53 protein-coding genes, 2 tRNA genes and 1 pseudogene (1 of these 56 running past the window's edge) are annotated in these 57,671 nt (G+C 45.3%); 32 read left to right on the forward strand and 24 right to left on the reverse strand.

Translation table 11 applies throughout. From position 1 onward, the window contains the following. From B5F91_RS09080 to B5F91_RS09090, 3 genes are all read left to right on the forward strand, one after another. On the forward strand, positions 1 to 1,012 hold a 1,012-nt coding region (locus B5F91_RS09080), incomplete at its 5' end, for a hypothetical protein (protein WP_204244676.1). 141 nt (positions 1,013 to 1,153) lie between these two features. Beyond that, the gene (locus B5F91_RS09085) at positions 1,154 to 2,089 is read left to right on the forward strand and encodes an Rpn family recombination-promoting nuclease/putative transposase (protein ID WP_087428780.1); all 936 of its coding nucleotides are present in this window, start codon (positions 1,154 to 1,156) and stop codon (positions 2,087 to 2,089) included. Positions 2,090 to 2,326: 237 nt separating this feature from the next. Then, the gene (locus B5F91_RS09090; protein ID WP_087428781.1) at positions 2,327 to 2,935 is read left to right on the forward strand and encodes a porin family protein; all 609 of its coding nucleotides are present in this window, start codon (positions 2,327 to 2,329) and stop codon (positions 2,933 to 2,935) included. A gap of 89 nt (positions 2,936 to 3,024) precedes the next feature. Here B5F91_RS09090 and B5F91_RS09095 read toward each other — a convergent pair whose 3' ends face one another. After that, entirely contained in the window at positions 3,025 to 4,122 is a 1,098-nt protein-coding gene (locus tag B5F91_RS09095; RefSeq protein WP_343210821.1) for a Gfo/Idh/MocA family oxidoreductase, read from the reverse strand. Here B5F91_RS09095 and priA point away from each other — a divergent pair. The 3 genes from priA to B5F91_RS09110 are packed head-to-tail and all read left to right on the forward strand — an operon-like array spanning position 4,085 to position 7,739. Next, positions 4,085 to 6,547, forward strand: a complete 2,463-nt coding sequence (gene priA / locus B5F91_RS09100) for a primosomal protein N' (protein WP_087428783.1) — start codon at positions 4,085 to 4,087, stop codon at positions 6,545 to 6,547. The two genes, B5F91_RS09095 and priA, sit on opposite strands and share 38 nt — an antisense overlap. A 2-nt stretch (positions 6,548 to 6,549) precedes the next feature. Continuing rightward, positions 6,550 to 7,260 (forward strand): phosphatase, encoded by a 711-nt coding sequence (locus tag B5F91_RS09105; RefSeq protein ID WP_087428784.1) that lies wholly within the window; start codon positions 6,550 to 6,552, stop codon positions 7,258 to 7,260. A gap of 14 nt (positions 7,261 to 7,274) precedes the next feature. Then, positions 7,275 to 7,739 carry a low molecular weight protein-tyrosine-phosphatase gene (locus B5F91_RS09110; RefSeq protein WP_087428785.1) on the forward strand — a complete coding sequence of 155 codons (465 nt, stop codon included), beginning with the start codon at positions 7,275 to 7,277 and terminating at the stop codon, positions 7,737 to 7,739. Between the two features lie 7 nt (positions 7,740 to 7,746). Here the strand turns inward: B5F91_RS09110 and B5F91_RS09115 are convergent, their stop codons facing one another. Genes B5F91_RS09115 through dapB form a run of 7 tightly spaced genes read right to left on the reverse strand, consistent with a single transcriptional unit; the run spans position 7,747 to position 14,154 of the window. Then, positions 7,747 to 8,823, reverse strand: a complete 1,077-nt coding sequence (locus B5F91_RS09115; RefSeq protein WP_087428786.1) for an endonuclease/exonuclease/phosphatase family protein — start codon at positions 8,821 to 8,823, stop codon at positions 7,747 to 7,749. Beyond that, positions 8,820 to 9,716 carry a rhomboid family intramembrane serine protease gene (locus B5F91_RS09120; protein ID WP_087428787.1) on the reverse strand — a complete coding sequence of 299 codons (897 nt, stop codon included), beginning with the start codon at positions 9,714 to 9,716 and terminating at the stop codon, positions 8,820 to 8,822. The genes B5F91_RS09115 and B5F91_RS09120 overlap by 4 nt, the downstream gene beginning before the upstream one ends. Beyond that, positions 9,688 to 10,356 carry a rhomboid family intramembrane serine protease gene (locus B5F91_RS09125; protein WP_087428788.1) on the reverse strand — a complete coding sequence of 223 codons (669 nt, stop codon included), beginning with the start codon at positions 10,354 to 10,356 and terminating at the stop codon, positions 9,688 to 9,690. Before B5F91_RS09125 ends, B5F91_RS09120 begins: the two co-directional genes overlap by 29 nt. 43 nt (positions 10,357 to 10,399) lie before the next feature. Continuing rightward, positions 10,400 to 11,044, reverse strand: a complete 645-nt coding sequence (locus tag B5F91_RS09130; protein WP_087428789.1) for a WbqC family protein — start codon at positions 11,042 to 11,044, stop codon at positions 10,400 to 10,402. A 4-nt stretch (positions 11,045 to 11,048) separates the two neighbouring features. Next, on the reverse strand, positions 11,049 to 11,960 hold the full coding sequence (lepB, locus tag B5F91_RS09135) for a signal peptidase I (protein WP_087428790.1): 912 nt from the start codon (positions 11,958 to 11,960) through the stop codon (positions 11,049 to 11,051). Between the two features lie 4 nt (positions 11,961 to 11,964). Further along, on the reverse strand, positions 11,965 to 13,389 hold the full coding sequence (gene lepB, locus B5F91_RS09140; RefSeq protein ID WP_087428791.1) for a signal peptidase I: 1,425 nt from the start codon (positions 13,387 to 13,389) through the stop codon (positions 11,965 to 11,967). A 9-nt stretch (positions 13,390 to 13,398) separates the two neighbouring features. Continuing rightward, complete coding sequence (dapB, locus tag B5F91_RS09145; RefSeq protein WP_087428792.1) at positions 13,399 to 14,154, reverse strand: 4-hydroxy-tetrahydrodipicolinate reductase; 756 nt, start codon at positions 14,152 to 14,154, stop codon at positions 13,399 to 13,401. Positions 14,155 to 14,237: 83 nt separating this feature from the next. Between dapB and B5F91_RS09150 the strand changes: the two genes are divergently transcribed. Genes B5F91_RS09150 through dprA form a run of 3 tightly spaced genes read left to right on the forward strand, consistent with a single transcriptional unit; the run spans position 14,238 to position 17,022 of the window. Continuing rightward, the gene (locus B5F91_RS09150; protein WP_087428841.1) at positions 14,238 to 15,512 is read left to right on the forward strand and encodes a DUF2851 family protein; all 1,275 of its coding nucleotides are present in this window, start codon (positions 14,238 to 14,240) and stop codon (positions 15,510 to 15,512) included. Further along, the gene (locus B5F91_RS09155) at positions 15,509 to 15,913 is read left to right on the forward strand and encodes an acyl-CoA thioesterase (RefSeq protein ID WP_087428793.1); all 405 of its coding nucleotides are present in this window, start codon (positions 15,509 to 15,511) and stop codon (positions 15,911 to 15,913) included. The genes B5F91_RS09150 and B5F91_RS09155 overlap by 4 nt, the downstream gene beginning before the upstream one ends. Then, the gene (gene dprA, locus B5F91_RS09160; protein ID WP_087428794.1) at positions 15,910 to 17,022 is read left to right on the forward strand and encodes a DNA-processing protein DprA; all 1,113 of its coding nucleotides are present in this window, start codon (positions 15,910 to 15,912) and stop codon (positions 17,020 to 17,022) included. The genes B5F91_RS09155 and dprA overlap by 4 nt, the downstream gene beginning before the upstream one ends. An 89-nt stretch (positions 17,023 to 17,111) precedes the next feature. On the opposite strand, the gene B5F91_RS09165 is transcribed toward dprA, so the two are convergent. From B5F91_RS09165 to B5F91_RS09185, 5 genes are all read right to left on the reverse strand, one after another. Beyond that, positions 17,112 to 18,698, reverse strand: coding sequence for a S41 family peptidase (locus B5F91_RS09165; RefSeq protein WP_087428795.1), 1,587 nt, complete (start codon positions 18,696 to 18,698; stop codon positions 17,112 to 17,114). A 12-nt stretch (positions 18,699 to 18,710) separates the two neighbouring features. Continuing rightward, on the reverse strand, positions 18,711 to 19,169 hold the full coding sequence (gene coaD / locus B5F91_RS09170; protein ID WP_087428796.1) for a pantetheine-phosphate adenylyltransferase: 459 nt from the start codon (positions 19,167 to 19,169) through the stop codon (positions 18,711 to 18,713). 82 nt (positions 19,170 to 19,251) lie between these two features. Further along, positions 19,252 to 21,183, reverse strand: coding sequence for a DNA topoisomerase IV subunit B (locus tag B5F91_RS09175; protein WP_087428797.1), 1,932 nt, complete (start codon positions 21,181 to 21,183; stop codon positions 19,252 to 19,254). A gap of 25 nt (positions 21,184 to 21,208) precedes the next feature. Beyond that, positions 21,209 to 22,339, reverse strand: a complete 1,131-nt coding sequence (locus B5F91_RS09180; RefSeq protein WP_087428798.1) for an N-acetyltransferase — start codon at positions 22,337 to 22,339, stop codon at positions 21,209 to 21,211. 167 nt (positions 22,340 to 22,506) lie between these two features. Continuing rightward, a tRNA-Ile gene (locus B5F91_RS09185) sits at positions 22,507 to 22,580 on the reverse strand. 162 nt (positions 22,581 to 22,742) lie between these two features. Here B5F91_RS09185 and B5F91_RS09190 point away from each other — a divergent pair. Both B5F91_RS09190 and B5F91_RS09195 read left to right on the forward strand, forming a co-directional pair. Further along, entirely contained in the window at positions 22,743 to 25,388 is a 2,646-nt protein-coding gene (locus B5F91_RS09190) for a calcium-translocating P-type ATPase, PMCA-type (protein ID WP_087428799.1), read from the forward strand. A 4-nt stretch (positions 25,389 to 25,392) separates the two neighbouring features. Continuing rightward, positions 25,393 to 26,316, forward strand: a complete 924-nt coding sequence (locus tag B5F91_RS09195) for a bifunctional riboflavin kinase/FAD synthetase (RefSeq protein ID WP_087428800.1) — start codon at positions 25,393 to 25,395, stop codon at positions 26,314 to 26,316. Positions 26,317 to 26,453: 137 nt separating this feature from the next. Here the strand turns inward: B5F91_RS09195 and B5F91_RS15200 are convergent, their stop codons facing one another. Next, on the reverse strand, positions 26,454 to 27,014 hold the full coding sequence (locus B5F91_RS15200) for a DUF6261 family protein (RefSeq protein ID WP_239416391.1): 561 nt from the start codon (positions 27,012 to 27,014) through the stop codon (positions 26,454 to 26,456). Here B5F91_RS15200 and B5F91_RS15205 point away from each other — a divergent pair. Beyond that, positions 26,920 to 27,258, forward strand: coding sequence for a hypothetical protein (locus B5F91_RS15205; RefSeq protein WP_158099908.1), 339 nt, complete (start codon positions 26,920 to 26,922; stop codon positions 27,256 to 27,258). The genes B5F91_RS15200 and B5F91_RS15205 overlap by 95 nt on opposite strands. On the opposite strand, the gene B5F91_RS14945 is transcribed toward B5F91_RS15205, so the two are convergent. The 4 genes from B5F91_RS14945 to B5F91_RS09210 all read right to left on the reverse strand — a co-directional run bounded on the left by B5F91_RS14945 (position 27,239) and on the right by B5F91_RS09210 (position 30,301). Then, the gene (locus tag B5F91_RS14945; RefSeq protein WP_144025094.1) at positions 27,239 to 27,454 is read right to left on the reverse strand and encodes a hypothetical protein; all 216 of its coding nucleotides are present in this window, start codon (positions 27,452 to 27,454) and stop codon (positions 27,239 to 27,241) included. The genes B5F91_RS15205 and B5F91_RS14945 overlap by 20 nt on opposite strands. 6 nt (positions 27,455 to 27,460) lie before the next feature. Beyond that, the gene (locus B5F91_RS14950) at positions 27,461 to 27,706 is read right to left on the reverse strand and encodes a hypothetical protein (protein ID WP_144025095.1); all 246 of its coding nucleotides are present in this window, start codon (positions 27,704 to 27,706) and stop codon (positions 27,461 to 27,463) included. A gap of 12 nt (positions 27,707 to 27,718) precedes the next feature. Continuing rightward, on the reverse strand, positions 27,719 to 28,084 hold the full coding sequence (locus B5F91_RS09205; RefSeq protein ID WP_087428802.1) for a helix-turn-helix domain-containing protein: 366 nt from the start codon (positions 28,082 to 28,084) through the stop codon (positions 27,719 to 27,721). A 108-nt stretch (positions 28,085 to 28,192) separates the two neighbouring features. Continuing rightward, a complete protein-coding gene (locus B5F91_RS09210) occupies positions 28,193 to 30,301 on the reverse strand; it encodes a glycoside hydrolase family 97 protein (RefSeq protein ID WP_087428803.1) in 2,109 nt (702 codons plus the stop codon). Positions 30,302 to 30,730: 429 nt separating this feature from the next. Between B5F91_RS09210 and B5F91_RS09215 the strand changes: the two genes are divergently transcribed. From B5F91_RS09215 to B5F91_RS09255, 9 genes are all read left to right on the forward strand, one after another. Continuing rightward, positions 30,731 to 31,147, forward strand: a complete 417-nt coding sequence (locus B5F91_RS09215) for a DUF3836 domain-containing protein (protein ID WP_087428804.1) — start codon at positions 30,731 to 30,733, stop codon at positions 31,145 to 31,147. 46 nt (positions 31,148 to 31,193) lie between these two features. Next, positions 31,194 to 32,036 carry a type II CAAX endopeptidase family protein gene (locus tag B5F91_RS09220; protein WP_087428805.1) on the forward strand — a complete coding sequence of 281 codons (843 nt, stop codon included), beginning with the start codon at positions 31,194 to 31,196 and terminating at the stop codon, positions 32,034 to 32,036. Between the two features lie 101 nt (positions 32,037 to 32,137). Then, positions 32,138 to 32,752 carry a DUF2975 domain-containing protein gene (locus tag B5F91_RS09225; RefSeq protein ID WP_158099909.1) on the forward strand — a complete coding sequence of 205 codons (615 nt, stop codon included), beginning with the start codon at positions 32,138 to 32,140 and terminating at the stop codon, positions 32,750 to 32,752. Between the two features lie 19 nt (positions 32,753 to 32,771). Next, positions 32,772 to 33,422 (forward strand): DUF2975 domain-containing protein, encoded by a 651-nt coding sequence (locus tag B5F91_RS09230; RefSeq protein WP_087428807.1) that lies wholly within the window; start codon positions 32,772 to 32,774, stop codon positions 33,420 to 33,422. Between the two features lie 11 nt (positions 33,423 to 33,433). Beyond that, a complete protein-coding gene (locus tag B5F91_RS09235; RefSeq protein ID WP_144025096.1) occupies positions 33,434 to 33,667 on the forward strand; it encodes a hypothetical protein in 234 nt (77 codons plus the stop codon). Positions 33,668 to 33,843: 176 nt separating this feature from the next. Next, positions 33,844 to 34,296: a DUF2975 domain-containing protein gene (locus B5F91_RS09240; RefSeq protein ID WP_087428809.1), complete on the forward strand. Its 453-nt coding sequence runs from the start codon at positions 33,844 to 33,846 to the stop codon at positions 34,294 to 34,296. A gap of 13 nt (positions 34,297 to 34,309) precedes the next feature. Next, positions 34,310 to 34,546 carry a hypothetical protein gene (locus B5F91_RS09245; protein WP_087428810.1) on the forward strand — a complete coding sequence of 79 codons (237 nt, stop codon included), beginning with the start codon at positions 34,310 to 34,312 and terminating at the stop codon, positions 34,544 to 34,546. Positions 34,547 to 34,551: 5 nt separating this feature from the next. Beyond that, entirely contained in the window at positions 34,552 to 34,764 is a 213-nt protein-coding gene (locus B5F91_RS09250) for a helix-turn-helix transcriptional regulator (protein ID WP_087428842.1), read from the forward strand. A gap of 200 nt (positions 34,765 to 34,964) precedes the next feature. Beyond that, complete coding sequence (locus B5F91_RS09255) at positions 34,965 to 36,821, forward strand: DEAD/DEAH box helicase (protein ID WP_087428811.1); 1,857 nt, start codon at positions 34,965 to 34,967, stop codon at positions 36,819 to 36,821. Positions 36,822 to 36,951: 130 nt separating this feature from the next. Here B5F91_RS09255 and B5F91_RS09260 read toward each other — a convergent pair whose 3' ends face one another. Then, positions 36,952 to 38,418: a polysaccharide biosynthesis C-terminal domain-containing protein gene (locus tag B5F91_RS09260; protein WP_087428812.1), complete on the reverse strand. Its 1,467-nt coding sequence runs from the start codon at positions 38,416 to 38,418 to the stop codon at positions 36,952 to 36,954. Between the two features lie 160 nt (positions 38,419 to 38,578). Then, entirely contained in the window at positions 38,579 to 39,604 is a 1,026-nt protein-coding gene (gene ruvB, locus B5F91_RS09265; RefSeq protein WP_087428813.1) for a Holliday junction branch migration DNA helicase RuvB, read from the reverse strand. A 290-nt stretch (positions 39,605 to 39,894) separates the two neighbouring features. On the opposite strand from ruvB, the gene B5F91_RS09270 reads away from it, so the two are divergent. The 6 genes and pseudogenes from B5F91_RS09270 to B5F91_RS09295 form a co-directional block, all read left to right on the forward strand. Then, positions 39,895 to 40,677, forward strand: a complete 783-nt coding sequence (locus B5F91_RS09270) for a 4Fe-4S binding protein (protein WP_087428814.1) — start codon at positions 39,895 to 39,897, stop codon at positions 40,675 to 40,677. A gap of 222 nt (positions 40,678 to 40,899) precedes the next feature. Then, positions 40,900 to 42,039 carry a tRNA 2-thiouridine(34) synthase MnmA gene (gene mnmA / locus B5F91_RS09275; RefSeq protein ID WP_087428815.1) on the forward strand — a complete coding sequence of 380 codons (1,140 nt, stop codon included), beginning with the start codon at positions 40,900 to 40,902 and terminating at the stop codon, positions 42,037 to 42,039. A 157-nt stretch (positions 42,040 to 42,196) separates the two neighbouring features. Further along, a complete protein-coding gene (locus B5F91_RS09280) occupies positions 42,197 to 43,309 on the forward strand; it encodes an OmpA family protein (RefSeq protein WP_087428816.1) in 1,113 nt (370 codons plus the stop codon). 94 nt (positions 43,310 to 43,403) lie between these two features. Next, complete coding sequence (locus B5F91_RS09285) at positions 43,404 to 44,564, forward strand: site-specific integrase (RefSeq protein WP_087428817.1); 1,161 nt, start codon at positions 43,404 to 43,406, stop codon at positions 44,562 to 44,564. A gap of 95 nt (positions 44,565 to 44,659) precedes the next feature. Continuing rightward, positions 44,660 to 45,091, forward strand: a complete 432-nt coding sequence (locus B5F91_RS09290) for a hypothetical protein (protein WP_087428818.1) — start codon at positions 44,660 to 44,662, stop codon at positions 45,089 to 45,091. Positions 45,092 to 45,104: 13 nt separating this feature from the next. Then, positions 45,105 to 45,431: pseudogene (locus tag B5F91_RS09295) on the forward strand (Bro-N domain-containing protein); the annotation flags it as partial. Between the two features lie 639 nt (positions 45,432 to 46,070). Here the strand turns inward: B5F91_RS09295 and B5F91_RS09300 are convergent. Both B5F91_RS09300 and B5F91_RS09305 read right to left on the reverse strand, forming a co-directional pair. Further along, positions 46,071 to 46,619, reverse strand: coding sequence for a hypothetical protein (locus B5F91_RS09300; protein WP_087428819.1), 549 nt, complete (start codon positions 46,617 to 46,619; stop codon positions 46,071 to 46,073). Between the two features lie 297 nt (positions 46,620 to 46,916). Continuing rightward, positions 46,917 to 49,625: a hypothetical protein gene (locus tag B5F91_RS09305; RefSeq protein WP_087428820.1), complete on the reverse strand. Its 2,709-nt coding sequence runs from the start codon at positions 49,623 to 49,625 to the stop codon at positions 46,917 to 46,919. Positions 49,626 to 50,111: 486 nt separating this feature from the next. Between B5F91_RS09305 and secDF the strand changes: the two genes are divergently transcribed. The 3 genes from secDF to B5F91_RS09320 all read left to right on the forward strand — a co-directional run bounded on the left by secDF (position 50,112) and on the right by B5F91_RS09320 (position 54,128). Beyond that, on the forward strand, positions 50,112 to 53,105 hold the full coding sequence (gene secDF, locus B5F91_RS09310) for a protein translocase subunit SecDF (RefSeq protein WP_087428821.1): 2,994 nt from the start codon (positions 50,112 to 50,114) through the stop codon (positions 53,103 to 53,105). 158 nt (positions 53,106 to 53,263) lie between these two features. Next, positions 53,264 to 53,596 carry a 6-carboxytetrahydropterin synthase QueD gene (queD, locus tag B5F91_RS09315; RefSeq protein ID WP_087428822.1) on the forward strand — a complete coding sequence of 111 codons (333 nt, stop codon included), beginning with the start codon at positions 53,264 to 53,266 and terminating at the stop codon, positions 53,594 to 53,596. Then, the gene (locus tag B5F91_RS09320; protein ID WP_087428823.1) at positions 53,583 to 54,128 is read left to right on the forward strand and encodes a radical SAM protein; all 546 of its coding nucleotides are present in this window, start codon (positions 53,583 to 53,585) and stop codon (positions 54,126 to 54,128) included. The genes queD and B5F91_RS09320 overlap by 14 nt, the downstream gene beginning before the upstream one ends. Positions 54,129 to 54,299: 171 nt before the next feature. Here the strand turns inward: B5F91_RS09320 and B5F91_RS09325 are convergent. Then, positions 54,300 to 54,371 (reverse strand) — tRNA-Arg (locus B5F91_RS09325). 164 nt (positions 54,372 to 54,535) lie between these two features. Here B5F91_RS09325 and B5F91_RS09330 point away from each other — a divergent pair. Beyond that, positions 54,536 to 56,389, forward strand: a complete 1,854-nt coding sequence (locus tag B5F91_RS09330; protein WP_087428824.1) for a 2-oxoacid:acceptor oxidoreductase subunit alpha — start codon at positions 54,536 to 54,538, stop codon at positions 56,387 to 56,389. 22 nt (positions 56,390 to 56,411) lie between these two features. Further along, positions 56,412 to 57,422 carry a 2-oxoacid:ferredoxin oxidoreductase subunit beta gene (locus tag B5F91_RS09335; protein ID WP_087428825.1) on the forward strand — a complete coding sequence of 337 codons (1,011 nt, stop codon included), beginning with the start codon at positions 56,412 to 56,414 and terminating at the stop codon, positions 57,420 to 57,422. A gap of 106 nt (positions 57,423 to 57,528) precedes the next feature. On the opposite strand, the gene upp is transcribed toward B5F91_RS09335, so the two are convergent. Further along, positions 57,529 to 57,671 carry the final stretch of a uracil phosphoribosyltransferase gene (gene upp, locus B5F91_RS09340; RefSeq protein ID WP_087428826.1) on the reverse strand. It continues 511 nt past the right edge of the window, so 143 of the gene's 654 nt are visible here — the last part of the coding sequence; the start codon falls outside the window, past its right edge; it ends in the stop codon at positions 57,529 to 57,531.

Below are 57,671 nucleotides of genomic sequence, written 5' to 3' on the forward strand. Positions count from 1 at the left end.
ACCATCGATTATGAATTCCTTGCTGAAACCGCAGAAGCTATGGTACAGATTGCATTCATCCAAATCATGCTTAACAGATTTATCGAATGAAATCAAAACAGCTTCTAAGGTTACTGTACCTATCGACATCACTAAGCCAGCATTTGGAGATGTATTCGAAAAAGATGAAAATTGGGCTAATGATGTTTATGAAGCAAGAATTTACATCAAAGGTAATAATGCATACCTGAGATACATTGACGCATATAAAGTCAAGAGCGAATACCAAACTAAAGCTGATGCTTCTAAGCTTTACATTTCATTCAATGCTTTGGATGAATTTGGCAATTATCCTATCTTGTTCTATGGTGGAGCTCAAGAAATAGTTACAGATAATAAAACTGTTATGTTGACACCTATTAGCAGTGACATCGTATTGAACGAACAAGAAGTTTACAATGATGATAAGGATGGATTAGAAGTAAGCTTGTTAGAAGACATGTATGCTTATTACAATGTATTTGATGGTGTAAGTGTTTCTACTGAAACTAAAAAAGCATTTGCTATCACATCCGAATCATTCAAGACTCAAGTTAAGACTGCTCTTGATGGTGTTACAGCTGCAGTTTACCAGAATGGTAGTGTATTGAATAATGTAACAGTTGGTACAGATGGTATTATCGCCGCAGGTACACTCAAAGATAATAAACCAAATAATGGTTTCTTCTTCACTTTGGGCGATAAATACTTCTCTGTATGCAAGAACAACTTGGATGGAGGTAATGTTTATGACAAGTTGGATATCTACACATTGTATGTACCTGCTTGGGCAGCCATGAACACTCCGGCAATTACTTTCAATAACAATAATGTTCAAGTTAAGTTTGAAGGAACTAATGGAGAAACTGTCACTACCACTGGTGATGACATAACATTTAAACCTACTGCAGAATCTTCTACATTGAGAATTACTTTCGAAGATGCTACAGGTATGAAGTATGTACGTGATATCAAAGTACAGAAAGTTCAATAAGCAATAGAACTATCTAAATAAAAAAGCGGCTCGATTGAGCCGCTTTTTTTATGCCTATACACCACTCACGCCTTGCCTTTCAAGAAAAAAACATTATCTTTGCAGAAACCCGTTATTCATTATTAACTATTCACTACCGACATGAGCGAACTGCAAGACCGATATATCCGATTCGACTGGGCTATCAAGCGATTGCTCCGGCAAAAGGCGAATTTTGATGTCTTGGAAGGCTTCCTAACCGTATTCTTGGGCGAGCCTATCCGCATCATCGAAATCCTGGAAAGCGAAGGAAACCAGGAGACCGTTGACGATAAATTCAACCGGGTAGACATCAAGGCACGGAACAGCAAGGACGAGATTATCATCATCGAAGTGCAGAACACGCGCGAGCTTTACTATCTGGAGCGTATTCTCTACGGCGTGGCAAAAGCCATTACCGAACACATCTCGCTGGGTGATTCCTACCGCGAAGTAAAGAAAATCTATTCCATCAGCATCCTCTATTTCGACATCGGGAAGGGAAACGATTACCTCTATCACGGGCAGAACCGCTTCATCGGCGTGCATACCCACGACGAGCTTCAGGTGAACGTGAAAGAGCGCAATGCCTTCGTAACCCGTACCTCTGCCTCTATTTTCCCCGAATACATCCTGATTCGGGTCAATGAGTTCAACAGTGTAGCCGTCACTCCTTTGGAAGAATGGATGCGCTACCTGAAGGAAGGCATCATCAGCCAAAACACAACCGCTCCCGGACTAAGCCAGGCACGCGAGAAACTGCGTTATTACTCCATGTCGAAAGCCGAACAGCACGCCTATTTTGAGCACCTGAATGCTATCATGATACAGAACGATGTGCTGACCTCTGCCAAAGAAGAAGGGTTGCAGGAAGGGATTCAACAGGGAATTCAGCAAGGCATTCAACAAGGCATTCAGCAAGGACGAGAAATAGGACGCGAAGAAGGCATACAGGAAGAGCGCATAAAAACTGCCGCTAACTTGAAGAAACTAGGGATAGAAGCATCGCTTATCGCACAAGCCACCGGGCTCTCCCAGGAAGAGATAGAGAATCTTTGATTCACGTTGTTTTTATCCTGCCAATCCGGTACTTGGCTACTGACAAAAATGCATACGGCTGCATCAGCCAATTCATACGGGTGTATCGGCTTACGAAGCAGGCTTCGTTGGCTCATGAAGCTATATACGTTTAAATGAAAGAGCCGTATGTAAAAACGATATTTATGCGCAAATACTTGTAATACACAAATCAAATGCATATATTTGTCTGACTAAACTAAAAAAACTTGTTGTTATATGAAAAAGATTTTATCCATTCTCATGGTCATAGCTTGTCTAGGAATAGCTATACCAGCTCAGGCACAATTGAAATTTGGATTGAAAGGCGGTCTGAATATTACTAGCCTTTCCTTCTCAGGAGACATGTTTAAAGGAGACAACCGCACGGGGTTCTTTATCGGTCCAATGGCGGAATTTACGATTCCGGTAGTGGGATTGGGACTTGACGTGGCAGCCCTCTATAATCAGGCAAAAGGGAAAGCAAATTATTATGGCGAAGATATAATCTCCCAAAACGAGACATTGAAAAGCATTGAAGTGCCGGTAAACTTGAAATGGACATTCGGCATGGGAAGCACATTAGGGGCATATATTGCTGCCGGACCTCAATTCGGTTTTAATGTAGGAAGCGGATTGTTTAATATCGGTAAGGAAACATTCGACATGAAGAAATCTTATACTACGTTCAATGTCGGGGCAGGTGTGAAACTCGTCCAGCATCTCCAAGTCGGATTGAACTATAACTTCAGCATTAATAAAATGGCGAAAGCCCATATTGATGATTACGAAGGTTCCGTTAATATGAAAAAGAATACATGGCAAGTATCACTGGCATACCTGTTTTAAATGTAGAATGAAGCATTAAGAATGAAGAACGAAGAGGCTGTCTCAAAATAGAAGTAGCCTCTTCATTCTTAATGCTTCATTTATCTTAATCAGTCGCAAGGATAAACCACCCCCCATGCCTTGCGGAGGGTATCCATCTGTCTCATCAGACGGAGGGTTTCAGCGTGTGGCATATAAGGAGATTCCAGCCAACCTTTCTCCAAAGCCTCGATAGATGCATATACTTGATATTCATATCCAGTAATGCATTGCGGAGCACGGTATACCGCAACGATATTATAATTATCGTCAATGACTCTTACCGATTGCGGGCAATTGATGTTTTCCACAATCAGTTGCCCTTTATCGCCAGAGATAACTCCCATTCGGTCGCTCTTGGCATAGATGCTTGATTGGAGCGATGCCATTTTCCCGTCTTTATAAAATAAGGTAATGTTTTCTTGCGCATCTACCCCTGTATCTGTTAACTGGCAAGCCGATTCCATTCGTTCTACCTCTGTCCCGAAAGCCATAGCGGCAAAATTAAGTGCATATACGCCTAAGTCGAGCAATGCGCCTCCTGCCAATTCCGGGCGAAGGATGCGTTCTTTATACGAGCAAGGATAACTAAGATTTGCCGAAAGCGTATGAGGCGTGCCGATGATACCGCTCTTTATCAATTCTTGTATTTTGAACGAAAGCGGCATATACCGTGTCCAAATGGCTTCGGTGATGAAAACGCCTTTCTCTTTGGCATAATTCAATAACTCTTCCGCCTCGCGTGCATTGGCAGTAAATGCCTTTTCACACAAAACGGGTTTCCCTTTCTCGATGCACATCCGTGCATGGGCATAATGATGCGAATGCGGTGTTGCGATATAGACCAAATCCACTTCAGGGTCATCCGCAAGCTCTTCATACGAACCGTATGCCTTTTCAAATTGCCACTCGCGGGCAAATTGCTCCGCTTTTTCTTTGCTTCGGGAAGCTATGGCATAACGTGCCACGCCTTTCATACCTCCTAACGTGATTGCCATTTTCCTGGCAATCCATCCGCCACCGATAATACCGATATTGTATGTCTTCATATTGGATAAATGTTTATGTGCAAAACTATAAAAGTTTCTCAAATATTCTGTCAAGATGCACGGGTTTTTGTAACTTTGCAGCATGAAAAAGTTTGCAGATGTCATAGTGCCTTTGCCCATTCCCGGACAATATACGTATGCTGTTCCTTTAGAACTGGAAGAGAAGGTTTGTGCTGGTATCCGGGTTATTGTTCCTTTTGGGAAGAAAAAGTATTACACGGCTATCGTGACCCGTGTGCACGAGGATGCCCCTGCCGGCTATGACACGAAAGAACTTATGGAAATCCTTGACAAGAAGCCCATTCTGCTGAAACGGCAATATGATTTTTGGCAATGGATAGCCGATTATTATCTCTGTACGTTGGGCGATGTCTATAAAGCGGCATTGCCTTCGGGCATGAAGTTGGAGAGCGAAACCCTTGTGGTTGTTAATCCTGATTACGAGGCAGAATCTCCCTTAACGGAAAAAGAACAGCTCGTATTGGATACGCTAAGCCGGGACACCGGATTGTGCATCAATCAACTGGAGAAAATAACGGGCATTAAAAATCTGTTGCCGGTCATCAATAAGTTGTTGGAACGGGAAGCTATCTATATAAAGGAGGAATTAAAACGGAATTACAAGCCCCGTACTGAAGTTTTTATACGTCTTGCAGAAACAATAAAAAGTGAAACCGACCTGCATCAGTTGTTCGACACATTAAACCGTGCGCCTAAGCAATTGGCGGCTCTGATGAAATACGTAGAACTTTCGGGGTGGGTACGTCCCGGATGTTTCTTGAAAGAAGTATCGCGTAAAACTTTACTTCAAAAAGCGAATATAACCTCTTCTATCCTATCGGGACTGGTAGAGAAACATATTCTTGAACTTTATCATCAAGAAGTCGGAAGGCTGGCAAAAGGGACAATAGACACAATGCCTCTCAATCCGTTAAGCGATGCACAACAAAAGGCATACGATGAAATCGTGCAGGCATTTGCTTCAAAACCGGTCTGCCTCTTGCATGGAGTGACATCCAGCGGGAAAACGGAATTATACATTCATTTGATTGAACAAGCTATCCGGGCTGGGAAGCAAGTGCTGTATTTATTACCCGAAATCGCTTTGACTACTCAAATCACCGAACGTCTCCGCCGGGTGTTTGGCAATCGGCTGGGCATTTACCATTCGAAGTTCCCTGATGCCGAACGGGTGGAGATTTGGCAAAAGCAATTATCCGAAGACGATTATGACGTGATTTTAGGCGTACGTTCTTCGGTATTTCTTCCTTTCCGTCGGCTAGGACTGGTTATTGTGGACGAAGAACACGAGAATACTTATAAGCAACAAGAGCCCGCACCCCGTTATCATGCACGTAATGCAGCATTGGTTTTGGCATCCATATTTGGGGCTAAAACGCTTTTAGGAACAGCTACGCCCAGCATCGAGACCTATTATAACGCCATTCATGGGAAATACGGTTTTGTACAATTAACCGAACGGCACCGGCAAATCCAGTTGCCTGAAATTGAAGTAGTTGACATCAAGGAATTGGCTCGCAAGAAGCGGATGACCGCTCAATTCTCTCCGTTACTTTTGCAAAAGATAAGGGAGGCATTGGAACAAAAGGAGCAAGTCATTCTTTTTCAAAACCGGAGAGGTTTTGCCCCAATGATTGAATGCCGCACCTGCGGTTGGGTACCGAAATGCAAGAATTGTGACGTAAGTCTGACCTATCATAAAGAATTGAACCAATTGACTTGCCACTATTGCGGCTATACAGAACCCGTTCCCACATCTTGTCCGGCATGTGGAGGTACGGAATTGGTAAGCCGGGGATTCGGAACCGAAAAAGTAGAGGATAGCATCAAAGAGCTTTTCCCCGAAGCCCGGATTGCCCGTATGGACTTAGACACGACCCGCACCCGCACGGCATACGAGAAAATCATTTCCGACTTTGAAGAAGGGGAAACCGATATTCTGATTGGGACACAAATGGTTTCGAAAGGATTGGATTTCGATAGAGTCAGCGTAGTGGGCATCCTCAATGCCGATTCGATGTTGAACTATCCCGATTTCCGTTCTTACGAACGTGCTTTTCAATTGATGGCGCAAGTGGCAGGACGTGCGGGGCGGAAAGAAAAACGCGGGCTGGTTATATTACAGACCAAACAACCCGACTTGCCTTTGATACATGAAGTAGTTACGAATGATTATGCCCGCATGTTCCAAGAACAGACAGAAGAACGGAGCCTGTTCCGTTATCCGCCTTTTTACCGATTGATTTATGTGTATCTCAAACATCGGAAGCAGGAAGTCCTCGACCAAGCGGCAGATCTCATGGCAAATGTCTTGCGTCAAGGTTTGGGAGAAAGGGTTTTAGGGCCAGACCAACCTCCAATAGCCCGTATTCAGACGCTGTTTATCAAGAAGATAGTAGTAAAAGTGGAACAGCAAGCTTCTCTTTCGAAAGTGCGTGCCTACCTGCGTCAGGTGCAGCGCATGATTGTAGAAGACGAACGTTTCCGCTCCTTAATAGTATATTATGATGTAGATCCAATGTAATTATGAACATAGAATTAGACGTACATACCCATACGGTAGCCAGTGGCCATGCATTCAGCACGTTGCAGGAAATGGTAAAAGCGGCTTCCGAAAAAGGATTGAAATTATTAGGCATAACTGAACATGCCCCCAGTATTCCAGGCTCATGCAACCCGATTTATTTCCGTAATTTGTATGTAGTCCCACGCCGGATGTACGGTGTAGACTTGTTATTGGGTGCGGAAATCAATATCCTCGATTGTGAAGGGAATATTGACATGGATGAGTTTTACCTGAACCTGCTCGATTTGCGCATTGCAGGCATTCATGCGTTATGCTACAAAGGAGGAACACCCGAAGAGAATACTCACGGCATGATTCAGGCTATTTCGAATCCGTATATCCACATCATCAGCCATCCGGGTGACGGTACCGCAAAGTTGCATTTCGAACCTATCGTATTAGCGGCAAAAGAACATCATACATTATTGGAAATAAACAATTCTTCGCTTCGTCCTTGCCGGCACAAAGTAGAAGCAAGAGGCAATAATCTGGAAATTCTCCGCCTCTGCAAGCAATACGAAGTGCCTGTCATCTTAGGAAGCGACGCGCATATCTCGTTCGATATCGCTACCTACGATTATGCCCTTCAGCTTGTTGCTGAAACCGAGTTTCCTGAAGCATTGATTATGAACAATAGTGTAGAGAAATTTAAAGCATATTTGAATCTATAGAAGTTAATAAAAACATGAAACGAATCCTTTTTGTCTGTTTAGGAAATATTTGCCGTTCTGCAGCTGCAGAAGAAATCATGCGTACTTACCTGAAACGTGCCGGATTGGAAAAAGAAATAGAAGTCGATTCGGCAGGTATCAGCAGTTATCACGAAGGAGAGCTTGCCGATTCTCGGATGCGGATGCATGCCTCCCGGAGAAATTATCACATTACGCATCGTTCGCGTCCTGTGCGTACCGAAGATTTTTATGATTTCGACCTTATTTTGGGTATGGATGATGCCAATATTGATGCTTTGCATGAAAAAGCCCCCGACATTGAATCGGAAAAGAAAATCGGAAGGATGACGGATTATTGTCAAACGAAAGTAACCGACTACGTACCTGACCCCTATTATGGAGGTGCACAGGGCTTCGAAAATGTGCTTGATATTTTAGAAGACGCTTGCAATGGATTATTGCAGGCATATAGTCGTTAATACAGGTTTACTTTTCTACGATGCACCATACCGGATAATGGTCGGAGGCTCGGATGCTGCGGTCTACCTTGCACTCTAAGACACGGAAGGCGGGACTGGTAAAGATGTGGTCGATTCGGAAATACAGGTGGTTCTGATTGTAGGTAAATCCCGGACCTGCGCCTGCTTCTACAAACGCGTCATTCAATCCTTTGCCGATTACACGATGGGCATACGATATGGGCGAATCGTTGAAGTCGCCGCATACTAACATGTATTTTGCCTGATTCTTCCGGATAGTTTGCGCTACAGAATCGGCTTGCGGGGCACGAAGGGCTGCCGCATCTGCTAATTTGCGCAACAGGTGTTTCCCTTCCGTTTTTACATCCGTTTCTTGCGGGGACTTGAGCATTTCATTGTAAACCTTCTTATCGTATGCATCCAGTTTGTTTGATTCCAAGTGGTTATTGATTACTACGATTGTGTCTTGTCCGATTTTTATCCGATAGAGAATGCTTCTATTGTATAGGCTGGGATAATTGATTTCTTTTTCTTCCAAAATGGGATAACGGGAATAACATGCCAATGCATCTCCTCCTTTAATTCGTGTGGATGAATGATAAGGATAAGCGGATAGAGCCTGGTTAATCTCTTTTTGGGAGGCGTGAATGCCCGGAATAAATTCTTGCAAGCAAATAATGTCGGCTTCACACCGGCTCAGGTAAGTCAGGATAGCGTTGTTTCCTTCTTCCTTCTCCTCTCCCGGCGCAATTCCCTGCGTGTTGTATGTCAAAAATTTAAGCGTTTGGCTTCCTGCGGTTTGCTCTTTTATCGAGCCAAGCGGGAAATAAGTCCATAGGCTATTCCATCCCAATGCGAACACCGCTAAGGGGAATAATGCTCCCCATGGTTTCAGGCAAAGCCAGATAAGGCAGAAGCTTAGGTTTAACGCTATAAAAATAGGCATAAACAGCCCTGCACATGCTCCTACCGGATGTTCGGTTGGAGAGATGTATGGGCTATAGGCACATATTAGAAAGCCTATAGCCACTAAACTATTCAATAAGAATACAAGTGTTTGTATAAAATGTCTGACTAATTTCATTGTTTACTTGCATCAAACAGACTTTTCTTTTCTTCTTCGGTCAGGCTTCCATATCCCGACTTGCGAAGCTTATCTAAGATTCGGTCTATCTCGTCCGACCGCTCTTTCTTACGGGCATTAAACTCATAATCCTTTTGTTTGTCACCATAATGAACTTTCATTTTCGGTTTCTTAGATGCGGGTTTCCATCTGCCCGAACAGAAATCTAAGGCAACGTTAATCCATTTGGTCAAGTCGTGTCCTTTCACCAGTCCGGAGGCAAACCACCAACCTGCCAATGCGCCTCCCAAGTGTGCCAAGTGCCCTCCGGCATTGTCTGCCGTTACAAACAGCAAGTCGAGTACAACCATAAAGAGTGCCACATACTTGAGGCGCACAGTCCCGATGAACATGAATTGTACCGGATAATTCGGTTCACGCACGGCTGTAGCCACTACAATCGCCAATACCGAAGCCGATGCTCCAAGCAGATAGGAAGAATAAACCGCATCCTCGAAATAAGGGAAGAGGTTGTAAGCAACCATGTATAAGGCAGCTCCTGCAATGCCTCCCAAGAGATACAAGCCACGCAGGTGTTTGGCAGAGAAGAAGTTCAGGAACAGGCGTCCGAACCAATAGAGCCAGAGCATGTTGAACAAAATATGCAGGATGCCCGCATGCATGAACATGTAGGTTATCAATGTCCAAGGCTGGGTGATGAACTGCATGAACGAAGCCGGAAACATCAGATAGTTCATCCAATGTCCGCTATCCATTTTAAATAAGACCAGGAAAAGATTGACCAATGCTACTACAAGGAATATACCGGCATTGATGTAAATCAGTTGGGTGACAATGTCTCCCCGTCTGAATCCTTCCCTCAGGTTAGTAGTAAATCTGTTGTCCGCCGCCATTTTTCTTCCTCCAATAAATGATTAATATAAGTCCGAAAAGCATACCGCCCAAGTGAGCGAAATGTGCGATGCCGTCTCCTCCGGTAATGCCCAACACCAATTCGAGTACGGCGTATCCGATTACGAAATACTTGGCTTTGATAGGCATGGGGAGCGGGAAGATAAACATCTCGCTATTAGGGAACAGCATACCGAATGCCAACAGAATGGCATATACCGCGCCCGATGCTCCGACCGTGGTCAGCAGGTTCAGGTATTCATCCATAGAAATGATGCTGATTCCGGTATTGACCCGTTCGTATTGCGAAAGGTTCACTACATAGTCCACCCATTGCACGCCTTCTTGAATCAATCCCGCACCGATTCCGCAAAGGATGTAATAGAAGAGGAAACGCTTCGGTCCCCACACCATTTCCAATGTACGCCCGAACATCCATACGGCAAACATATTGAAGAAAATATGTTGGAAGTTGGCGTGCATAAACATATACGTAATGAGTTGTGCCGGATTGAAGTCGGACGCAAGGAAGAAATGCAGTCCCAGCATGTCGTTCAAGTCGACTCCATACCGTCGGGCAACCATTGCGCCCAAAAAGCAAAGCACATTGATAATTAATAGATTCTTTGTTACTGTAGGCATATTGTCTTTAGTTCTTAAGTTTATAAGTTCAATTCTTCATTTTTCATACTTCATTTCCAAAGCTTTCCCGAAGCACAATCAGGCTTTCCGGTCCCATATTGAATAACAAATCTACGATGCTCAGGTTCGGTATGAAACCGTTTTGTGCGTCAAATACCTGATAATAGGGTTGGGGCACAAACTGAGGGTCATACTCTGCATACGGCTTTTTCGGATGAATCCGCTCGCGGAAGTCTTCTATGTTTTCCGGTTCCGCATCATAATCATCGGTAGGCATCATGCAGGGTTGTAAGTCGATTTGTTCACATACCCAACGGCACAATTCCATATTGAAATCATACAAGAATTCATATTTCCGCTCGAAGAAAGCATGAAACTCATCCGCATAATAATCGAAAAACGGGCTATGCTTATAGCCTGCTACAAATGCGTTCCAATGCACGTGCCGCCAATTCCCATGGTCGGAGATACGCACGTCTTTCATCAAGCATTTCAAATCCTCGCTCTTTTCGGTCGGTATGGTCAATGCCAAGGGTCCGGAAGCCGAAGCAATCACACATCGGTTCCGGTAGGTCTGTTTCATATAATGGTCGAACCGCTCTACATAGATTTTATCATACGCATATAGTTTCGTATAATATTCTACCGGTGCCAAATAGGCTGAGCTTAGTATTATTTCTTTCTCCATAAATTTATTCTACACGTTGCAAAAAGCGTCCCTTACGGGTGGTAAACCAAATGCGCCAGGCTTTACCTATGATATATTCTTCGGGCACGAAGCCGAACAAACGGGAATCGGATAAGTTGACCGGGTCATTCGATGCCATCCAATAATAATTCTTCGTGAATGTGTACGAACGTACCGGCTTGCCTTCTATCCATAGCGTATCTCCTTTTACCGTTGCCTGCTTGCCTTCGTGTGCCATGATTGTATTGCATAACAAGACTGCATTCCAAGGATAAACCGTTACGGGGACATCCTTGCGCGGCACTACAAACGGATGTACTTCATCGGCAAGTTTGGCGTTCAGAGGCATGAACGTTATCTTTTTGCCTGCCTTTTGTGAAACCAAATACCATTCATAGCGGCTAAAGCTTCGGATAAAATCACCGTCTTCCGTATATCCTACCAACGGATTATCACGAATGTCTACTTCATCTAAAATAGCCTGTACCGCATCTTCCTGAGAAGCCGGATAAACATACAAAGCCTTGTTGTCGGGACTCCATACCTCGTTTCCGGTATCTATCAACTCCTTATTTAATAATAAGGTGTCGCCCGCCGTACCGATGCACCGGCTTATGAACACTTCCCTCCCTTCTATCCGTTTGCTTGGATTGGCTGGGTTCGGGTCGTTGAATAACACGATGTCGCCTTCTTTTATATCACAAGAGCCGAGGCGGTGATATCCGAAAACCGACGGGAAAGGCATACGCAAACCGTAGCTCCACTTGTTTATCAATACCCCTTCGCCCTGATAAAGCGTATTCTCCATTCCGGAAGAAGGGATAAAACACGATGTCACAAGAAAAGCTTTCACTAAGATAACCGCCAGAATGCATCCGGCAGCCCCTTTTAGTACGGTTTTCCAGTTTGCATGCATTTATTTACTTTATCGTATCCACAAACTTAAACAAGCGGTTCCAACGGACTTTTCCGTCCAGCCAATCGCGGTCTTGGTCTAAAGATAACCAGATGAATATCGGTTTTCCTACGATATGGTCTTCGGGCACGAATCCCCAAAAACGGGAATCGGCGGAATTGTGACGGTTATCACCCATCATCCAATAATAATCCATCTTAAATGTATAGCGGGTGGTTTCTTGTCCGTTAATATAAATTTTTCCGTCTTTCACATCGATGCTATTCCCCTCGTATGCGTGAATCGGGCGTTCGTACATCGGGAGGTTATCGAGTGTCAGGTCGATAGTCTCGCCTTTCTTCGGAATCCAGATAGGGCCGTAATTGTCCAATGTCCAGCCCGTGACCTTATTCACCGGATAAAGTCCGTCCACCGGTTCATCGGGCATATTCTCAATGGAAACCACAATGTCTTTCCGAGCCAATAAAGCCGCTTTCGCCTTTTCGGTCAAAGGAAGGTTATAGACCGACTCTTCCGCATAATACATCATCCGGTCTTCCTGGCTGATGCCTAATTCGTGGCACAAGTCATCGGGAAGCATGCCTTTGGTGTGTACGATATACCGGTATTGCACGTTATCCGGTTCCTTGTTCGGCTTCCCGTCTAAGTAAACGATGCGGTTTTTGATTTCCAAAGTCTGTCCGGGCAAGCCCACACACCGTTTCACATAGTTCTCCCGCCGGTCCACCGGGCGTGCGATGACCTTTCCATATAGTTGCGGGTTCTCATTTATATATTTGCGTCCGGCTGCGTAATAGTATTCAAAGACTTGTCTTTGCTGCTCCAATGTCAAACGGGACATATCGACCGGTTGAGACAATTGTTTGCCCGCGTCATAGCTCATGCGGTACAAGTCATCGGCTGGTATAGCCGTAGCTACACTATCTCCAGCCGGGAAGTTAAACACTACAATGTCATTGAGTTGTACGGTTCCCAATCCGCTTACACGCTTATAGTCCCATTGAATCCACTCCAAGTAAGACTTGCAATTGAATACCGGAAGCGTATGTTGGGTGAGCGGCATGTGAAGGGGAGTTTGCGGGATGCGTGCCCCGTAGCTCATCTTACTTACAAACAAATAATCGCCTACCAATAATGATTTTTCTAAGGATGAAGAAGGAATCACATAGTTTTGGAAGAAGTAGAGATTGACAAAGTAGACCGCTACCAAAGCGAATACAATGGCATCCACCCAACCCATAACGGTCAGTACGGTCTTGTTTTTCGACTTTTTCCACCACGTCCATGGAATCTTCTTCGTGATATAGGCATCAAAAATAAACGGAATGACGATAATGCCCAGCCAGCTCTTCAACCAGATGAGGAACGCTATATAGAATAGGAGGACAATACCGAACTTAATCCATTGCCTGCGCGACGCTTGTATCATAAGCCTGTATTAAAATTGAAATAAATCGTTCATACCTAAAAAGCCTTTGTGCGTAGCCGTATATTCAGCGGCTAATACGGCTCCCAAAGCAAACCCTTTCCGGTTCTTGGCATCGTGTGTAATGATAATCGAATCGGCTTCCGACTCGTACCGGATGGTATGGATGCCCGGCACTTCATCCCGTCGGATGGCACTTACGGGCAATTCATTCGGAGCACATTCCGTAGTGCCGCTCACCGTACCGTCGGGTGCGGTCAGTGTTCCCATTACCCATTTATCTTTCCGGTCCAAGTTCTCAAGGATGCCTTCAGCCAATGTGATAGCCGTTCCGCTGGGTGCGTCCAACTTATGAATATGATGAGTCTCCACCATCGATACATCATAATTGGGGAAGTTGTTCATAATCTTTGCCAAATACTTATTGACCGCCGAGAAGACGGCTACACCCAAACTGAAATTGGAAGACCAGAACAAGGTTTTTCCTTCTTCTTTGCACAAGCGGCGCATCTCCTCGCCATGCTCGCCTATCCAGCCTGTACTGCCCGACACAACCTTTACCCCTTGCTTGAACGCGTCCAAGCAATTGCCGTATGCCACCGAAGGAGCCGTAAACTCAATGGCGACATCTGCCGAGCGGAATGCGTCTGAATCCATGTCCTGACGATTGTCTACATCGATGATGCTTACTATCTCATGTCCGCGGGAAAGAGCTATCTTTTCAATCTCTTTACCCATCTTTCCATATCCGATTAATGCTATTTTCATAATTAACTTATTTATTTTCTGCACAAAGATAGGAAATTTCGTTATTACTAATGACATTTATCCAACATTTACACCTCATTAACATGGAACAACTTTTGCATTACGTGTGGAAACACAAGCTTTTTGCCCTCAAACCCCAGCAAACCACCGATGGGAAAGCGGTAGAAATTATTGACCCGGGATTGCAAAACATCCATGCGGGACCGGACTTTTTCAACGCTAAAATCAAGATAGACGGAGTGTTATGGGTAGGGAATGTGGAGATACACCAACAAGCTTCCGACTGGTTCAAGCATAATCATCACCAAGACCCAGCATACGATTCGGTCATCCTCCATGTCGCTTCTCAAATCGACGCGGCTCCTGCCCGCACCAATGGAGAGCCTATCCCCCAAATGGAATTGCGCTATCCGTCTTACCTTGCATCCAATTACGAACGGCTTCTTCGGGAAGACCGCTATCCGGCATGCCATGAATTAATCCCCCAATTATCCCCGTTCTTTTTACATAGCTGGCTTTCCAGTCTTCAAATCGAACGGTTCGAGGCAAAGGCCGGACAAATCCTGCAACGCTTAGAAGCCTGCAACCGCGATTGGGAAAACGCTTTCTTCATTACCTTGGCACGTAATTTCGGGTTCGGAGTCAATGCCGATACGTTCGAGTTGTGGGCAAAATCCGTTCCTTTAGGAGCGGTTAACAAGCACAGGGACAACTTGTTTCAGATAGAAGCTATCTTTTTCGGCCAAGCCGGGCTTTTGGAAGAGCTTCCCGTTGACGCTTATACCGAAAGCATGATGAAAGAATACAAATACCTGAGGCATAAGTTTGAACTCACCCCTTCTTCCGAGTGCCATTGGCGTTTTCTCCGGATGCGTCCGGGAAATTTCCCGCATATCCGTATCGCCCAACTGGCATGCCTCTATCATCGGTCCCAGGGCTTACTCTCCCAACTAATGGAAATGGAAACCTTGAAACAAGCGCGAGACCTCTTGCGGGGAGGCACTTCCGAATACTGGCTGACCCATTATACGTTTGGCGAAATTTCTCCTTCGCATCCGAAGACATTAAGCAACAGTTCCATCGACCTGCTGATTATCAATACCGTGATACCTTTCTTATATGCATACGGAAAGCATAAGGCAAACGAAATCCTCTGCATGCGTGCCGGGCAATTCTTGGAAGAACTGAAGCCGGAAAACAATAATATTATCCGGATGTGGCAAGAGTGCGGGGTGAAAGCTTCGCATGCCGGAGATAGTCAAGCCTTAATTCAACTTAAAAAAAACTATTGTGATTTGAAAAAATGCTTATATTGCCGCATCGGATATGAATACTTAAAAAAGAACCGGAACGTATGAATTACATTTATGAACTGAAAATGAAGGTGCGCGATTATGAATGCGACCTGCAAGGCATTGTGAACAACGCGAATTACCAGCACTATATCGAACATACCCGGCATGAATTCCTGCTCTCTACAGGCATCAGCTTCGCCAAGCTTCATGCAGACGGTATCGACCCTGTAGTGGCACGGCTCACCATGGCTTTCAAGACTCCCTTGAAAAGCGGAGACGAATTTGTATCGAAACTCTACCTGAAGAAAGAAGGAATCAAGTATGTTTTCTATCAAGACATCTTCCGTTTGCCCGACATGAAAATCGTGATTAAATCGACGGTAGAGACGGTTTGCCTCATTGGCGGACGGTTGAGCGATAGCGAATTATTCAATCAACTCTTTGCACCCTATCTGACGGAATGAACACCAGCGAAACACTTTACCGGTTAGCCCTGACCCAATTGCCCGGCATCGGAATCAACCATGCGCACACTCTTTTGCAAGCCGCCGGAAGCGCTACGGTGCTCTTCGAACACCGGAAAGAACTCCCGGACATCTTGCCCGACATGCCCGCCCGGCTCGTCCAAGCGTTCGACCATCCGGAGATACTCCGCCGGTGCGAGGCAGAACTTTCCTTTGCCGAAAAGAACCGGATAGCTTGCCTTACGGAAGAAGACGAAGCATATCCTTCCCGCTTAAGGGAATGCAGCGACGCTCCGCTTGTCCTTTTCTATCAAGGTACGGCAGACCTGAACCGGCGCCACATCATCAGCATGGTCGGCACACGCAATGCCACCGATTATGGAAAGGACCTGTGCCTTCGTTTCATCCGGGATTTGAAAGAATCGCTTCCCGATGCCATTATCGTAAGCGGACTGGCGTATGGCATTGATATCCATGCGCACCGCGCCGCTTTGCAATGCGGATTGGACACCATTGGTGTATTGGCTCACGGACTGGACCGGATTTATCCTTTCGTACACCGGAATACCGCTTCGGAAATGACTTCGCACGGAGGGTTGCTAACCGAATTCATGAGCGGGACCAATCCGGACAGGCAGAACTTTGTGAAACGGAACCGCATCGTTGCAGGGATAAGCGACGCTACGGTTGTGGTAGAATCGGCGAAGAAAGGAGGCTCGCTCATTACGGCGGAGATAGCGGAGGGGTATCATCGGGATTGCTTCGCTTTCCCCGGCAGGATTGGAGACGCGTTTTCAGAAGGATGCAATCATTTGATTAGCGCCAACCGTGCCGTTTTGCTTCAAAGCGCGGACGAATTGGTAAAAGCCATGAATTGGGATTGCCCGAAGGAGATTCCCCAAGCCATCCAGCGCCAACTCTTCCCGGAAATGAATCCGGAAGAATCGCGTATCGTACAAATCTTGCGGAAATATCCCGAAGGCATCCAGGTGAACAGCCTCGTGGTAGAGAGCAACATCGCCATCACCAGCATGACCGGCATTCTCTTCGAACTGGAACTGAAAGGAGTGGTCAAGAGCCTTGCCGGGGGCATGTACCGGCTGGTATAGATGCGGAAAGAAGATTCGGGAGGCAGTTTATGGGAAAATAAAACTAACTTTGGACGCTCCGCAAGCCGCATCCGTGCCGAACTGGGGATTTAATTGCGCTCCGGGAATTTCAGTCCGGGTTGCTCCAATAGCTCTACCGCTTTGTTTACAGTGTCACTCATGCGGTTGATGACTTGGAAATATTCGTTCATATCCCAAAGGTCACGGGCGATGAGCGCTTTCAGTTGGGCTTTGATTAGAGGCAGAGCCAGTTGGTATTCTTCTTCCTTATAGACGGCTCCTAAGGACTTGCCTAACGTTTTCAGGTCGTCCAACATGGCTGGAGTAATCTCGAACTCTTTATCAAAATGTTGGAAATCCTTGTATCGCGCCAACCATTCTGCCCGATGTACATCCACTAATTTCAGGTTTTGTTGCACTATCGCGCCTTTATCTCGCAAGGCAAGGTAATAATCGGTGTACATCGTGGTATCTACCGGGACAAAATAATCGGGCATAATCCCGCCTCCTCCGTAAATGGTACGGCCTAAACGTAAGGTTTTATACTTCAGTGAATCAGGGAAATGAATGCTGTCCGCACTTAACATTTCACCTCGGTTATAGCGGTCTATCAAATCATGGTTATATTCTTCAATGCTTTCGTAGGGCTTTTGGATGCATCGTCCTGACGGGGTATAATAGCGGGCTACGGTCAACCGAATCATGGAGCCGTCCGGCAAGTCAATCGGACGCTGCACCAATCCTTTTCCGAACGAGCGTCTTCCTACCACCAATCCTCTGTCCCAATCTTGAACCGCTCCGGTTACAATTTCGCTGGCTGAGGCTGAAAACTCGTCTACCAATACAACCAAGCGTCCTTCTCGAAAGTCTCCATTCCCTTCAGCCTCAAATTCGGCACGCGGATTCCGGCGTCCTTCGGTATATACGATTAATTCATTATTGCCCAAGAATTGGTTTGCCAATTCGATGGCTGCATTCAGATAGCCTCCTCCGTTGCCTTGCAGGTCAAGAATCAAATCTTTCATGCCTGCCTTTTGCAAACGGTGTAAAGCGTCTGCAAATTCTTTTCCCGTGGTGGCGGCAAAACGGTTGATACGGATATAGCCGATATGCTTATTCACCATATACGAAGCGTCGAGGCTATATACCGGAATCTTATCCCGTGTAATGGTAAACGGAAGCAAGTCGGATACGCCTCTGCGTTGCACTTTTACATTTACTTTGGTGCCTCGCTTGCCGCGTAAACGCCGCATCACGTCTTCCGTGCTCATCTTTACTCCGGCTATTACGGTGTCGTTCACTTCTATAATGCGGTCTCCAGCCAAAATCCCGACCTTTTCCGAAGGTCCTCCCGATACGGGCTGGATAACGAATAACGTATCTGTAGCCATATTAAACTGAATGCCGATGCCATCGAAATTGCCCTGCAAAGGCTCGTTTAAAGCCTTTACTTCTTCAGGGTCGGAATAGGTGGAATGCGGGTCAAGTTCTTTCAACATGCTGATGATAGCGTCTTCCACTAATTTATTTTCGTTTACTTCGTCTACGTAAAGGTTGGCAATGGCAAACTCAGCCAATTGCAATTTGCGGGAAGGGGAATTTAAAAGCTTGTTGTTTTGTGCTTGAAGCGAAAGTGCAAAAAGCATACAACTCAATGTAGTCAAGATATATTTCATATAAATGAAGAATTATATATTAATGTCTAAGTCGGCAGGCAGGAATGTGCTTACATCCTTGCCATACGACAACAATTCACGGACTATGGTAGAGCTGATGGAAGTCAGTTCCGGTTCGGTAAAGAGCAGGATAGTTTCTACTCCCGCTAATTTGCGATTAATATCGGCTATCGTTTCTTCGTATTCAAAATCGTGTACCGTGCGGATGCCTCGGATTATGAATTGGGCTTCCCGCATGCGTGCAAAGTCTACCGTCAATCCGTCGTATGCTTCTACCCGGATGCGGGGATTGTCCGCATAAAGCTTTTCAATCATCCGCACGCGTTTTTCGGTCGGGAACCACGTATGTTTCTTTTCATTTACGCCGATACCGATAATGATTTCATCCATAAAAGTCAAGGCACGTTCCACAACCGAATAATGCCCGATAGTAAAGGGGTCGAATGTCCCCGGAAATATTGCTCTTTTCATGAGTTAATAATTAACAATGAATAGTGAATAGTGAACGGTTAACAGCCATCGGAAATAACTATTAACTATTCACTCTTCACTATTAACTGATTAAGTCTTCTTCTACTACCAAATTATTGATAATGAAGTTTTGACGCTCCATTGTATTCTTGCCCATATAGAACTCCAGCAATTCGCCTACGGCATCGGTCTTGCGCAGGGAAACCTGCTCCAGGCGCATGTCTTTACCGATAAAGTTCCGGAATTCATCTGGGGATATTTCTCCTAATCCTTTGAATCGGGTGATTTCTGGATTCGGGCTTAATTTCTCGATTGCAGCCAGCCGTTCTTCTTCCGAATAACAATAAATCGTTTCGTATACTCCCTTCTTCCGGTTACGCACACGGAAGAGAGGGGTCTGCAAGATATATACGTGACCCTTTTTAATTAAATCCGGGAAGAACTGGAGAAAGAAGGTTATCATCAGCAAGCGGATATGCATTCCGTCCACATCAGCATCGGTGGCTACTATTACCTTATTATACCGGAGTCCGTCCAGTCCGTCTTCAATATTCAATGCCGCTTGAAGGAGATTGAATTCCTCGTTTTCATATACTACTTTTTTGGTCAAGCCAAACGAGTTCAAGGGTTTTCCGCGCAAGCTGAATACCGCTTGTGTATTTACATCGCGGCTCTTCGTAATGGAACCGCTTGCCGAATCTCCCTCGGTGATGAAGATAGAGCTTTCCAGACGTGGGTCGTTTTCTTCGTCTTTCTTTGAGGTTTTTTGGTCGTTCAAATGAATGCGGCAATCACGCAACTTGCGGTTGTGCAAATTGGCTTTCTTCGCTCTTTCCCGGGCAATCTTGGTTACACCTGCGATTGCCTTGCGTTCTTTTTCCGATTCTTGAATCTTCTGCAACATGATATCTGCCACATCCGAATGTTTGTGCAAATAATTATCGACATTCTCCTTAATGAAATCGCCTACGAATTTGTTGACACTCACTCCCGACAAGGGGTATGGATTACCGTCTGAATCTTTCTCCGGCGCCATCACCAACGACCCTAATTTAATCTTGGTTTGGCTCTCGAAGGTCGGTTCGATAACATTAATGGCAATAGCCGCCACTAATCCGTTGCGGATGTCTTGGTATTCAAGGTTTTTCCCATAAAACTCCTTAATCGTACGGGCAATGTGTTCCTTGAAAGCGCTTTGATGCGTACCTCCTTGTGTGGTATGCTGCCCGTTGACAAACGAATAATATTCTTCGCCATATTGTGCCGTATGGGTAAAAGCGATTTCAATGTCCTCGCCTTTCAGATGCACAATCGGATACAATCCCGGAGCGGTCATATTGTCGTTCAATAAGTCCTCCAGTCCGTTGCGGCTGATAATCCGTTTCCCGTTATAGTAAATAGCCAGCCCGGTGTTGAGGTACGTATAGTTGCGGAGCATGGTCTCGATGAACTCCGGGCGGAAGTGATAATTCAAAAACAAGGTATTGTCCGGTTCGAAGAAAATAAACGTACCGTTTTCTTCATTAGTCGAAGTGGTTGTATCGCTTATCAGGTTTCCCCGTTCGAAGATAGCTTCGCGCATCTGCCCGTCACGCACACTCCGTGCGATAAAGCGGGTGCTTAACGCATTCACAGCTTTGGCACCGACTCCGTTCAGACCGACACTTTTCTTAAAAGCTTTTGTGTCGTATTTTCCTCCGGTATTCAACATGGAAACCGCGTCAACCAAGCTTCCCAACGGAATGCCTCGCCCATAATCGCGGACCGAAACACGTAAATCATCTTCCAATTGGATGTCGATACGTTTGCCTGCTCCCATCTTGAATTCATCGATACTATTGTCTATCACTTCTTTCATCAAGACATAGATACCGTCTTCAACTTGAGAGCCGTCTCCTAAACGTCCGATATACATACCCGGACGAGTACGCACATGCTCCATATCGCTCAAATGGCGAATATTTTCTTCCGTATAAGAAACGGCAGGTTGTATCAGTTCGTTTTCTTCTTCCATGCTTTTTTTGTTTTTAGCTTATATCTTACAACATTTTCTTATAAGCCCGGCGGCGTTTGTGCTGTACCGATTCGAATGCACTCCATTGCGACTGGACTTTCTTATTCAATTCCAATTCAGGATTGCTTTCACCATATTTAAATCCCATTTGCTGGTAAACGGGAACCAAATCGTAGAACAATAAGGCATTGACTCCCTTGCTTTGATATTCGGGTTTCACACCCACAAGCAATAAGTCGAGCACTTTCGGTTTTTTGAAGAAAAGTGCTTTCAACAAATGATACCAGCCGAAAGGCAGCATCTTTCCTTCTGCTTTTTGCAATGCTTCGGAAAGTGAAGGCATCGAAATTCCTACCGCTATCAGTTCGCTGTTCTCGTCTTCCACTAATGACACCATGCGCAGGTCGATGAGCGGAAGGTACATCTTAATATATTGGTTAATCTGTCTTTGGGTCATTTTCGAATAGCCGTAAAGCGGAGCGTATGCTTCGTTAATCAAGTCGAAAATCTTCTGACCGTAATTTTTCGTCTTTATCTCTTTCCGTTTCAATTTCTTTATTCTCAGCTTATACTTCTGGAGAATGATTTCCGAGATACGTACAAACTTCTCGGGCAATTTATCGGGCACTGTCAATTTAAACTCCACCCAATCGGCTTCTTTTTCAAAGCCTAACTTCTCCAGGTGTTGCGGATAATACGGGAAATTATAAATGGTAGACATGGTACTTAGCTGGTCGAACCCTTCTATCAGCATGCCTTCCGCATCCATGTCTGTAAATCCTAACGGTCCTACCATCGCTTCCATTCCCCGTTCTTTTCCCCAACGGGCTACGGTATCAAGCAAGGCTTCTGAGACTTCGATGTCATCAATGAAATCAATCCATCCGAAACGGACTTCTTTCTTGTTCCACGTCTCGTTAGCACGCTTGTTGATAATTGCCGCTACACGTCCTACTACCTTATTATTATTATAAGCAAGAAAATAATCAGCCTCGCAGAATTCGAATGCCGCATTTCTTTTGGGGCTAAACGTCCCTAACATATCATCGTACAAATCAGGTACGGAATAGGGATTCCCTTTGTATAACTCGTAATTGAAACGGATAAAGGTCTTCAGCTCCTTTTTTGAGCTTACTTTCTTAATGATAATGGCCATCTGTTCGTTAAAGTATGTATTTCAGGGCGTAAAGATACAAATTTTTTATCTGAAAACGTATAAGTACTATCTATTTTTCCTTAATTATAAGGCGAATAAGGAGCTATTGTTTACGCAGAAAAAGAAAAAAGCACTTGCGATTTCTCGTAAGTGCTTGATTTTCTTCGTGGACCAGCCAGGGCTTGAACCTGGGACCTCCAGATTATGAGTCTGTTGCTCTAACCAACTGAGCTACAAGTCCTACACAAAAAGTATTCCTTAAAAACTGAGCGCAAAGGTAATGGTTTATAGTGAGACTTGCAATAGTTGAGCATATTTTTTCGAAAAAAAAACTAATCTTTATCCGTTCTTACAATATATGTTGTATTTTTGCGGCACTAAAATTAACTAATAAACAGGCATTATGTCACAAAAAGCAAATGAACCCCACTTGACCGGACTTACCGATCAGGAAGTTCTCTCCAGCCGCGAGAAATACGGAGTCAACCTGCTTACTCCCCCTAAGCGGCCTTCTATGTGGAAACTCTATTTAGAAAAATTTCAAGACCCTGTTATCCGGGTATTGCTGGTAGCGGCGGTATTTTCGTTAATCATTTCCATTATTGAGAATGAATATGCCGAAACCATTGGTATTTTCTTCGCTATCTTCTTGGCTACGGGCATCGGATTCTATTTCGAATATGACGCGAACAAGAAGTTCGACCTTCTGAATGCGGTGGGCGAAGAGACGCCGGTTACTGTTATCCGGAACGGGAAAGTGCACGAGATTCCCCGCAAAGATGTCGTGGTAGGCGATATTGTTATTCTGAATACAGGCGAAGAAGTGCCAGCCGACGGTACCTTGCTGGAAGCCGTATCGCTTCAGGTGAATGAATCGAGCTTGACCGGAGAATTGATGGTGAACAAGACAACGGTGGAAGCCGACTTTGACGAGGAAGCCACCTATCCTTCGAACAGCGTGATGCGCGGCACGACCATTACCGACGGTCACGGCATGATGCGGGTAGAGCGCGTGGGCGATGCTACCGAAATCGGGAAAGTAGCTCGTCAGGCTACGGAGCAAAGCCAAGAGCAGACTCCGCTGAACATCCAGTTGACCAAACTTGCCGACCTTATCGGGAAAGTCGGGTTTACGATTGCTGCCCTTACCTTTATTATATTTACATCAAAAGACTTGTATGCCTATTTACAGGTGAATACGGTGAGCGACTGGCATCAGTGGCTCGATATCGCCCGCATCGTATTGAAATACTTCATGATGGCGGTTACCTTGATTGTCGTGGCGGTGCCCGAAGGTCTGCCGATGAGTGTCACGCTCAGCTTGGCGTTGAATATGCGCCGGATGCTGAAGACCAACAATCTGGTGCGCAAGATGCACGCTTGCGAAACCATGGGTGCCATAACCGTTATCTGCACGGATAAGACGGGAACCCTGACCCAAAACCTGATGCAGGTATATGACGCTCAACTGGACGAAAAACAAGCCGACTTGATAGCTGAAGGCATTGCAGCCAATTCGACCGCTTTCCTCGAAGAGAAAGCCGAAGGCGAGAAGCCGTCGGGAGTAGGCAATCCTACTGAGGTGGCATTGCTGCTTTGGCTCAACGGCAAAGGGAAAGATTATGAATCGCTGCGTGCAGGCGCCAAAGTGGTGAACCAGTTGACGTTCTCTACCGAACGGAAATACATGGCAACGTTAGTTGATTCGCCTATCCAAGGCAAACGTGTGCTTTACATCAAAGGCGCTCCCGAAATCGTAATGGGCAAGTGCAACCTGACTTCGGAACAGATAGCAAAGAATAACGAACAGCTTTTGGCTTATCAGAACAAGGCGATGCGTACCTTGGGGCTGGCTTATAAGATTGTCCCCGAAGGGGCTTCTACCGATTGCGCCGAACTGGTGAACGAAGGCGGGCTGACCTTCTCAGGCATCTTCGCTATCAGCGACCCGATACGTCCCGATGTGCCCGATGCGGTGAAGAAATGCCAGTCGGCAGGCATCAGCGTGAAGATTGTCACCGGAGACACGCCGGGAACAGCTACCGAGATTGCCCGCCAGATTGGTTTATGGAAGCCCGAAGACACCGAGCGCAACCGCATTACGGGCGTAGAGTTTGCCGCATTGAGCGACGAAGAAGCCCTTGACCGTGTGCTCGACTTGAAAGTGATGAGCCGTGCACGCCCGATGGATAAGCAACGCCTGGTGCAGCTGTTGCAGCAGAAAGGGGCTGTAGTAGCCGTGACGGGCGACGGAACGAACGATGCGCCCGCCTTGAATCACGCGCAAGTAGGTCTGTCGATGGGTACAGGAACCTCGGTGGCGAAAGAGGCAAGCGACATTACTTTGCTCGACGACTCCTTCCACAGCATTGCCACCGCCGTGATGTGGGGACGCTCTTTGTATAAGAATATCCAACGCTTTATCGTGTTCCAGCTGACTATCAACGTCGTGGCGTTGTTGAGCGTACTGTTAGGCGCGTTCTTCGGCACGTCGTTGCCATTGACCGTGACACAGATGCTTTGGGTGAACCTGATTATGGATACCTTCGCCGCAATGGCATTGGCGTCTATCTCGCCCAGCATGGACGTGATGAACGAAAAGCCGCGCAAGCGCACCGACTTTATCATCACTCCGGCGATGCGCAACAATATCTTCGGAGTCGGTTTGGGCTTCTTGGTGATACTGATGGGAATGCTGGCTTGCTTCAAGCACCTGCCGGGCGGACTGTTGCCCAACGGCGAAATGAGCGTGCATTACCTTACGGTCTTCTTCACGGTATTCGTGATGCTCCAGTTCTGGAACCTGTTTAATGCCAGCGTATTCGGCACCAACCATTCCATTTTCAAGGACGCCAGCCATGCCCTCGGCATGTTGAGTGTGGCATTGATTATCTTGGTCGGACAATTCATCATTGTCACCTTCGGAGGCAAAGTGTTCCGCACCGAGCCGCTTCCGCTCATGGAATGGCTTTACATCATCGGCGGCACTTCGTTCGTGTTGTGGATAGGTGAAATCTGGCGCGGAGTCAAACGTTTGGCTAAAAAGTAATCCGATGAGATTCATTACAGAGGAAAGCCGGTTGCCGTTGCTCCCTTGCGTGGCGACTATCGGATGCTTCGACGGCGTACACCGCGGGCACCGCTACCTGATAGAGCAGGTGCGCCGTGAAGCCCGGGCAAGAGGATTGCAGAGCACACTGATTACTTTCCCTGTTCATCCCCGGCAGGTGATGCAAAGCGATTATCGTCCGCAATGGCTCACTTGCCTTCCCCAGAAAAAAGATTTGTTACAGCAAGAGGATGCAGACTATTGCATCCTTTTGCCGTTTACGCACGAACTGTCGCTGCTCTCGGCACGGCAGTTCATGGAGTTGCTGCATGTCCGCTTCAACGTGCAGGCATTGGTTATCGGCTACGACCACCGCTTCGGGCACAACCGGAGCGAAGGTTTCGACGACTATTGCCGCTACGGGAAAGAGTTGGGCATCGAAGTCATTCACGCCCAAGCGTTGGTAGAGAATGGCGTTTCTATCAGTTCGTCGCTGATTCGGAACTTGCTGAAACAGGGCGATGCGGCGCGCGCCAACCGCTATTTGGGCTATCGCTATTACCTGGACGGGAAGGTGGTGAGCGGCTATCAGGTGGGGCGCAAGTTAGGATTCCCCACGGCGAATCTCCAGCCCTCGTGCACGGATAAGTTAGTCCCGAAAGAAGGGGTCTATGCCGTTTATGCCTACGCCGAAGGCAAGCGTTACGCCGGAATGCTGAACATCGGTCATCGCCCTACGGTAGACAACGGCACCGAGCGCAGCATCGAGGTGCACATCATCGGTTTCGAGGGCAACTTGTACCAGCATTCCCTCCGTGTAGAGTTCGTGCAATACCTCCGCCCGGAGCAGAAGTTCGAGGGCATCGAAGCCCTGATTTCCCAATTGCAGCGGGACAAGGAAGCAATCGTCCATTTGCTTGGCAGATAGACTTTCACCACAGAGGGAATAAATAAAGTAAATGTCCGCAAAATGCCAATGTAGGGGCGTATCGCATACGCCCGAAAACATCCACGTGGAGAAGCGGGTGCATTCGGACGTATGCGATACGCCCCTACATTTCATTTCTATAATTCTTCATTTTCCGTAGGCTCCGGTTCCGGCACATCCGGCCCTTCGCTTCCGTTAGTGCTGCCCGATACGCTTGCCAGCGAGCCTACCAAGCCGTTCATCTTGTCGATGAAAGCGTTCAGCTCTTCGGTGGGCTGCACAATGGCGTAGGCGTTCACCGTCTGTGCGATTTCCTGGTAGAGGCGGTTCGCTTCGGCTACGGCGTCGGCTGAACTGATGCTCTTTTGGCTGACCATTGCGCTCACCTCGTCGTTGCGGGCGTCGAAAGCCTCCTCGAAGGTGGCGTTCGCCTCGCGCAGGGCTTCCACCTCTTTGGTCAATCCCAGCGTGGTGACGGCAGCGGCGTTTTCCGGCTCGGCAAGCATTGCCAGCATCCCGCGGATTTCGGCGGTTTCCTTGTTGTATTCATGGTTGCCGATGCCCCGGTAGGGCGACATCTGCTGGTAGAGCAGCTGGGCGGCTGTGCGGCACTCGTCCACAGCCGAGTGGGTGTATGCGTTGATAACCAGACTGATAGTTCCCGTGGCGTTGTCGCGCAGCTTGTCCGCCTCGCGCATCTGCGGCGTGCTGACGAAAGCCCGCTTGCGGTTGACAATAGACGCCAGCAGGCTGGCGACGTCGGTGTATGCCGGCGCTTTGTCGTCGATGTGGAGGGCGGCGGGAGTCGCCTCGTTGATGTATTTCACTGCGGTGGTATGGAAGTTGCTGCATGCGCCGATAGTCATTTGCGTCATGCCGAAAGATTGGATTTGTTTTGCCATAATGATATGTTTTTTGAAAGTTATATTGTTCTACTTGTAGAGTCGGAAGACTCGGCAGGGGCGGTGAAACCGTCCAATGATGCGTAACCGCTGGTGAGCGAAGCGAACCTGCGGATGGCAGATGCGCTCAAGAACAGGGCTTCGAAGAAGTCCAATCGCACTGCCGAAACGTTATTCGACTTCTTCGAAGCCGATAAGTAAGTAGTGCTCTCACTCCGCAGGTTCGCTTCGCTCACCAGCGGTTACGTATCGTTGAGCCTCTTCAAGGCTCTGTTTCTTTGAGTTTGTAGGGGCGTATCGCATACGCCCTGAAAACATCCACGCGGAGAAGCGGGTGCATTCGGGCGTATGCGATACGCCCCTACGGCTTTATGCTTTTCCCGCACCCCTTGTTTCTCCCGAAAAAGGGCTTGCCGGACATGAATCGCGTGCGATTTGCCACTTCCGAGGGCTTGGCAGGCGTGAATCGCGTCATTGAGCCTCTTCAAGGCTCTCTTGCGTCACACACCTAATACGATGTTTGCATCGATGCTTAATTTCCGGCTCATCTCACGGGCTACTTTCAGTGTGGGTTCGCATTTCCCGGAGATGTAATCGCTCAGACGTGAAGGGCTGACTCCAATCAATTTCGCCAATGACTTCTGGTTCAGCCCCATTTCGTACATACGGAGTTTGAGGATGTCGACAAGCGTAGGTTCTCCCAATGCGAAATGCTCTTCCGAGTAGTCGGCAACGAGGTTGGAAAGCAATTCCAATTCGATGCTGTTGGGGTCGTCGAGAGGTGTCTCGTCCGTAACCAGCGGAAGAAGTTCCTCGACTCTTTTTACAGCCCAATCGTATTGGGCTTTTGTTTCTATCTTTGTCATAATTTTAAATTAAAAAAGAGGGTGTCTCAAAATAGAAACAGGATGACATTGCTTTTTGATACTCAATTTTCATTTTGAGACAGCCTGTTTCCGTGTTCTATTTTCTAATTACAGTTCCTTGATGCTGATTGCTACGCCGCCGCTGGGTGCAAGGCGTTGCTTCAGCACGGTTTTGCTTGAGACTTTCTTGGTGGAGATGACGTAATCTTGCGGATTGGTACGCCAGTCTGCTTTCTTGCCATCGGCATAGATGGTGGCTTCGTATTTCTTGCCTTCGGGCAGGAAGCTGAGGTCGATGACAGCTTCGCGTGCGTTTTCGTCGGTGATGCCGCCGATGTACCACTCGTTCTTGCCTTTTGCCTTGCGGGCTATGGTGATGTAGTCGCCCGGTTCGGCTTCTAAAATGTAAGTATTATCCCAGTCTACCGCCACGTCTTTGATGAACTGGAAAGCGTCGAGGTGCTTCTCGTAGCTTTGATAGAGGTCGGCAGCCATTTGGAGCGGGCTGTACATCGTGACGTAGAGGGCAAGCTGCTTCACTAACGTGGTGCTCAGTTTCGCCTGATTCGAGCCGTATTGCGAAAGGTCGCCTTCGAAGATGCCCGGCGTATAGTCCATCGGACCTCCCATCAGGCGGGTAAAGGGCAGGATAGTGGTATGGTCGGGACGGTTTCCTTTGAAGGATTCGAACTCGGTGCCGCGTGCCGATTCTTGCGCAATCCAGTTAGGATAGGTGCGGCACATACCGGTGGGGCGAACGGCTTCGTGCGAGTTGACCATAATCTTATATTGTGCAGCCGTTTCCGCCACGCGGTTGTAGTGGTTCACCATCCATTGTCCGTCGTGGTGCTCGCTGCGCGGGATGATTCCTCCTACGTAGCCCGTCTTCACGGCATCGTATCCGTATTTCTTCATAAAGCGGAAGGCATCGTGCATCTGGCGTTCGTAGTCGGCTACCGATGAGGTGGTTTCGTGGTGCATGATGATTTTCACGCCCTTCTCTTTGGCATAGCGTTGCAGTTCTGCCACATCAAAGTCGGGGTAAGGCTTGTCGAAGTCGTAGATGAATTCCTTGCTGTAGGCATAATTGTCTTCCCAGCCTTCGTTCCAGCCTTCTACCAATACGGCGTCGAATCCGTGTTTCGAGGCGAAGTCGATGTATTCTTTCACGTGTGCCGTGTTGGCTCCGTGATGTCCGTTCGGTTTCAGTTTGGTATAGTCTGTTTTACCGATGACGATGTCTTGCGTGTCGGTATATGCCCATGTCGAGCCTTGTCCTGTGAAGTATTCCCACCATACGCCGACATATTTCGTAGGATGAATCCACGAAGTGTCCGCCAATTTGCAAGGTTCGTTCAGGTTCAGTATCAGATTGGATGCCAAGATGTCGCGGGCATCATCGCTTACTACGATAGTACGCCACGGCGTAGTGCTTCCCGTCTGCACGTATGCTTTTGTGCCGTTGCGGTCGGGAGTCAGGTGGGTGCTGAGTACAAATCCCTTGTCGTCCAAGTTCAGTTGTATGGCAGGATAGTTCACCAAAGCAGCTTCGTGGATGTTGATGTACAGTCCGTCATCCGATTTCAGCATCAGAGGGGTCTGCACGGCAAGATTGGGAGTAGCGGAACGAATGGCGAGCGGTTCTTGACGCACACTGTCTATCAGGCTTGCCACTTCCGAAAGTTTCGAAGTCGTGGTAGGGTATTCGTTTGTATCATAGTCGCCCGGAAGCCAGAAGGCTTTGTGATCGCCCGTCAGGCGGAATTCGGTTTCTTCTTCGTTTACCGTGAAGTGACGCAGTTCTTTCTGTACCGGAAATTCGTAGCGGAAGCCCAATCCGTCATCGAACAGGCGGAAGCGTAAGTTCAGTAGCCATCCGGTTCCGTTTTGCTTCATTGCCACAAACAGTTCGTTGTGGTGGTCACGGATTTCATTGTATTGACCCCATACAGGTTTCCAAGTCGTGTTGCTTTCCGAAGTCTGCGTGTCGGTGATTGTGAAATTCCGGTCGAATTGATAATCAGGGCGTACGCTGAATCCCAATTTACTCTCTTTGATAACCTCTTTCCCTTTGTATTGCAGGGAATAGACCGGTGTACCTTCTGCCGAAAGGCGGAATTGCAAAGTCAGGTTTCCGTCCGGCGATTTCAGTGTCTGTGCAAACATTGTTCCTGCCCAAGCAAGCAGAAACAGGCAAATGATACTTAATCGTTTCATAGAATGGTATGTTTTTAGGTAAAGATTTACTCCTTATTAGTTTGTATGGTGTTTCTATTTTGAAACGCAGATTTTCGCAGATTCACGCAGATTGAATTAATTATTTAAATTATAATTTGCGTGAATCTGCGGAAATCTGCGTTTTTTTCATCACATCAATTGTGTGCTATAAACGCGTTTCTTTATATAAAAAACAACTGAAAACGCCAATACACTTAGGCGCAAAAGAAGAAAATATATGCTCTTTTACCCCTTCTATAAGCTCGTATAGCCGCATTTCATTAAAAAATTATCGTTTTTCGATAAATTTTTCTCGAAAACCTTTGGTAGTATAAAAATAATGCCTACATTTGCATATCGAAAAACGATAAATAATTATCGAAATAGAGAACAAAACCAGATTAATAAAAACATTAAAGACATACGATTATGAAAAAGACATTTGTTATGAAAGCCATTGCCGCTATCTTTGCAACTACGATGATGAGTTTCACAACCGCTGCTGAAGCCAGTGCTCAAAACACCTTTGTTTACGGACAAGACGGAAACACGATGACTGTTTCTACCCTGAATGCCGACGGGCTTTCGATTACTCCGAAGCTGAAATACGAATACCAGTATGACGCCAATGGCAATCTTTTGGAAAAGAAGGCTTACCGCTGGAACAAGGACAACCGTTCATGGCAACCCGCTTACCTGCTGAATTACCTTCCGGGCGACGGCATTTATATGATTGACTATGCCGAATACGACAAGGCTTCGGGCGCGTTTACGCAAAACATCCAGACCAGCATCTATTACCAGCAAGCCGAAAGCGACCTGTTATTAACCGAAGTTCAGAGATAATCCACTTGATTCATTCACCTAATTATTATATAAAGGAGATACTATTATGGGACGTGTTATTAAACTTTTTATCTATTACCTGCTTTACACATTCGCTTTCTCCGGTATCTTTGCCGGAGGCTATATGATAGCCAACCACACACTGGAGTTCCCCCAATCCGATCCGGAAGTGTTCCAGCTCACCATGTGGGCGCAAGTACTCTCTACCATGGCGGTAGGTGCCCATTTGTTGGTTTGGAAATATGTAAAACGTGACCAATTATCTTTAAGCTTCCCCAATACGGCTAAGGTGTTGCTTGTCTCGGTTATCCTTATCGTAGGCATGGGGTTTTGGACAAATTATCTGACCGAACTGACCGGATTGCCCAATACGATGGAAGAATTCTTTGCCCAAGCGATGAATAACCCGTTAGGCATCATCTCCATAGTAATAATGGCACCCATTGTAGAAGAACTGCTGTTCCGCGGAGGAATGCAAGGGCACTTAATGCGTAAATGGAAGAATCCCGCATGGGCGATTTTGGCATCTGCCCTCATCTTCGGTCTCGTACACGGTAATCCCGTACAGATGTTTTTCGCTTCCATTTTGGGATTGGTACTCGGCTGGGTATATTACCGCACGGGCAGCCTTCTTCCGGGTATATTGATGCACTTTATCAACAACGGTATGTCGGTGTTGCTTTTCCACCTCTCAGGCGGAAAAGACGAGACTATGACCGAAGCCTTGGGTACGACCGGAGCTATCAGCCTTGCTATCGTAGGCGTGGTATTGACCGTTTGGAGCATCTGGTACATCAAGACCCGCCTGATTCCGAATCAGATAGTATGGAAAGAAACACCCGCTCCGGTAGAAGAAGTGATTGTTTCAGAGGATAAAGAACAAGCATAATTAACCAACTGTAGGGGCGTGGTTTGTCCGCCCGTATGCATCTACGTAGATGTTTTGGGCGGGCAAACCCCGCCCCTACAAAAAATAGATTATATTCATTTATGAAAACAGTACGCATTTTAGGGATTATCGTGATAGTGGCACTGATAGGGAACTTTATCAAAGATGCCATACCCGGATTCATAGACGGGTGGAACGATGCCGAAGCCGATTCTCAATTGGTTTTGCCTGCCGATTTCAATTCTGTATCCTTATCGGTAGAAGGTTATAAAGAAGGGATGTCTGATAGTCTGTTCAATCAGGCTATGCAGGCGAATGTTCCCTGCGAGGTGAACGGAGTAAGCACCTACGTGAAACATAATTCATGGGTGCACGCCATGGGATTTGTTATCTTTCCTGTTACATTGCTCGTCTTTTATGGGATTTATTGCCTGATACGCCTGCTGGTAGCGGTGGGCAGGGGCGAGATTCTGATTCGGAAAAATATCCGCCGTTTGCGTTTCTTCATTTATCCGATAATGGCGTTTTCCGCCTTGTTCGAATTACAGAGTTATATCCTTTACCGGGCAGCCATGAACGAGTTGGTATCTTCCGATTACGCGTTCGATGAGTTCCATTTGAAATATTCGTGGACTTTCATGTTAGTGATTGCCCTCTTGACCGAGATTTTCGCCCAAGCGGTCCGCATTAAGGAAGAGAACGATTTAACCATATAATAATCAATCATTGCATTTTATGAAAAAGAGACTGAACCTTATTTGCTTAGGAGTTGTCATCTCCATTCTTATTTCCATGTCTTTAGTCTTTAATATGTTTTATTATGGCTTCAAAGCAGGAGTCGATGCATACGAACAAGGGAAAGCGGGTGTGGAAAAGCTTGACGTGACCTATAAACTGATTGGCACAATGCCGACCGATGTTATCACCAACGAAACCACTACAGCCATTAATACGAAAGACGGTTCTTCGGTTTCTATTCTTCCATTCATCAGCATGATAGGGATTCCGAATGAAAAAGCCGGTGCCACCGACTCTATATTCCTTTCTTTATTGGACTGGGTAGTGACAATATGCCTCATTTATGCCATAGTCCAGTTTGCCAAGATGATTCGGAATATTCACCGAAACATCATCTTCGATTGGGCGAACGTGAAACGCTTGCGCCGCTTGGGAATATCGCTTATCCTTAGCTTCTGTTGTTCAACGGCAATAATCGCCATTAACAATTACTTGGTTTCTCAAGTAATCAGCTTGAAAGACAGTTCTTTCTCTATCTCCTTCCAGCTTTCCGACCCGACACTGCTTATTGGCTTCACCGCTTTGCTGTTTGCCGAAATATTTGCAATCGGTTTGAAGATGAAAGAAGAGAATGATTTAACCATATAATGCATGAGATTATGAATGTAAAGAAACTGAAATCCGCAATAGGAATTGTTGTCACTTGGGCGCTTTCCTTTATGCTTATGGCAGGCTTTTATATACAATGTATCTTCTTGCCCTTTTTTCGGGGGACGGAGTATCAAGTATGGGGCATCCTGCTGGTAATCCCTTGGCTATACGCCATACAATATCTTTATTATAAACTAATCAAGCGTTATACCAAGTGGTGGGACGTTTGGAAAGAGAAATAAGGACAGGCTTTTGATGCGAATGCGTTAAACGGTTCTATCCGTTGATGAATATAATTGCGAAGGCGGTACGATTAGTAATCGTTCCAACGGAGCAGATAAATGTGAGGGCGTAATCAAAGTAGTGTAACATGACAAATAAATTCATTCATATCAAACATTTAAAGACTTAGGAACTTATGACAACAAAACCCGATAAACAATTGGTGCAATATAGCGAAGCATTGATGGTGCTTTCTATTTTTAGTGCAACGTTTTTTGGTATATCGAACCTTTTCCCTATCTGCTACGAGTTAGGAAAAGACGCAAGCGATACATTCATCTGGTTTGCCCTGGTGCAGGGCATAAAGGCATACGCAATGTTTTTCATCGCCGTCCTGACCTACTTTTTGGCACGCAATGTCCGCAAAGGTATTGTCTTTAGCCCGATTAACCAACGTATTCTGTTTGCCATTGGAGGCTCAACCGTCATTTCCGGCGCGATTATTAATGCCATTATTAACTGTTCCTCCCTTGAGATGCCGACTGATACCAGTTTGTTGCTTATCATCATCGGATTGTTCATCGTTCTTGTTTCGTTGATGTTCAAGATTGGCATCCGAATGCAGGAGGAACAAGACTTAACCGTATAAACCCTATACGCCTATGAAACCGAAAAGCAACTATACCCGAGTGATGGCAGGATTCTACATCTTCCTGTGTCTCATTGCCTCGCTGATTCTTGGCGAAATCATTTATTTTGTAGCGATAGTCCCCTTGATATCCAATCATATTTGGCTCCCGTTCATCAATATCATTTGGATTTATATTGTCGCTGTGATTTATTATAAACTAACCCGCCGTTATACCAAATGGTGGAAAAAACTGGAAAACAAACAATAACGCTTATGCCGATTATAGTAAACCTTGACGTGATGATGGCGAAACGGAAAGTTTCGTTAGGAGAGCTTGCAGAGCGGGTGGACCTTACTCCGGCAAACCTTTCCATCCTGAAAACAGGAAAAGCCAAAGCGGTGCGCTTCTCTACCTTGGAAGCGATCTGCAAGGAACTGGATTGCCAGCCCGGCGACATACTGGAATACCAGGCGGAAGAAGAGTGATTTTATATTGAACGCAGAGACACAAAGACGCGGAGGAATAAAGAGAGAGAAAGCAAAGGTCACAGAGCCAAACGCCACTCTCTGGATTCTTTGCTCTCTCAAAAAATAAAACTCTGCGCTTTTGCGTCTCTGCGTTTAATTATATTGTTTATATCGTTAATTCTCTGTATCTTTGCAGCCGAATTAGACATTATAGATAAATGAAGACATTTGAAGAACTTGGCGTAGCCCCTGAAATACGCAAAGCGATTGAAGAAATGGGATATGAGAATCCCATGCCGGTACAAGAAGAAGTGATTCCTTACCTGTTGGGAAACGGGAATGATGTAGTGGCTCTGGCACAGACCGGAACCGGAAAAACAGCTGCATTTGGCTTGCCGCTGATACAGAAAATTGACGTAAGTAACCGCGTGCCGCAAGCATTGATTCTTTGCCCTACGCGCGAACTTTGCTTGCAGATAGCAGGTGACCTGAATGATTATTCGAAGTATATCACCGACTTGAAGATAATACCCGTTTATGGAGGTTCGTCCATCGAGAGCCAAATCAAAAGCTTGAAGAAGGGCGTACATATCATTGTCGCTACTCCGGGACGCCTTATCGACCTTATCGAGAGAAAAGTAGCGAAGCTGGAAACCATCCGTGACGTAGTGATGGATGAAGCAGACGAAATGCTGAACATGGGCTTTACCGATAGCATCAATGCTATTTTGGAGAAAGTGCCAGCCGACCGCAATACTTTGATGTTCTCGGCTACGATGAGCCCGGAAATCTCCCGTATTGCTAAGACTTATCTTCACGATGCGAAGGAAATTACCATCGGTACGAAGAATGAAGGTACGAAGAACGTGCACCATGTGGCATACATTGTACATGCTAAAGACAAATACTTGGCGTTGAAACGTGTCGTTGACTTCTACCCGATGATTTACGGCATTATCTTCTGCCGCACCCGTTTGGAAACGCAGGAAATTGCCGACAAGCTGATACAAGACGGATACAATGCAGATTCGTTGCACGGTGAATTGAGTCAGGCGCAACGTGACTTGGTGATGCAGAAGTTCCGCCAGCGTCATTTGCAATTGTTAGTAGCAACGGACGTGGCTGCCCGCGGACTGGATGTGAACGACCTGACTCATGTCATCAACTACGGTTTGCCCGATGATACTGAAAGCTATACGCACCGGAGCGGACGTACAGGACGTGCAGGAAAGACCGGTATCTCTATCGCTATCATGAACTTGCGCGAGAAAGGCAAGATGAAGCAAATCGAGCGCATCCTCAATAAGAAATTCAGCATCGAAACTTTGCCTACCGGACAAGCTATCTGCGAACAACAATTAATCAAGTTGGTAGACGACATCGAGAAGGTAAAGGTAGACGAAGAGGAAATCGAAGCATTCTTGCCGGGCATTTACCGCAAATTGGAATGGCTGAGCAAGGAAGACTTGATTAAGCGTGTCGTATCGATGGAGTTCAACCGCTTCTTGGATTATTACAAGAACGCGCCGGAAATAGACCAGCCCAGTTCGAACGAAAAAGGGAAAGAAAAGAAAGAAAAGAAGAAAGGGGAGCGTCCCGAACGCCGGGAACGTTCGCGTACAGCCGAGAAGGGATATACCCGCCTTTTCATCAACTTAGGAAAGACCGACGGTTTCTTCCCCAATCAAGTGATTGAGCTTATCAACCGCAACTTGAAGAAAGAGCGTATCGAAGTAGGACGTATCGACTTGATGCAGAACTTCTCGTTCTTCGAAGTTATCGAAGCACAGGCTCCGAAAGTTGTTAAAGCACTGAATAAGGCGACTTACAACGGACGGAAAGTTGTAGTGGAAGTAGCTGCGGAAAACGAAGGAAAGAGTGATAAGGGCGGAAAGAAGCGTGTAAAAGAGACTAAAAAGTCGAAGTCGCGCAGAGAAGAGCCCGAATACGAAATAGCACGCAAATCGAAACGTAAAGACGACTGGAAGCAATTCTTCCAACATGAAAATGATTTCTCTGGACCTGATTTCGGCGAAGAAGCCGGCTGGGGGAAAAAGAAGAAGAAACGGAAATAGTTAACGAGCTAATTAGTATAAGGAAACGCAGATTCGCGCAGATTTACGCAGATTTAATTTATAATTAAGAATAATCTGAGAAAATCTGCGCGAATCTGCGTTTCTTCATGATAGTATTAGTTACACACTATTACCTATTCACTCTCAAAAGGTCTTTCTTCAGGATATATCCGGCGAAGCATAGTATTAATAAGGTATTGAACGCCAAGCGTCCGAATACATTCGCAATGCTTACTTCTTCGGCGATGATATACAATATGGCGGCAAAGACCAAATAAATTGCCATGTCTTTCAACGGATAAGCCACGGGATATTTCTTCTGCCCTATAATATAAGAAAGGAGGGTAATCAGTCCGTATCCGGCAACCGATGCCCATGCGGAAGCTACATAACCATATTGAGGGACTAACCAAATATTCAACACTAAGATAACAACGCATCCGATAATCGAGAAATATGCGCCCCATTTCGTCTCATCGGTCAGCTTATACCAAAACGAAAGGTTGAAATAGATGCCTTTGAAGATTTCCGCCCCCATTACGATAGCCACTACACCCAGCCCTTCCCAATAATCGGGAGCAATCAAATAACGCAGTATATCCATATAGAACATCACGGCAAGGAAAGCCAAGAGCGAGAAAATGAAGAAGTATTTCATTGCCTTGGCATACATCTCCCGGTTATCGCCTTCTTTGTTCTTGCCGAATACAAAAGGCTCGTAGGCATAGCGGAAGGCTTGGGTAAACATCGCCATGACCATAGCCACTTTACTCGTCGCGCTATAGATACCTAATTGCACCAATCCCTCTTGCCGGTCTTCGAACAAGAACGGATAAATCATCTTGTCTACCGTTTGGTTCAGGATGCCTACCAAGCCGAATATCAGGATAGGGAACGAATAACTCACCATTTGCTTCATCAACGGACGGTCTAAGCGATAGGAAAATCCTCTTAGTTCGGGAATGAAGAAAAACATCTGTACCGCCGACATGATGAGGTTCGACACGAAGATGTAGCCTACTAAATAATCGGGACGATAGAACCAATCGATTGCTTCGGGTGACACCTTATATATATAAGGGCACAGCAAAAGGAAGAAAAGGTTTAACACGATATTGCCGATGATATTGAATAGCTTGATAGCCGCAAATTTCATCGGTTTCTTCTGATAGCGCAAATAAGCGAAAGGGATGCATTGGAACGAATCGAGTGCCACCACAATCACCATCATGGCGATATAGTCGGGGTGGTCGGGATATTCCAGAAATGTGGATAACGGATGGATGAACGCCAAGCAAAGCGTCACAAACAACAAAGACAATCCGCCCACAAACAATAATGCGTTGGCATATACATGCTTCGGGTCGGCATCGGTCTTATTGGCAAAGCGGAAGAATCCCGTTTCCATACCGAAAGTCAGCAATACCAATATCAATGCCGTATAAGCATATACATTCGATACCACTCCATAACCGCCCGATGCCGCCGGGATGACCGCCGTATAAAGTGGTACTAACAAATAATTCAAAAATCTGCCCACGATACTGCTCAATCCATAGATAGCGGTATCTTTAGCCAATGATTTCAGTCCAGCCATAAGTCTTATTATAATAAAACGCAGAGACGCAAAAGCGCAAAGTCTTTAGTTGAGAGAAAGCAAAGGACACGGAGGGGCAAGCATAAAGCCTCTGTGTGCTTTGCCTCTTCTAAAAATAATTCTCTGCGCTTCTGCGTCTCTGCGTTCGGTAAATTCTAAGTTAATCGAATAATGTTTTTTGTTCACTCCACTGGCTTCTGCCCAAATGCTGATAAGCCAGTTCGGTTACTTCCCTTCCGCGGGGCGTACGTTTTAAGAAACCTTCCTTGATGAGGAATGGCTCGTACACTTCTTCTATTGTGCCGGGGTCTTCTCCCAATGCCGTGGCAATCGTGGTCAAGCCCACCGGACCGCCTTTGAACTTGTCGATAATCGTACAAAGCAACTTATTGTCTATCTGGTCCAGTCCGTAACGGTCGATGTTCAATGCCTCTAAGGCAAACTTGGCTATCTTCAAGTCGATGCGTCCCGAGCCTTTCACTTGTGCAAAGTCGCGCACCCGGCGGAGCAAGGCATTGGCGATACGGGGCGTTCCTCGGCTTCGCGAAGCAATCTCACCTGCCGCTTCCTTATCGCAGGGCACGCCTAAGATACGGGCTGAGCGCAGGATGATATTGGTCAATATAGCGTCCTCGTAATACTCCAAATGCAGGTTGATGCCAAATCGTGCCCGCAACGGAGCGGTCAGCAAGCCGCTTCGGGTGGTAGCTCCTACCAATGTGAACGGGTTTAAGTCGAGCTGGATGCTCCGAGCCGAAGGTCCTTTGTCTATCATGATATCGATGCGGTAATCTTCCATTGCCGAGTACAGATATTCTTCCACCACCGGACTCAGGCGGTGTATTTCATCGATAAACAAGACATCGTTCGGCTCCAGACTGGTCAAGACTCCAGCCAAGTCACCGGGTTTATCCAATACCGGACCTGAAGTAACACGGAATCCCACTCCTAATTCGTTGGCAATGATGTTGCTCAACGTGGTCTTTCCCAATCCGGGAGGGCCGTGAAGCAACACATGGTCGAGTGCTTCGGCACGAAGCCTTGCCGCTTTAACAAAAATGCGCAGATTATCCACTACCTTCTCTTGCCCGCTGAAGTCTTCAAACTGGAGCGGACGCAGGGCGTTTTCGAAGTCCCGCTCCTTTCCGGTAGGCTTATAATCGCGTATGTCGAACTGTTCTTCCATAATTTCTTTCTGAATCTCTTGCAAAGGTAATGAATAATCTGAGTTATTTTAGTACTTTTGTTGAATAAAACACAGAGACACGGAGGCACAGAGCTTTTAAAAGAGTAGAGATGCGGCATTAAATAAGATGAATGCCCGCATTTCATTAATTAACTTGTAGGGGCGTATCGCATACGCCCGAATGCGCACACTTATCCACGTGGATGTTTTCAGGGCGTATACAATACGCCCCTACATTGACTCTTTACGGAAATTCTCTGTGTTCGATATAAATTAAGAATACAGAAGATATGGCTACATTTCAAACCACACACATCGTTTACTTCTCGCCCACCCATACATCGGAGAAGATAGCCCGTGCCATTGGTGAAGGCATCGGTATGGAGCGACGTATCGAGACCGACCTGACCTTAGACGAAGGGACTTCGCCTATCGAAATCAAAGATTCGCTTACCATACTTGCCGCGCCCGTATATGGCGGGCGGGTGGCTCCTATCGCTTTGCAACGCATGAAACGCTTGAAAGGGACGAATGCTCCGGTTATATTGGTTGCGGTTTACGGGAACCGCGATTATGAAGACGCTTTGGTGGAATTGCGTGATACGGCTATCGGATTGGGTTTCTCGCCTTTATCCGCGGGAGCTTTCATCGGCGAGCATAGCTATAGCACGCCTCTTTTGCCCGTGGCGATGGGCAGGCCCGATGAGGCTGACCTCGGCATTGCCCGAGAGTTCGGAAAAGAAAGTTTATCGAAGTTGGAGCGAACAAATCTCCCTATTCCGGCGTTTTATGTCAAGGGGAATGTCCCGTACAAACCGTTGATGAGCGGGAAGCCTTCGGCGCCGGTATGCACCGGAAATTGCTTCGGATGCGGAGAGTGCGTCGAGGTATGTCCCACACATGCTATTTATATAAATAAGGAGGGCGTCATCGAGACCGATATAAACCGTTGCATCCGTTGTTGCGCTTGTGTGAAGGCTTGCCCGAACGGGGCACGCATCTACGATAACCCGTTTGCGGCTTTCTTGCACGAGAACTTCAGCGCAAGGCGTGAACCGGAATTGTTCCTATAAGCAAAGGCTGAGGCATATACTTGCAACGGTCAACTCAGATAGATGGATTGCCCGTTGCAGATAGTTGCATTAATGAAATATCTTGTAGGGGCGTATTGCATACGCCCGAAAACATCCACTTGAATCCAATTGGTGCATTTGGGCGTATGCGATACGCCCCTACAAGTTAATTGATGAAATGCGGACATCATTATTCATTTCAATTGACTATAAAATAGAAATATGACAAAAGACAAACGAGTATTGGTGGGGATGAGCGGGGGAATAGATAGCTCTGCCGCCTGCATCATGTTGCAAGAACAAGGATATGAAGTGGTAGGCGTGACCATGCGCACCTGGGATATCCCTTCACATTTTTCTTCTCCTGAACAGGAACAGCCCGACGAGATAGTGGAAGCGCAAGCCGTAGCTGCCCGCCTCGGTATCGAGCACCATGTAGCCGATGTGCGTGAAGAGTTCCGGAAAGTCATCGTGCAATACTTTATCGATGAATACATGTGCGGTCGTACCCCGAATCCGTGTGTGATGTGCAATCCGCTTTTCAAGGAACGTATCTTGTGCGAATGGGCAGACCGTACCGGATGCCAATGGATAGCCACGGGGCATTATTGCCAAATTGAGAAGCGGAACGGGCATTGCTACATCGTGACCGGGGATGATGAGACGAAAGACCAATCGTATTTCCTATGGAAACTTCCGCAAGAGATTTTGGAACGGATGTTGCTTCCGCTGGGCGGGATGACCAAAGAAACCGTCCGCGAATACCTTGCCCAAAAAGGATTTGAGGCGAAAGCCAAAGGAGGGGAAAGCATGGAAATCTGTTTCATAGACAAGGATTACCGGGATTTCCTGCGCGAACATTGCCCCGACATAGACGAGCGTATCGGTCCGGGATGGTTTGTGGATAGCAAAGGATTGAAGTTAGGGCAACACAAAGGATTCGCCTATTATACCATCGGGCAACGGAAAGGATTAGGCATCGCTTTGGGAGAACCGGCATACGTGTTGAAAATCAATCCTGAAAAGAATACGGTGATGTTGGGGAATGCCGACCAGTTGAAGACTGAATACATGTTGGTAGAACCTCCCGTGGCTCCTGATATCGAAGAACTCTTGACCTGTCCGGATCTTTCGGTGCGCATCCGATACCGAAGCCGTCCGATTCCTTGCCAGGTCCTTCAATTGCCGGATAACGGCTACTTGCTGGTGAAGTTTGCTACGGAGGCTTCTGCTATCACCCCCGGGCAATCGGCGGTATTTTATGACGGGAATCGCGTATTGGGCGGAGGCTTTATCGCTTCCCAGCAGGGAATAAGGAAAATAAGTGCGGAACATGCATCGTATTTTGATAAGAAATGCTGACAAAAATGTGAACAAACCGCAAGTTTGAATTGTTCTGTTCATAACATATTAAAAAAATAATAAATAAAAAACTATCAAAAAAGAAACAAGCTATCTGTTTTTTTTATACCTTTACCTTTGGTAAGCAATATCTATATAACACAAAAATAAAAAGATTATGAAACTAAGAAGAAATCTTACCGCACTCGTACTTGGATTAAGCACGATTGCAGCGTTTGCCCAGACTGACGGCAACACCGAGACACGCCAGATTAAAGAAGAAGGCAAGACCGTATTTAACCCGCACTGGTTTATGCAAGTACAAGCTGGTGCTTCGCATACTGTGGGAGAAGCTAAATTCGGAGACCTGATTTCTCCAGCCGCTGCATTGAACGTAGGTTACCAATTCACTCCGTTGTGGGGATTGCGTGCCGGTCTGAGTGGCTGGGAAGCTAAGGGTGCATGGGTAAGCCCCCAAACTATTTACAAGTACAATTACTTGCAGGGGAATGTAGATGCTACACTTAACTTAAGCAACTTGTTCTGCGGTTACAATCCGACCCGTTTCTTCAATGGATACCTGTTCGGTGGTATCGGTGTCAACGGAGGATTCAACAACGATGAAGCTGTAGCTATTAACGATGCCGGACATCGGTTGGAATACTTATGGCGCGATAGCAAAGTGAATGTCGTAGGCCGTTTTGGTTTGGGCACTAACTTACGCATCAGCGACCATGTGTTCTTCAACCTTGAAGTAAATGCCAATGTCATGTCAGACAAGTATAACTCAAAGAAAGCAGGCAATGCTGACTGGCAATTTAATGCTTTGGCTGGATTTACCTTCAAGTTCGGAAAAACTTACACAAAGACCGAACCGGTTTACTATGAACCTGCTCCCGCTCCTGCTCCGGCACCTGTCGTAGAAGAAAAGAAAGAAGAACCGGCTCCCGCTCCAGAACCTGTAAAGGTACAACCGATGAAGCAGAACATCTTCTTCCTCATCAATTCTTCTGAAATCCGTTCTTCTGAACAAAGCAAAGTCAATGACCTTATCGCTTACCTGAAGGAACATACTGACGCTAAAGTTTCTCTGACCGGATATGCAGACAAGAATACCGGAAATGCACGTATTAACAAGAAATTGTCGCAAGAACGTGCCGAAGCTGTTGCTGAAGCTCTGAAAGCACAAGGCATTGCTGCCGACCGTATTACGGTAGACTATAAGGGCGATACTGTACAGCCGTTTAGTGTAATCGAAGAAAACCGTGTTACGGTTTGTATAGCTGAATAAGCGATTGCTCTTTCTATAACCAAACTGTATCCTGAAAGATTTCATGCGTCAAGGCTGTATCTTTCAGGATACAGTTTTTTTTATATGTAAACTTATGGGAATCAAGTTATCGAAAAGGAAATTGAAGAAAGGGCGTTTCTCGCTCTATTTAGATTGCAACCTCGAAGGCAAGCGTTTTAAGGAAAGTCTGGGCATCACCTTAGAACCGCCTACATGCAAAGAGGCAAGGCAAGCCAATTGCGTAAAATGGCAATTGGCTAAACTTCTACGCGCACGGCGTGAAATTGATTATTTGCATACCCATTACTGGTCGAAACTGCCTCCGCTTTTTCAGGTATCCAATGCACAAAGGCACTCCGATGAAGAAACCGAAACACTTGCAAATCCCAATGAGCCGATTGATTTGCAGGAACCGGATTCACTTGATTTTTTCCTGGTCGCAGCAAGCTATCAGAATATATATCATCGGAAAGATTTCCGGATGGTGCAAGCGGTTTTTGCTTATCTGAAACAATTTCATGCTTCACCTTTACCGATAAGAGACATTACACGCAGTTTTTGTACCGATTTCTTTTGCTTCTTGCAAGATAAGCTGCATGGCAATACTCCGGTCAATTATTTTAAGAAATTCAAGATGTGCCTGGAATATTGTGTAGAAGAAAACCTGCTGCCCGCTAATCCAGCCAGAGGCATCCGCCTGAGCCAATATAACGACGTGACCAAAGAAATCCTTTCAACCAAAGAACTCATTAAACTGACCCTTACGCCTTGCCGGAATCCGGAAGTCAAACGGGCTTTCCTGTTTTCTTGCCAAAGCGGATTGCGCTGGTGTGACGTGCAAGATTTATGTTACAAGAACATTGATTTTGCACAAAGGCATCTCACCTTGGTGCAGAAAAAAGTAGCCGGGCATTCTCAAAAGTCGGTTTTACACCTACACTTAAACGAAAATGCCATACGCCTGTTGCAAGAATCACACGGCGCGCCCGATGACCCTGTATTCAGACTCCCTTCCCATTCATACAGCCTGCGGCTTATTAATGAATGGACTGCCCATGCAGGCCTGCGCAAGCATATTTCGTTCCATTGTGCACGGCATACGTTCATTACTTCCATCATGGCACGGGGAGCAAGTATCAAAACAGCCGCCTCTTTAGCAGGACATTCCAGCACACGGCATACTGAAAAATACATACATATCATTGATAAACAAAAACAACAGGCTGTAGACAGTCTTCCGCCTCTTCCACTTTGAAACAAAAAAAATAAAAATTTACAGCTAAATTGATAAGAAATCAATCCTTTTTATATACATTTGCGCAATTAAATTAACAAACTTAATTTGAGTTTATGAACGAACTGAAAGTTAGCCTAAAAAGAATAGCCGAAGACGGCTTTACACGCAACGACGAAATATTGGCTGATGCATCGAAAGCATTGGTTCCGCAAATGGGTTTCGAGTTGCTTTCTGACATTAATAAGAACTTGCTTACCATTGTGGCACATGTTGGGTTTGTAACTCCTGCCAAAGAAGTGGCAGCAGCCTTGCGTTTCCGCTTCACGCTCGAAGTAGACAGCTTGAGCAAATTGGAACATACAACGAATCCGCAAAAAGGGACACATCAATATAAATTCCCGAACGGATTCATCGAAGCGATACTGACCGATGTATATGCTACAGCCCGTATCCTCATGGCGCAAAAGTTGGCAGGTACCCGCTTGGAAAATGCTTATTTGCCCTTCGGAGGAGCAAGCAGCTTGATTCGTACAATGAAACGATAAAGAGCTGTCTGATATGACAAAACAAGAAGCCTTAAAACTTTTTGAGGACAAGAAAGTCCGCACTGTATGGGACGATGAACAAGAAAAATGGTATTTTTCTATTATTGATGTAATAGCTATTCTTACTGATAGTCCAGATCCCAAACGATATTGGAGTGTATTAAAATCCCGTATCAAAAAAGAGGGGCATGAACCTACTACAATTTGTAGTACTTTGAAACTTCGTGCAGCCGACGGCAAAATGCGCTTAACAGATGTGGCTGATACCGAACAGCTTTTCCGGATTATCCAGTCTGTACCATCGCCCAAAGCCGAACCTTTCAAGCAATGGATGGCTCGTGTGGCATAGGTTGCACGTGAACAGCTTGAACAGCAATTAGGCCGTTCTGTCATATCATCGGCAAAAGCTAATGATTATTTGCTCCTTTCCGAAGAAAATATAGTTAATCAGAAATGAAATGCGAAAAACATTTGTCATGCTGAACGAAGTGAAGCATCTCGGATGCGTCCACGTGAATGTACACGAGATCCTTCACTTGCGTTCAGGATGACAATACATTGGAATATTTTCGCAAACCAATTTTGTTTTACTATAAATCGGAAGAAAATTTGTAGCATTGTTTACCTGACAAATCAGGAGATAAAACGAAGCCTGCTTCATCGGCCAACGAAGCAGGCTTCGTTTGTTGATACATCCGGCTTCGTAAGCCGATGAAGCAAGGTTCGTTTTTTGTATCTTCTCTAACGATATGATTCGCTCTTGTAATTTTGTTATTTATTTCATTATAATTTTATGAATAGATGCATGCTCTCTAATACGGCTCTTTCATTTAAAATGGTAAAATGGATGTCCGCTTTTGCTAAATACTTGTAGGGGCGGGGTTTGCCTGCCCGAATACGTCCACAAATAAAGCGATTGATGTATTGAGACTGTCTCAAAATAGAAATAGGCTTTCATTTGATATACCCTTTTGCTTATTCAATAAATGTACACGCTCAATGCTTTCGCCAATTTGTATTGTTTCAGCCGCTCACGGACACATTCGGTGAAGAAGCGCAAAATACTGTTGTAACATTCCATTACGATTTTCCCATCCATGCTGAGCAATACGCTTTCGAATACGGGGGCATAAAGGCTTTCCTTTTTACCAAGCCAAAGGTATTCGTTACGTCTGTCCGATTGATAAATCTGATGTTGACGTTGGTTGGCAATATCTATCCACTCGTCAAATCCGTTGCTTTCACCGAGTATTTTCAGTATTTCAGTTGCGTAATCTTTTTCCCATCCGTCTACATACCGCATGGCATAAAAATCTTTTAAGAAAGGCAACCATTCCGCTTCTGCTACTTCCTTCTTGAGCGAATAGACAAATAGCTCCTCTGTCACTGATTGATTGTATAGTTCAGAATCGAACAGATAAGAACCAAGCTCTTTTTCGATTTCCTCCCGACTTAAATCCGGTCCGCGATAAGCTTTACGAGAAACGGTGATTTTGGTGTTTAGCCCGATAAATAAAAATTGTCCCATAAATCTTTCTTTTGTAAGTGGCTAATTAAAATGAGCAAATGAATACGAACTCATACTGTATAAGATATAGTTCTGTTTGCGAATATACGAAGAAAAAAAGGGAAAAGCAAAGTTTTCTGCCGTTTGTGATATCTTTTTTAAATGGATATATACTGTAAAAAATGAGATAAAGGCAGTGCCCCTGCCGAAAAATACCTACGTGGTTGTGGCAAACCTCGCCCCTGTAGCTTTTAATCTTATTCAATAAAAAAAGCGGCTCGAAAGAGCCGCTTTTTTTATTTAGAGTATAATCAAGAATTATTCATGATTGATTTTCATTGTGAAGGTCAATGCAGGAATTTCTTCAACATGACCAAAGTTATCTTTAATCTTCAAGATTACTTTAGTTTCAATATCTTCTCCTACTTGTACTTGAGCACCTGTCGGAGTCAACTCCATTGCTGTCTTAGTAATAGAACCTTCTGTTGCTGCAACAAACTTAGCAGTGAAATATTCATTTTCAATTTCTTTGCCATTATTGTTAGTAATCAGAATGATTTCAGTAGTAGAAGCATTACTCAAAATATTAGCCCAAGTAGTCCAATCTGTGTCAGTCGCATCAAATGGATCAACAGCACCCTTATACGGACTAATAGCCTTAATCACATTTTCAAATGCAGTGACTGTACCATTAGCAGCTTTAGTTACTTTACCCTTAATGATGTTAGTTTCACGATAGTAAACTACAGGAGTTTCAGACCATTGATAAGTGCAATCTACCGGCCAGCAACCAAACTTGATACTGAAATCTGTTGCCCACTCTACTTTATAATCATAAGCATCATCAATTACACCGTGACCTTCCGGTATAAAGGCAATCTGACCATAATTGTATTCAACTGTAGCAGCGTATGTCTTACCATCATTAATTACACCAGTATTAATATTCAAAATACTAGCTGTTGATGCATCACCCTTGTTAACTCCCGGATTATAAACGCCCTTGCTGCTATTGGTAATACCATCAATGCTCAGAATATAATCTGCATCCCAATTATTAAATGCTTGTTTCAACAGATATTCACCAGTAGCAGGCGTACCCTTAGGTTCAGGATAAACAGTCATTACACCGTTTACAATGCCATTAGTCTTAGCACTGAAGTCTGCAGGAACTGCAGTAGGCAATTTCTTAGTTACCTGAATTGTGTTGGTACCCAAATAAGTTCCGGACTCATCATAGAACTTAATTGCACCAGTGTAAGTCTTATCTTCACGCATCATTTGGAGGTTCAACGTACCTACAAATTCAGCATATGCAACCTCTTTTTGATTGCCTGCAAGTGTATTCTTGTCTGCCTTATAAAGCTTCAAGAAGTCATTGCCATTTACATTTAATTCACTCCAGTTAGAAGAAAGGATTCCATAACCTGATGACTTGAATACGCTTGGAGCATGTACTCCATCTGCATGAGCTGTTTCACCAGCTACCAAATCAACATGATAATAATGAGCATTTGCAGGAATAGTGAATGCTTGTTTTTCACCTGTATTTACTACATATGCAGCAGGAGCATTAACATACGAAGTCGGAGTTACAGTGTATGCAGCAGTAACAGTTGCAGCTTCACCAGCTTTCACCCAAATGGTATTTTCTTCGATAAAGCCTCGATAGTCAATAGTAACTAATTTCAAAGGTACCGGAATACCAGCTTCACCATTTACAGTAATAGAATGAGTCAATTCTTCACCTTTTATAACTGTATCTACACCGCTGAATGTTAAAGTCTTTAATGCAGCTTTGTCTGTTGTAGATAATGTAGAATTATTATAATCTACCGTAACATAGCTTGCCATTACACGACCACCTTTAGACAAGTCCGATGCAACATTGATAGTAAACGGTGCACCTGCTTCTACAGGGAAACATTTTTCGTAACCTGAGGCAGCATCTCCACCATCTTTCCATGTTTCAATTGCTTTATTAAGAGCAGCTGCAGCCGCATCAGATTGAATTGTTGATTTCTTTTCAATATCTTCTGCTTTTTGTTCAGCTTGTACATGTAAAGTTACATCGTATGCAGAAGTAACGCTTCTGTCTTTTTCTGCATCTGTAACAGCTAATGCATAAGCTATATAGTCATGACCTTTACCATCACACCATGTTGGGTCAGACGCATGACCTGCATCACTACTGCTTAATACCAACTTATCAAATGATTCGAAATCAACATCTTCTTTCAACTGAACACCAACTAAGCGCAAGCCTGTGTTTTGAGTTGCGCGTGAAGCAATGATATCACCACTCCATTGTGATGAAGTTATATTTACATATTCATTCAGATTTACGCCATTACCATTCACCAATGATAACATATCATTAGAAATAACAGCATTTGCCGGATTAATATTAACCAGCATATAATCTGTTACCGTATTAACATCACCCTTTGCTAAAGAGAAAGCACCAGTTAATCCTTCTCCAAAAGTATAAGATGTTGCTGTTTTCCCATTTGGCAAAGTAATTACATCAATGCGCGCATAATTTACATCCAAATTCGGATCATATTGTGCAGGAGCATCATCATCTTTCACTTGGAATGAAATCTCTGTAACCATGCCCAAAGAATAACCAGTCAGTTCTTCTACCTGAGCCAACAACTCTTCCATTTCTGTGCGGAATTCAGCGATTTGGCTATCCAATGCATTCTGGATTTCTTCCTTCATGGCATCGATATCACCCAAAACTTCTTCCAAGTCAGCGATTCTGCCTTCCAGTTCAGCAATCTTGTCAGCATCGCCTGCAGCGTTTGCTTTTTCAAGAGCCTCTTCAGCAGTAGCTTTGGCATCATTCACTGCAGTTTGCATTTGGTCTAATTTGGCTTGCATGTCATCTTTTGTAGCCAGACCATCAATCTGAGACTGCAGATTGCTGATGTCATCATCATAGTCTTTACAAGAGGTAAAAGTTCCTGCCGAAGCGAACAAAAGCGCTCCGAACAGCAGTGCACTTAAATACTTTTTTCTCATAACAAAATAAATTTAATTTATAAATTAAAAAACTCAAATCGTTCTAACTCAAGTCGTTACACGACCGCCACGTCCCTTCGCCCCTTCCCGTGTTTTCTCACGTCAGTAGCCGCGCCGAAAACTGAACTATATATAAATAAGGAGTTGAAAAAGAACGATTTAAATTGCAGGGTTGAAAGAGTTCGTGTGTATGTGTGTGAAAAATGTGCCGGTTTTTGTAGTCCAAAACCTGACGAAAAGGCTGGAATATGTTGCTTGTCATGCCATTAACTTTGTAAAGAATGAGTGAAATGAGGTGCCAAAATGAAAAATTAAAGTAGAATAAAAGGAGTTTTTAAGGCTGATTGTCTTATAAAATTTGGTTTTTTGCATCAGAAAACTGAAATATTTAAAAAGCTTTCAACATGTAAACGAAAAAAGAACTATATTTGCAACCTTGAAATAAACGCATATTAATTATAAGGTAAATAATAAATTAAAAGTAACATGCAAAACAAAGGATTCGTAAAGGTTTTTGCGATATTACTGACACTGGTCTGCGTGTTCTATCTTTCGTTTTCATTCGTGACCCGCTATCACATGAACAAGGCGGCAGAAGACCCGAAAGGAGAAGCACACTATCTTGACTCTGTGATGAACAAGAAAGTCTGGTGGGGCAGTTATACGCTGAAAAAATGTCGTGAGATGGAAATCGGTTTGGGATTGGACTTGAAGGGCGGTATGAACGTCATCCTTGAAGTATCTGTTCCGGATGTAGTGAAGGCTCTTGCTGATAATAAGCCTGATGAAGCTTTCAACAAGGCAGTAGCAGAAGCAGCCAAACAACAAGTGACTAGCCAAGAAGATTTCATCACCCTTTTTGTGAGAGAGTATAAGAAACTGGTTCCAGACGGAAAATTGGCAGAGTTGTTTGCCACCCAGCAGTTGAAGGAAAAAGTGAACACACGCAGCACGGATGCCGAAGTAGAACGGGCATTGCGTGAAGAAGTGAAAGCTGCAATCGACAATTCTTATAATGTATTGCGTACGCGTATTGACCGCTTTGGTGTGGTTCAGCCGAATATTCAGCCGCTGGAAGGTACCATGGGGCGTATTATGGTGGAACTTCCGGGTATCAAAGAACCTGAACGTGTGAGAAACCTGTTGCAAGGTTCTGCAAATCTGGAGTTTTGGGAAACATACGAGGCTAAAGACATTGTTCCTATATTGGTATCGGCTGATGAGCGTGCCCGTGTAGCTATGAATTTGGCTTCTGATACGGTGAAAGTGGAAGAGGCTGTAGCTGAAACAGAAGAAGCTGAAGCTGTATCTTCGAAAGACAGTTTGGCAGCTGTATTAAAAGGTGAAACTGTTGACAACAGTGCTGCCAACTTGGAACAACTGAAGAAAGAACATCCGCTATTGGCTGTGTTCCAGCTTAATCAGAGCGGAGTAGGAGCGATTGTAGGTTATGCAGACTACAAAGATACGGCATCAATCAATTCGATATTAAATATGAAGGAAGTGAAGAACATTCTCCCGCGTGATTTGAAATTGATGTGGGGGGTGAAAGCTTCTGAAATGGATAAGACAGGACATATTTTCGAATTGTATGCTATTCAAGTGACTGAACGCAATGGACGTGCACCGCTGGAAGGTGACGTAGTAACGGATGCAAGAGATTCTTACGACCAGTTCAACAAGCCTTGCGTAACGATGTCGATGAACACAGACGGTTCTCGCCGTTGGGCTGCATTGACCAAGAAGAATATCGGAAAAGAAATTGCTATCGTATTGGACGGCTATGTATACAGTGCTCCACGTGTAAATACGGAAATTACAGGCGGTAATTCAGAAATTACCGGTAACTTTACTCCGGAAGTGACCAAAGACTTGGCTAACGTATTGAAATCAGGTAAGATGCCGGCTCCTGCCCGTATCGTACAGGAAGACATCGTAGGTCCGTCGTTGGGACAACAATCTATCAACCAAGGTTTGATTTCATTCGTTGTGGCATTGATTGCCTTGATGGCTTACCTCTGCTTGATGTACGGATTCGTTCCGGGTATGGTGGCTAATACTGCATTGGTGCTGAACTTCTTCTTTACGATGGGTATTATGTCTTCGTTCCAGGCTGCTCTTACGTTGTCGGGTATTGCCGGTATCGTATTGTCATTGGCTATGGCGGTCGATGCGAACGTGTTGATTCATGAACGTACGAAGGAAGAGTTGAAAGCCGGAAAGAATATGAAAGAAGCTATTTCGGCTGGTTATTCGGGTGCATTCTCGGCTATCTTCGACTCGAACTTGACTTCTATCATTACCGGTGTCATCTTGTTCTATTTCGGAACCGGACCTATCCGCGGTTTCGCTACGACCTTGATTATCGGTATCATCTGTTCGTTCTTTACAGCGGTTTATATGACCCGTCTGATTTACGAACACTTCTTGTCAAAAGGCAAATTGCGTAACTTGACATTCTCGACCAGCATTTCGAAGAACCTGTTCCAGAATGCGCACTATAACTTTATGGGTACCACCAAGCGTTCGTTTACCATTTGGGGTACTATCATCGTAATATGCATCATTTCATTTGCCGTACGTGGCTTGTCACAGAGTATTGACTTTACCGGTGGACGTAACTTTGTGGTGCAGTTTGATAAGGTGGTACAACCTGAAACGGTACGTGACCTGTTGGAAAACAGTGTAGAAGACGCTAATATTCAAGCAATCGCTTTGGGTACAGACGGTCACCGCATCCGTGTAAGCACCAATTACCGCATTGAAGAAGACGGTGCTCATGTAGATACGGAAATCGAAGGCATCTTGTACGAAGCGTTCAAGGAAGGCAATTTGATTCCTGAAGGTTTGACATTGGCACAATTCATCGACCGTGATAATACCGAAGGCTGCTCTATCATCAGTTCGCAGAAGGTAGGTCCGAGTATGGCAGACGATATGCGTACCTCTGCTATTTGGGCAGTCGTATTTGCCGTTATCGCTATCGGTCTGTATATCTTAATCCGGTTCTATAACATCGCGTTCAGTTTGGGTGCTACAGTGGCGTTGGCTATCGATGCCTTCTTGGTTGTGGGTGCTTATTCATTGTGCTATGGCTGGATGCCGTTCTCGTTGGAAGTCGACCAAACCTTTATCGGTGCCGTATTGACCGTTATCGGTTATTCTATCAACGATAAGGTGGTTATCTTCGACCGTGTGCGTGAGTTTACGCATTTGTATCCGAACCGCAACCGTACCCAGTTGTTCAATGACGCCTTGAATACTACGTTGGCTCGTACGTTGAATACCGGTCAGAGTACGTTGATTGTATTGCTTATCATCTTCTTCTTAGGCGGTGACAGTATCCGTAGCTTCTCATTTGCAATGATTCTGGGTGTTGTAATCGGAACATTCTCTTCATTGTTTGTAGCGGCTCCGGTAGCTTATCTGGCTTTGGGAGGTAAGAAAGATCAGAAAGAAGTGAAAGCTGCAAAAGCTTAAACCGATATATCATTTACCACAGAGGGCACAGAGAAACACAGAGGAAAACTAAAAAACTCTGTGTGCCTCTGTGCCCTTTGTGGTAAATGCTTTTTCATATATAAACGCACTGAGGTGACATTAGGTGCATTTCTGTATAATTCTAGAAATTCAAAAGTATGTACACTGTTATTAAACGCATGGAAATATCAGCTTCGCATAGTCTGATGCTTCCTTATCCCAGTAAGTGTGAAAATCTGCATGGTCACAATTGGATTATTACCGTATATTGCCGTAGCAAGGAGTTGAATGAGGCAGGTATGGTAGTTGATTTCTCACAAATTAAAGAAGTGGTAAAAGGTCAGCTAGACCATCGCCACTTGAACGATGTATTGCCGTTCAATCCCACGGCAGAGAATATGGCCCGTTGGGTATGTGAACAAGTGCCTCATTGTTTTAAGGTAGAAGTTAGAGAATCGGAAGGGAATACGGTGATTTATGAGAAAGATTAACGAAATATTCTATAGCCTGCAGGGAGAAGGGGCACATACAGGAACTCCCGCAGTCTTTGTACGTTTTTCCGGTTGTAATTTGAAGTGTGATTTCTGTGATACTTTGCATGAATCGGGCATAGAAATGACTGATGAAGCTATCATAGACGAAGTGTGTAAATATCCTTGCCGGATGGTTATCCTGACAGGTGGCGAACCGGGATTGTGGATAGACGATGCGCTCGTTGACGCTTTGCATAAAGCCGGTAAATATGTTGCCATAGAAACGAACGGCACACAAGTCTTGCCTGAGGCGATAGACTGGGTAACCTGTTCACCCAAGGAAGGCACTACGCTTCGCATAAAGCATGTAGACGAAGTGAAAGTGGTTTATCTCGGTCAGGATGTTTCTCCTTATTTATTAATAGAGGCAAAAGAACATTTCCTTCAACCTTGTTCGTGTCAGAATACAGAAGAAGTAATTGCTTATATTAAAGAGCATTCACAGTGGCGGTTAAGCCTTCAGACACATAAACTGATAAACATCGATTGATTTACGATGAGGGTGTATCAAAATAAAATTCAGCTTTCATTTTGTCATCCTGAACGTAGTGAAGGATCTCGAAAACACAAGCTGATGTACAAGATTCTTCGCTATGCTCAGAATGACATTACTTTTTGATAGGCAATTCTCATTTTGAGACACCCTCATGGTAAATGAAAGTACCTCGGAGGGGAATCGAACCCCTATTTAACGTTTAGGAAACGCTTGTTCTATCCGTTGAACTACCAAGGCGCGTGTGCAAAAGTACTGCTTTTTTGGATAATTCCCATATTTTTGTTTAGAAAAATAGTAAATAACCTGACTTTTGGCAATAAAAGTGTTATTTTATTTTGATTTTTAAAGGAAGTTCACCAATTTTGCGGGGTTGAATATGAGAACTTTTTAAAAAATAGAATATGGCAAAAGAAATGGTAGTCAAGGAGCTGAATGATGTGGTTGTCCGTTTCTCTGGAGATTCGGGCGACGGTATGCAGCTTGCCGGAAATATGTTTTCTAATATTTCGGCAACAGAAGGAAATGATATCAGTACATTCCCGGATTATCCGGCTGACATCCGTGCTCCGCAAGGTACGTTAACCGGAGTATCAGGTTTTCAAGTGCATATTGGCTCGGGTAAAGTTTATACTCCGGGTGATAAATGCGATGTGTTGGTTGCGATGAATCCGGCAGCACTGAAAACGCAGTATAAGTTCTGTAAGCCTCAATCGGTTATTATTATTGATACAGACTCGTTCACCAAACGTGATTTGGAAAAAGCGCAATTCCAGTTGGAGAACCCGTTCTCGGAATTGGGCATTAAGAATGAAGTAGTGGAAGCAGCTATTACCACCATGTGTAAGGAAAGCCTGAAGGATAGCGGATTGGATAATAAATCCATTATGCGTACCAAGAACATGTTTGCATTGGGATTGGTTTGCTGGTTGTTCCACCGCGATATCAAAGTAGGTGAGAAGCTGCTTCGTGAGAAATTTGCCAAGAAACCTGAAATTGCCGAAGCCAATGTCAAGGTTTTGTATGACGGTTTCCATTTCGGCGAGAATACCCATGCTTCGATTTCCACCAGCTATACGGTGCCGAGCAAGCAACAAAAAGAAAAAGGCCGTTACATGGATATTAACGGAAATAAGGCGACTGCATACGGTCTGATGGCTGCTGCCGAAAAGGCTGGATTGCAACTTTATTTGGGTTCTTATCCCATTACGCCCGCTACGGATATCTTGCATGAACTGGCAAAACATAAATCATTGGGTGTGAAGACCGTGCAATGTGAAGACGAGATTGCCGGATGTTCTTCTGCTGTAGGAGCGGCTTTTGCCGGTGCATTGGCGGTTACTACAACTTCCGGACCGGGTATCTGCCTGAAGAGTGAAGCCATGAACTTAGCTGTAATTACCGAACTTCCGTTGGTGATTGTAGATGTGCAGCGCGGCGGTCCTTCTACCGGTTTGCCTACCAAGTCGGAACAGACCGATTTGCTTCAGGTTTTGTTTGGAAGAAACGGTGAAAGCCCGATGCCGGTCATTGCGGCTAATTCGCCTACCGACTGCTTTGATGCAGCTTATATGGCTTGTAAGATAGCTTTGGAACACATGACTCCGGTGGTATTGCTTACCGATGCGTACATCGCAAATGGTTCTGCTGCATGGCATTTGCCCGACTTGAATCAATATCCGGAAATCTGTCCGCCTTACGTGAAGCCTGAAATGGCTGGTTCATGGACTCCGTTCCAACGCGACCCGAACTCATTGGTACGTTATTGGGCTGTACCGGGTACAAAAGGATTTATGCACCGCATTGGCGGATTGGAAAAGAGCAGCGAGACCGGAGCTATTTCTACAGACCCCGAAAACCATAACCTGATGACACAATTGCGTGCCGAGAAAGTGGCTCGAATCGCTTCATGTATTCCCGATTTGGAAGTGGAAGGATGCGAAGACGCAGATTTGCTGATTGTCGGTTTCGGAGGTACATACGGACATTTGCATTCGGCTATGGATGTTCTGAACGACCAAGGCAAAAAGGTGGCATTGGCACATTTCAAATACCTGAATCCGCTGCCCAAGAATACGGCAGAAGTGCTTCGCCGGTACAAGAAAGTAGTTGTAGCCGAACAAAATATGGGACAACTTGCCGGTTATTTGCGTATGAAAGTAGAAGGTGTTCACCTTTATCAGTTCAATCAGGTAAAAGGTCAGCCTTTTGTTGTGAAAGAACTGGCAGAAGCTTTTAACCGTATTTTAAATGCATAATATTAAATAGGAGGAATCAATCATGAGCGAAACAAAATATACAGCAGCCGATTATAAAGCAGGCCAGCCGCGCTGGTGTCCCGGATGTGGCGACCATGCTTTCTTGAATTCATTCCATAAAGCGCTTGCCGAATTGGGCGTGCCGCCCCATGAAATAGCCGTTATTTCCGGTATCGGATGTTCATCGCGCTTACCTTATTATATGAATACGTATGGCATGCATACTATTCATGGACGTGCGGCAGCTATAGCTACCGGTGCTAAGGTGGCTAATCCGAACTTGACTATCTGGCAGATATCAGGAGACGGAGACGGGCTTGCCATTGGTGGAAATCATTTTATCCATGCCATCCGGCGTAATGTAGATATCAACATCGTATTGTTGAACAACCGCATCTATGGCTTGACCAAAGGGCAGTACTCGCCTACTTCGGCACGCGGATTTGTCAGCAAATCATCGCCTTACGGTACGGTGGAAGACCCGTTCCGTCCGGCAGAGCTTTGTTTCGGAGCACGCGGACGCTTCTTTGCCCGTTGTGCGGCGGTAGACGGAGGTCCGTCTGTAGAAGTTCTGAAAGCTGCGGCACATCACAAAGGCACTTCGGTGATTGAAGTATTGCAGAACTGTGTTATCTTCAACGACGGTACACACAATGCCGTGGCTAAGAAAGAAGACCGCGAACGCAATGCCATTTATTTAGAGCATGGAAAACCGATGCTGTTCGGACCGAATCACGAATTTGGCTTGATGCAGGAAGGCTTCGGACTGAAAGTGGTGAAATTGGGCGAGAATGGCATCAGCGAGAAAGATATTTTGGTGCATGACGCGCATTGCGAGGACAATACATTGCAATTGAAGTTGGCTTTGATGGAAGGTCCGGATTTCCCGATAGCTTTAGGTGTGATTCGTGACGTAGAAGCTCCTACGTATGATGAAGCCGTAGCAGAACAAATCGAAGAAGTATCGGCAAAGAAAAAGTATCACAATTTTGCCGAATTGCTTGACACGAACGATACATGGGAAATTAAGTAATACAGCATTCAATCCCCTTATTTTACGCACCTATATCCATCGGCTTACGGATATAGGTGCGTTGCTTTATGAAGCAGGCTTCGTAAGGCGATGCACCCTAATGCGTTTATTCTTTCTCTCCATAGCATAAATCACCCGCGTCTCCCAGCCCCGGCACGATATACGAATGGGCGTTCAGTTCCGGGTCGATTGTCCCGCACCATAAGCTGGTCTTTTCCTCGGGGAAAACCTTTTGAATATGCTCTACAG

The sequence above is a fragment of the Bacteroides sp. An322 genome, from assembly GCF_002161765.1.
Taxonomy (GTDB): domain Bacteria; phylum Bacteroidota; class Bacteroidia; order Bacteroidales; family Bacteroidaceae; genus Phocaeicola; species Phocaeicola merdavium.

What these genes read in the sequence shown, in the direction of transcription:
- B5F91_RS09150 (WP_087428841.1), top strand. Translation starts at nt 14,238, where the DNA reads ATGGAACAACTTTTGCATTACGTGTGGAAACACAAGCTTTTTGCCCTC.
- B5F91_RS09215 (WP_087428804.1), top strand. Translation starts at nt 30,731, where the DNA reads ATGAAAAAGACATTTGTTATGAAAGCCATTGCCGCTATCTTTGCAACT.
- dprA (WP_087428794.1), top strand. Translation starts at nt 15,910, where the DNA reads ATGAACACCAGCGAAACACTTTACCGGTTAGCCCTGACCCAATTGCCC.
- B5F91_RS09090 (WP_087428781.1), top strand. Translation starts at nt 2,327, where the DNA reads ATGAAAAAGATTTTATCCATTCTCATGGTCATAGCTTGTCTAGGAATA.
- B5F91_RS09335 (WP_087428825.1), top strand. Translation starts at nt 56,412, where the DNA reads ATGAGCGAAACAAAATATACAGCAGCCGATTATAAAGCAGGCCAGCCG.
- B5F91_RS09125 (WP_087428788.1), bottom strand. Translation starts at nt 10,356, where the DNA reads ATGCCTACAGTAACAAAGAATCTATTAATTATCAATGTGCTTTGCTTT.
- B5F91_RS09085 (WP_087428780.1), top strand. Translation starts at nt 1,154, where the DNA reads ATGAGCGAACTGCAAGACCGATATATCCGATTCGACTGGGCTATCAAG.
- B5F91_RS09220 (WP_087428805.1), top strand. Translation starts at nt 31,194, where the DNA reads ATGGGACGTGTTATTAAACTTTTTATCTATTACCTGCTTTACACATTC.
- B5F91_RS09320 (WP_087428823.1), top strand. Translation starts at nt 53,583, where the DNA reads ATGAGAAAGATTAACGAAATATTCTATAGCCTGCAGGGAGAAGGGGCA.
- B5F91_RS09270 (WP_087428814.1), top strand. Translation starts at nt 39,895, where the DNA reads ATGGCTACATTTCAAACCACACACATCGTTTACTTCTCGCCCACCCAT.
- B5F91_RS09305 (WP_087428820.1), bottom strand. Translation starts at nt 49,625, where the DNA reads ATGAGAAAAAAGTATTTAAGTGCACTGCTGTTCGGAGCGCTTTTGTTC.
- B5F91_RS09120 (WP_087428787.1), bottom strand. Translation starts at nt 9,716, where the DNA reads ATGGCGGCGGACAACAGATTTACTACTAACCTGAGGGAAGGATTCAGA.
- mnmA (WP_087428815.1), top strand. Translation starts at nt 40,900, where the DNA reads ATGACAAAAGACAAACGAGTATTGGTGGGGATGAGCGGGGGAATAGAT.
- B5F91_RS09130 (WP_087428789.1), bottom strand. Translation starts at nt 11,044, where the DNA reads ATGGAGAAAGAAATAATACTAAGCTCAGCCTATTTGGCACCGGTAGAA.
- B5F91_RS09300 (WP_087428819.1), bottom strand. Translation starts at nt 46,619, where the DNA reads ATGGGACAATTTTTATTTATCGGGCTAAACACCAAAATCACCGTTTCT.
- B5F91_RS09105 (WP_087428784.1), top strand. Translation starts at nt 6,550, where the DNA reads ATGAACATAGAATTAGACGTACATACCCATACGGTAGCCAGTGGCCAT.
- B5F91_RS09280 (WP_087428816.1), top strand. Translation starts at nt 42,197, where the DNA reads ATGAAACTAAGAAGAAATCTTACCGCACTCGTACTTGGATTAAGCACG.
- B5F91_RS09230 (WP_087428807.1), top strand. Translation starts at nt 32,772, where the DNA reads ATGAAAAAGAGACTGAACCTTATTTGCTTAGGAGTTGTCATCTCCATT.
- B5F91_RS15200 (WP_239416391.1), bottom strand. Translation starts at nt 27,014, where the DNA reads ATGCGCGAGGCGGACAAGCTGCGCGACAACGCCACGGGAACTATCAGT.
- ruvB (WP_087428813.1), bottom strand. Translation starts at nt 39,604, where the DNA reads ATGGAAGAACAGTTCGACATACGCGATTATAAGCCTACCGGAAAGGAG.
- B5F91_RS09290 (WP_087428818.1), top strand. Translation starts at nt 44,660, where the DNA reads ATGAACGAACTGAAAGTTAGCCTAAAAAGAATAGCCGAAGACGGCTTT.
- B5F91_RS09095 (WP_343210821.1), bottom strand. Translation starts at nt 4,122, where the DNA reads ATGGGCAAAGGCACTATGACATCTGCAAACTTTTTCATGCTGCAAAGT.
- B5F91_RS09330 (WP_087428824.1), top strand. Translation starts at nt 54,536, where the DNA reads ATGGCAAAAGAAATGGTAGTCAAGGAGCTGAATGATGTGGTTGTCCGT.
- B5F91_RS09285 (WP_087428817.1), top strand. Translation starts at nt 43,404, where the DNA reads ATGGGAATCAAGTTATCGAAAAGGAAATTGAAGAAAGGGCGTTTCTCG.
- B5F91_RS09240 (WP_087428809.1), top strand. Translation starts at nt 33,844, where the DNA reads ATGACAACAAAACCCGATAAACAATTGGTGCAATATAGCGAAGCATTG.
- B5F91_RS09210 (WP_087428803.1), bottom strand. Translation starts at nt 30,301, where the DNA reads ATGAAACGATTAAGTATCATTTGCCTGTTTCTGCTTGCTTGGGCAGGA.
- B5F91_RS09255 (WP_087428811.1), top strand. Translation starts at nt 34,965, where the DNA reads ATGAAGACATTTGAAGAACTTGGCGTAGCCCCTGAAATACGCAAAGCG.
- secDF (WP_087428821.1), top strand. Translation starts at nt 50,112, where the DNA reads ATGCAAAACAAAGGATTCGTAAAGGTTTTTGCGATATTACTGACACTG.
- priA (WP_087428783.1), top strand. Translation starts at nt 4,085, where the DNA reads ATGAAAAAGTTTGCAGATGTCATAGTGCCTTTGCCCATTCCCGGACAA.
- B5F91_RS09190 (WP_087428799.1), top strand. Translation starts at nt 22,743, where the DNA reads ATGTCACAAAAAGCAAATGAACCCCACTTGACCGGACTTACCGATCAG.
- B5F91_RS09180 (WP_087428798.1), bottom strand. Translation starts at nt 22,339, where the DNA reads ATGGCCATTATCATTAAGAAAGTAAGCTCAAAAAAGGAGCTGAAGACC.
- queD (WP_087428822.1), top strand. Translation starts at nt 53,264, where the DNA reads ATGTACACTGTTATTAAACGCATGGAAATATCAGCTTCGCATAGTCTG.
- B5F91_RS09205 (WP_087428802.1), bottom strand. Translation starts at nt 28,084, where the DNA reads ATGACAAAGATAGAAACAAAAGCCCAATACGATTGGGCTGTAAAAAGA.
- B5F91_RS09110 (WP_087428785.1), top strand. Translation starts at nt 7,275, where the DNA reads ATGAAACGAATCCTTTTTGTCTGTTTAGGAAATATTTGCCGTTCTGCA.
- B5F91_RS09165 (WP_087428795.1), bottom strand. Translation starts at nt 18,698, where the DNA reads ATGAAATATATCTTGACTACATTGAGTTGTATGCTTTTTGCACTTTCG.
- B5F91_RS09235 (WP_144025096.1), top strand. Translation starts at nt 33,434, where the DNA reads ATGAATGTAAAGAAACTGAAATCCGCAATAGGAATTGTTGTCACTTGG.
- B5F91_RS09175 (WP_087428797.1), bottom strand. Translation starts at nt 21,183, where the DNA reads ATGGAAGAAGAAAACGAACTGATACAACCTGCCGTTTCTTATACGGAA.
- B5F91_RS09115 (WP_087428786.1), bottom strand. Translation starts at nt 8,823, where the DNA reads ATGAAATTAGTCAGACATTTTATACAAACACTTGTATTCTTATTGAAT.
- lepB (WP_087428791.1), bottom strand. Translation starts at nt 13,389, where the DNA reads ATGATACAAGCGTCGCGCAGGCAATGGATTAAGTTCGGTATTGTCCTC.
- B5F91_RS09155 (WP_087428793.1), top strand. Translation starts at nt 15,509, where the DNA reads ATGAATTACATTTATGAACTGAAAATGAAGGTGCGCGATTATGAATGC.
- B5F91_RS09195 (WP_087428800.1), top strand. Translation starts at nt 25,393, where the DNA reads ATGAGATTCATTACAGAGGAAAGCCGGTTGCCGTTGCTCCCTTGCGTG.
- B5F91_RS09250 (WP_087428842.1), top strand. Translation starts at nt 34,552, where the DNA reads ATGCCGATTATAGTAAACCTTGACGTGATGATGGCGAAACGGAAAGTT.
- B5F91_RS09225 (WP_158099909.1), top strand. Translation starts at nt 32,138, where the DNA reads ATGAAAACAGTACGCATTTTAGGGATTATCGTGATAGTGGCACTGATA.
- coaD (WP_087428796.1), bottom strand. Translation starts at nt 19,169, where the DNA reads ATGAAAAGAGCAATATTTCCGGGGACATTCGACCCCTTTACTATCGGG.
- B5F91_RS09245 (WP_087428810.1), top strand. Translation starts at nt 34,310, where the DNA reads ATGAAACCGAAAAGCAACTATACCCGAGTGATGGCAGGATTCTACATC.
- B5F91_RS09260 (WP_087428812.1), bottom strand. Translation starts at nt 38,418, where the DNA reads ATGGCTGGACTGAAATCATTGGCTAAAGATACCGCTATCTATGGATTG.
- dapB (WP_087428792.1), bottom strand. Translation starts at nt 14,154, where the DNA reads ATGAAAATAGCATTAATCGGATATGGAAAGATGGGTAAAGAGATTGAA.
- lepB (WP_087428790.1), bottom strand. Translation starts at nt 11,960, where the DNA reads ATGCATGCAAACTGGAAAACCGTACTAAAAGGGGCTGCCGGATGCATT.